General features: G+C 64.4%; 56 protein-coding genes and 1 tRNA gene (2 of these 57 cut by a window edge). 25 read left to right on the top strand and 32 right to left on the bottom strand.

Annotated features, from left to right (window positions below):
- From proB to DEM26_RS15315, 9 genes are all read right to left on the bottom strand, one after another.
- Window positions 1-205 carry the 5' end (the start) of a glutamate 5-kinase gene (proB, locus tag DEM26_RS15355; RefSeq protein WP_075775477.1) on the bottom strand. Its footprint begins 914 nt before the window's first position, so only the first 205 of its 1,119 coding nucleotides appear in the window; the start codon lies at window positions 203-205; its stop codon lies beyond the left edge, outside the window.
- A complete protein-coding gene (gene obgE, locus DEM26_RS15350) occupies window positions 193-1,221 on the bottom strand; it encodes a GTPase ObgE (RefSeq protein WP_088720287.1) in 1,029 nt (342 codons plus the stop codon). The genes proB and obgE overlap by 13 nt, the downstream gene beginning before the upstream one ends.
- A 224-nt stretch (window positions 1,222-1,445) precedes the next feature.
- The gene (locus DEM26_RS15345; protein WP_075775479.1) at window positions 1,446-1,982 is read right to left on the bottom strand and encodes a GNAT family N-acetyltransferase; all 537 of its coding nucleotides are present in this window, start codon (window positions 1,980-1,982) and stop codon (window positions 1,446-1,448) included.
- A 209-nt stretch (window positions 1,983-2,191) separates the two neighbouring features.
- Window positions 2,192-2,461, bottom strand: coding sequence for a 50S ribosomal protein L27 (rpmA, locus tag DEM26_RS15340; RefSeq protein WP_075775480.1), 270 nt, complete (start codon window positions 2,459-2,461; stop codon window positions 2,192-2,194).
- A 12-nt stretch (window positions 2,462-2,473) separates the two neighbouring features.
- Entirely contained in the window at window positions 2,474-3,106 is a 633-nt protein-coding gene (locus tag DEM26_RS15335; protein WP_075775481.1) for a 50S ribosomal protein L21, read from the bottom strand.
- Window positions 3,107-3,298: 192 nt separating this feature from the next.
- On the bottom strand, window positions 3,299-4,417 hold the full coding sequence (locus DEM26_RS15330; RefSeq protein ID WP_109172771.1) for a CaiB/BaiF CoA transferase family protein: 1,119 nt from the start codon (window positions 4,415-4,417) through the stop codon (window positions 3,299-3,301).
- Window positions 4,418-4,571: 154 nt separating this feature from the next.
- Window positions 4,572-6,401, bottom strand: coding sequence for an ABC-F family ATP-binding cassette domain-containing protein (locus tag DEM26_RS15325; RefSeq protein WP_088720285.1), 1,830 nt, complete (start codon window positions 6,399-6,401; stop codon window positions 4,572-4,574).
- 141 nt (window positions 6,402-6,542) lie between these two features.
- Complete coding sequence (locus tag DEM26_RS15320) at window positions 6,543-7,259, bottom strand: GNAT family N-acetyltransferase (protein ID WP_088720284.1); 717 nt, start codon at window positions 7,257-7,259, stop codon at window positions 6,543-6,545.
- Between the two features lie 50 nt (window positions 7,260-7,309).
- A complete protein-coding gene (locus DEM26_RS15315; protein WP_075775485.1) occupies window positions 7,310-7,762 on the bottom strand; it encodes an outer membrane protein assembly factor BamE in 453 nt (150 codons plus the stop codon).
- Window positions 7,763-7,932: 170 nt separating this feature from the next.
- On the opposite strand from DEM26_RS15315, the gene DEM26_RS15310 reads away from it, so the two are divergent.
- The 8 genes from DEM26_RS15310 to DEM26_RS15275 all read left to right on the top strand — a co-directional run bounded on the left by DEM26_RS15310 (window position 7,933) and on the right by DEM26_RS15275 (window position 13,876).
- Entirely contained in the window at window positions 7,933-8,523 is a 591-nt protein-coding gene (locus tag DEM26_RS15310) for a YceD family protein (protein ID WP_075775486.1), read from the top strand.
- A gap of 216 nt (window positions 8,524-8,739) precedes the next feature.
- Window positions 8,740-8,946 carry a 50S ribosomal protein L32 gene (gene rpmF / locus DEM26_RS15305; RefSeq protein ID WP_075775487.1) on the top strand — a complete coding sequence of 69 codons (207 nt, stop codon included), beginning with the start codon at window positions 8,740-8,742 and terminating at the stop codon, window positions 8,944-8,946.
- Between the two features lie 78 nt (window positions 8,947-9,024).
- On the top strand, window positions 9,025-10,146 hold the full coding sequence (gene plsX, locus DEM26_RS15300; RefSeq protein ID WP_088723618.1) for a phosphate acyltransferase PlsX: 1,122 nt from the start codon (window positions 9,025-9,027) through the stop codon (window positions 10,144-10,146).
- Complete coding sequence (locus DEM26_RS15295) at window positions 10,143-11,117, top strand: beta-ketoacyl-ACP synthase III (RefSeq protein WP_075775488.1); 975 nt, start codon at window positions 10,143-10,145, stop codon at window positions 11,115-11,117. The genes plsX and DEM26_RS15295 overlap by 4 nt, the downstream gene beginning before the upstream one ends.
- 145 nt (window positions 11,118-11,262) lie before the next feature.
- Window positions 11,263-11,562, top strand: a complete 300-nt coding sequence (gene ihfA / locus DEM26_RS15290; RefSeq protein ID WP_075775489.1) for an integration host factor subunit alpha — start codon at window positions 11,263-11,265, stop codon at window positions 11,560-11,562.
- A 27-nt stretch (window positions 11,563-11,589) separates the two neighbouring features.
- Entirely contained in the window at window positions 11,590-12,567 is a 978-nt protein-coding gene (locus tag DEM26_RS15285; RefSeq protein ID WP_109172770.1) for a MerR family transcriptional regulator, read from the top strand.
- 87 nt (window positions 12,568-12,654) lie between these two features.
- Window positions 12,655-12,732: transfer RNA gene (locus DEM26_RS15280), tRNA-Pro, on the top strand.
- Window positions 12,733-12,793: 61 nt separating this feature from the next.
- The gene (locus tag DEM26_RS15275; RefSeq protein ID WP_109172769.1) at window positions 12,794-13,876 is read left to right on the top strand and encodes a 2'-deoxycytidine 5'-triphosphate deaminase; all 1,083 of its coding nucleotides are present in this window, start codon (window positions 12,794-12,796) and stop codon (window positions 13,874-13,876) included.
- Window positions 13,877-14,022: 146 nt separating this feature from the next.
- On the opposite strand, the gene DEM26_RS15270 is transcribed toward DEM26_RS15275, so the two are convergent.
- Both DEM26_RS15270 and dksA read right to left on the bottom strand, forming a co-directional pair.
- Window positions 14,023-15,195: an FAD-dependent monooxygenase gene (locus DEM26_RS15270; RefSeq protein WP_088723609.1), complete on the bottom strand. Its 1,173-nt coding sequence runs from the start codon at window positions 15,193-15,195 to the stop codon at window positions 14,023-14,025.
- Window positions 15,196-15,318: 123 nt separating this feature from the next.
- Complete coding sequence (gene dksA, locus DEM26_RS15265; RefSeq protein ID WP_075775492.1) at window positions 15,319-15,741, bottom strand: RNA polymerase-binding protein DksA; 423 nt, start codon at window positions 15,739-15,741, stop codon at window positions 15,319-15,321.
- Between the two features lie 238 nt (window positions 15,742-15,979).
- Between dksA and DEM26_RS15260 the strand changes: the two genes are divergently transcribed.
- On the top strand, window positions 15,980-16,822 hold the full coding sequence (locus tag DEM26_RS15260; RefSeq protein ID WP_088720281.1) for an AAA family ATPase: 843 nt from the start codon (window positions 15,980-15,982) through the stop codon (window positions 16,820-16,822).
- A 61-nt stretch (window positions 16,823-16,883) separates the two neighbouring features.
- The gene (locus DEM26_RS15255; RefSeq protein ID WP_109172768.1) at window positions 16,884-17,885 is read left to right on the top strand and encodes an aldo/keto reductase; all 1,002 of its coding nucleotides are present in this window, start codon (window positions 16,884-16,886) and stop codon (window positions 17,883-17,885) included.
- A 68-nt stretch (window positions 17,886-17,953) separates the two neighbouring features.
- Here DEM26_RS15255 and DEM26_RS15250 read toward each other — a convergent pair whose 3' ends face one another.
- The 9 genes from DEM26_RS15250 to DEM26_RS15210 form a co-directional block, all read right to left on the bottom strand.
- On the bottom strand, window positions 17,954-18,169 hold the full coding sequence (locus DEM26_RS15250; RefSeq protein WP_075775495.1) for a hypothetical protein: 216 nt from the start codon (window positions 18,167-18,169) through the stop codon (window positions 17,954-17,956).
- A gap of 14 nt (window positions 18,170-18,183) precedes the next feature.
- Entirely contained in the window at window positions 18,184-18,849 is a 666-nt protein-coding gene (scpB, locus tag DEM26_RS15245; protein ID WP_075775496.1) for an SMC-Scp complex subunit ScpB, read from the bottom strand.
- A complete protein-coding gene (locus DEM26_RS15240) occupies window positions 18,846-19,628 on the bottom strand; it encodes a segregation and condensation protein A (protein WP_075775497.1) in 783 nt (260 codons plus the stop codon). Before DEM26_RS15240 ends, scpB begins: the two co-directional genes overlap by 4 nt.
- Window positions 19,621-20,622: a beta-N-acetylhexosaminidase gene (nagZ, locus tag DEM26_RS15235; protein WP_109172767.1), complete on the bottom strand. Its 1,002-nt coding sequence runs from the start codon at window positions 20,620-20,622 to the stop codon at window positions 19,621-19,623. The genes DEM26_RS15240 and nagZ overlap by 8 nt, the downstream gene beginning before the upstream one ends.
- A complete protein-coding gene (locus tag DEM26_RS15230; protein WP_109172766.1) occupies window positions 20,622-21,686 on the bottom strand; it encodes an SPOR domain-containing protein in 1,065 nt (354 codons plus the stop codon). The genes nagZ and DEM26_RS15230 overlap by 1 nt, the downstream gene beginning before the upstream one ends.
- Before the next feature lie 74 nt (window positions 21,687-21,760).
- Entirely contained in the window at window positions 21,761-23,506 is a 1,746-nt protein-coding gene (gene argS, locus DEM26_RS15225) for an arginine--tRNA ligase (RefSeq protein WP_075775500.1), read from the bottom strand.
- Between the two features lie 145 nt (window positions 23,507-23,651).
- Entirely contained in the window at window positions 23,652-24,074 is a 423-nt protein-coding gene (locus DEM26_RS15220) for a GlcG/HbpS family heme-binding protein (RefSeq protein WP_075775501.1), read from the bottom strand.
- Entirely contained in the window at window positions 24,071-26,236 is a 2,166-nt protein-coding gene (locus DEM26_RS15215) for a malate synthase G (protein ID WP_075775502.1), read from the bottom strand. The genes DEM26_RS15220 and DEM26_RS15215 overlap by 4 nt, the downstream gene beginning before the upstream one ends.
- A 208-nt stretch (window positions 26,237-26,444) precedes the next feature.
- Window positions 26,445-26,783: a hypothetical protein gene (locus DEM26_RS15210; protein ID WP_088724934.1), complete on the bottom strand. Its 339-nt coding sequence runs from the start codon at window positions 26,781-26,783 to the stop codon at window positions 26,445-26,447.
- A gap of 318 nt (window positions 26,784-27,101) precedes the next feature.
- On the opposite strand from DEM26_RS15210, the gene pepN reads away from it, so the two are divergent.
- The 6 genes from pepN (at window position 27,102) to DEM26_RS15180 (ending at window position 34,570) form a co-directional block, all read left to right on the top strand.
- The gene (gene pepN / locus DEM26_RS15205) at window positions 27,102-29,672 is read left to right on the top strand and encodes an aminopeptidase N (protein ID WP_109172765.1); all 2,571 of its coding nucleotides are present in this window, start codon (window positions 27,102-27,104) and stop codon (window positions 29,670-29,672) included.
- A gap of 141 nt (window positions 29,673-29,813) precedes the next feature.
- Window positions 29,814-30,227, top strand: a complete 414-nt coding sequence (locus DEM26_RS15200) for a hypothetical protein (protein WP_075775505.1) — start codon at window positions 29,814-29,816, stop codon at window positions 30,225-30,227.
- An 86-nt stretch (window positions 30,228-30,313) separates the two neighbouring features.
- Window positions 30,314-31,831, top strand: a complete 1,518-nt coding sequence (gatB, locus tag DEM26_RS15195; protein WP_109172764.1) for an Asp-tRNA(Asn)/Glu-tRNA(Gln) amidotransferase subunit GatB — start codon at window positions 30,314-30,316, stop codon at window positions 31,829-31,831.
- Window positions 31,832-31,974: 143 nt separating this feature from the next.
- Window positions 31,975-32,946, top strand: a complete 972-nt coding sequence (locus DEM26_RS15190; RefSeq protein WP_109172763.1) for a DUF808 domain-containing protein — start codon at window positions 31,975-31,977, stop codon at window positions 32,944-32,946.
- 72 nt (window positions 32,947-33,018) lie between these two features.
- The gene (locus DEM26_RS15185) at window positions 33,019-33,762 is read left to right on the top strand and encodes an alpha/beta hydrolase (protein ID WP_088720272.1); all 744 of its coding nucleotides are present in this window, start codon (window positions 33,019-33,021) and stop codon (window positions 33,760-33,762) included.
- A 97-nt stretch (window positions 33,763-33,859) separates the two neighbouring features.
- Complete coding sequence (locus DEM26_RS15180) at window positions 33,860-34,570, top strand: alpha/beta fold hydrolase (RefSeq protein ID WP_075775509.1); 711 nt, start codon at window positions 33,860-33,862, stop codon at window positions 34,568-34,570.
- Between the two features lie 97 nt (window positions 34,571-34,667).
- Here DEM26_RS15180 and DEM26_RS15175 read toward each other — a convergent pair whose 3' ends face one another.
- Together DEM26_RS15175 and phaZ are read right to left on the bottom strand one after the other, a co-directional pair.
- A complete protein-coding gene (locus DEM26_RS15175; protein ID WP_146194471.1) occupies window positions 34,668-35,315 on the bottom strand; it encodes a hypothetical protein in 648 nt (215 codons plus the stop codon).
- Between the two features lie 95 nt (window positions 35,316-35,410).
- Entirely contained in the window at window positions 35,411-36,721 is a 1,311-nt protein-coding gene (gene phaZ / locus DEM26_RS15170; RefSeq protein ID WP_075775511.1) for a polyhydroxyalkanoate depolymerase, read from the bottom strand.
- A gap of 110 nt (window positions 36,722-36,831) precedes the next feature.
- On the opposite strand from phaZ, the gene phaC reads away from it, so the two are divergent.
- The 5 genes from phaC to DEM26_RS15145 all read left to right on the top strand — a co-directional run bounded on the left by phaC (window position 36,832) and on the right by DEM26_RS15145 (window position 42,595).
- Window positions 36,832-38,625, top strand: a complete 1,794-nt coding sequence (phaC, locus tag DEM26_RS15165; protein WP_109172761.1) for a class I poly(R)-hydroxyalkanoic acid synthase — start codon at window positions 36,832-36,834, stop codon at window positions 38,623-38,625.
- A 143-nt stretch (window positions 38,626-38,768) separates the two neighbouring features.
- Window positions 38,769-39,218: a phasin, PhaP gene (locus DEM26_RS15160; protein WP_075775513.1), complete on the top strand. Its 450-nt coding sequence runs from the start codon at window positions 38,769-38,771 to the stop codon at window positions 39,216-39,218.
- Window positions 39,219-39,368: 150 nt separating this feature from the next.
- Window positions 39,369-39,917: a polyhydroxyalkanoate synthesis repressor PhaR gene (phaR, locus tag DEM26_RS15155; RefSeq protein ID WP_088720270.1), complete on the top strand. Its 549-nt coding sequence runs from the start codon at window positions 39,369-39,371 to the stop codon at window positions 39,915-39,917.
- Between the two features lie 293 nt (window positions 39,918-40,210).
- Window positions 40,211-42,160 (top strand): threonine--tRNA ligase, encoded by a 1,950-nt coding sequence (gene thrS, locus DEM26_RS15150; protein ID WP_075775515.1) that lies wholly within the window; start codon window positions 40,211-40,213, stop codon window positions 42,158-42,160.
- Between the two features lie 228 nt (window positions 42,161-42,388).
- Window positions 42,389-42,595, top strand: a complete 207-nt coding sequence (locus DEM26_RS15145) for a cold-shock protein (protein WP_075775516.1) — start codon at window positions 42,389-42,391, stop codon at window positions 42,593-42,595.
- 92 nt (window positions 42,596-42,687) lie between these two features.
- On the opposite strand, the gene DEM26_RS15140 is transcribed toward DEM26_RS15145, so the two are convergent.
- From DEM26_RS15140 to DEM26_RS15115, 6 genes are all read right to left on the bottom strand, one after another.
- Window positions 42,688-43,011, bottom strand: a complete 324-nt coding sequence (locus DEM26_RS15140) for an arsenate reductase family protein (protein WP_075775517.1) — start codon at window positions 43,009-43,011, stop codon at window positions 42,688-42,690.
- The gene (locus DEM26_RS15135; protein WP_075775518.1) at window positions 43,008-43,691 is read right to left on the bottom strand and encodes an ABC transporter ATP-binding protein; all 684 of its coding nucleotides are present in this window, start codon (window positions 43,689-43,691) and stop codon (window positions 43,008-43,010) included. The genes DEM26_RS15140 and DEM26_RS15135 overlap by 4 nt, the downstream gene beginning before the upstream one ends.
- Window positions 43,684-44,976 (bottom strand): lipoprotein-releasing ABC transporter permease subunit, encoded by a 1,293-nt coding sequence (locus tag DEM26_RS15130; protein WP_088720312.1) that lies wholly within the window; start codon window positions 44,974-44,976, stop codon window positions 43,684-43,686. Before DEM26_RS15130 ends, DEM26_RS15135 begins: the two co-directional genes overlap by 8 nt.
- 145 nt (window positions 44,977-45,121) lie before the next feature.
- Window positions 45,122-45,646, bottom strand: coding sequence for a hypothetical protein (locus DEM26_RS15125; protein ID WP_109172760.1), 525 nt, complete (start codon window positions 45,644-45,646; stop codon window positions 45,122-45,124).
- Window positions 45,633-46,970: a proline--tRNA ligase gene (proS, locus tag DEM26_RS15120; protein ID WP_075775521.1), complete on the bottom strand. Its 1,338-nt coding sequence runs from the start codon at window positions 46,968-46,970 to the stop codon at window positions 45,633-45,635. The genes DEM26_RS15125 and proS overlap by 14 nt, the downstream gene beginning before the upstream one ends.
- Window positions 46,971-47,042: 72 nt before the next feature.
- Window positions 47,043-47,705, bottom strand: a complete 663-nt coding sequence (locus tag DEM26_RS15115) for a hypothetical protein (RefSeq protein WP_146194470.1) — start codon at window positions 47,703-47,705, stop codon at window positions 47,043-47,045.
- Window positions 47,706-47,832: 127 nt separating this feature from the next.
- Between DEM26_RS15115 and DEM26_RS15110 the strand changes: the two genes are divergently transcribed.
- From DEM26_RS15110 to DEM26_RS15095, 4 genes are read left to right on the top strand one after another with little or no spacing between them, the layout of a single operon-like run.
- Window positions 47,833-48,975, top strand: coding sequence for an AI-2E family transporter (locus DEM26_RS15110; protein WP_109172758.1), 1,143 nt, complete (start codon window positions 47,833-47,835; stop codon window positions 48,973-48,975).
- A gap of 2 nt (window positions 48,976-48,977) precedes the next feature.
- Complete coding sequence (locus DEM26_RS15105) at window positions 48,978-49,652, top strand: DnaA ATPase domain-containing protein (protein ID WP_075775522.1); 675 nt, start codon at window positions 48,978-48,980, stop codon at window positions 49,650-49,652.
- Window positions 49,653-49,702: 50 nt separating this feature from the next.
- The gene (locus DEM26_RS15100; protein WP_075775523.1) at window positions 49,703-51,868 is read left to right on the top strand and encodes an RNA degradosome polyphosphate kinase; all 2,166 of its coding nucleotides are present in this window, start codon (window positions 49,703-49,705) and stop codon (window positions 51,866-51,868) included.
- A 39-nt stretch (window positions 51,869-51,907) separates the two neighbouring features.
- The gene (locus DEM26_RS15095) at window positions 51,908-53,458 is read left to right on the top strand and encodes a Ppx/GppA family phosphatase (protein ID WP_075775524.1); all 1,551 of its coding nucleotides are present in this window, start codon (window positions 51,908-51,910) and stop codon (window positions 53,456-53,458) included.
- Here the strand turns inward: DEM26_RS15095 and DEM26_RS15090 are convergent.
- The 4 genes from DEM26_RS15090 to scpA form a co-directional block, all read right to left on the bottom strand.
- Window positions 53,455-53,883 (bottom strand): AAA+ family ATPase, encoded by a 429-nt coding sequence (locus tag DEM26_RS15090; protein WP_233243136.1) that lies wholly within the window; start codon window positions 53,881-53,883, stop codon window positions 53,455-53,457. The genes DEM26_RS15095 and DEM26_RS15090 overlap by 4 nt on opposite strands.
- A gap of 45 nt (window positions 53,884-53,928) precedes the next feature.
- Window positions 53,929-54,936: an endonuclease/exonuclease/phosphatase family protein gene (locus DEM26_RS15085; RefSeq protein WP_109172757.1), complete on the bottom strand. Its 1,008-nt coding sequence runs from the start codon at window positions 54,934-54,936 to the stop codon at window positions 53,929-53,931.
- Entirely contained in the window at window positions 54,936-55,622 is a 687-nt protein-coding gene (locus DEM26_RS15080; RefSeq protein WP_075775730.1) for a TerB family tellurite resistance protein, read from the bottom strand. The genes DEM26_RS15085 and DEM26_RS15080 overlap by 1 nt, the downstream gene beginning before the upstream one ends.
- Window positions 55,623-55,830: 208 nt before the next feature.
- On the bottom strand, window positions 55,831-55,858 hold the end of the coding sequence (gene scpA / locus DEM26_RS15075; protein WP_075775527.1) for a methylmalonyl-CoA mutase. Its footprint extends 2,102 nt past the window's final position; only the last 28 of its 2,130 coding nucleotides appear in the window; the start codon falls outside the window, past its right edge; its stop codon occupies window positions 55,831-55,833.

Genomic DNA, 55,858 nt, shown 5'->3' with positions numbered 1-55,858 from the left:
GACCGAGCACCCGCCGCCCCAAGGCGATGGACCCGGAGGACACGATCACGACGCCGGTGCCGCGTGCGCGCAAAGCCGCCACGTCGGCAGCCAGCGAGCGCAGCCAATCCGCGCGCAAGCCGCCCTGATCGACGAGAAGCGCCGATCCGATCTTGATCACCAGGCGCTTCGCCTGCGCCAGAGCGGGCGCGCTCACGGATGCCATGCTCCGCCCTCATCCTCCGGCTTCGGCTTGTCCTTGGCGATTTCCGCCCAGAGCGCGCGCAGCACGTCCGGCACGCCTTTTTTCGACACGCCCGACATCAGCATGACAGGCCCACCCGACGCCTCTTCCAGCTCCGCCTTACGCTCAGCCAACGTCTCTTCGTCAATCGCGTCGATCTTGTTGAGTACGGTGACGCGTGGCTTCTGCGCGAGGATTTCCGAATAGGCCTCCAACTCGCCGATGATCGTGCGCCAATCCTCGACCGGGTCCTCCGCCGTGCCATCCACCAGATGCAGCAGCACCGAGCAGCGCTCGACATGACCGAGGAACTGATCGCCCAGACCCCGCCCTTCAGAGGCGCCCTCGATCAGCCCCGGAATGTCGGCCACGACGAATTCGCGCCCGTCGATGCCGACCACGCCGAGATTCGGAACCAGCGTCGTGAACGGATAATCCGCGATCTTGGGCCGCGCGTTCGAGGTCGCAGCCAGGAAAGTCGACTTGCCCGCATTGGGCAGGCCCAGCAGCCCCGCATCCGCGATCAGCTTGAGGCGCAGCCAGATCGTGCGCTCGACGCCTTCCTGACCGGGATTCGCCCGTTGCGGCGCGCGGTTGGTGGAGGATTTGAAATGCAGGTTGCCCCAGCCGCCATTGCCGCCCTTGGCGAGCAGCACGCGCTGCCCCACCTCGGTCATGTCGGCGATCAGCGTCTCCTGATCCTCGTCGAGAATCTCGGTGCCGACCGGCACTTTCAGCACGACGTCGTCGCCGTCCTTGCCCGTGCATTGGCTACCCATGCCGTGCTGGCCGGATTTGGCGAAGAAATGCTGCTGGTAGCGGAAATCGATGAGCGTATTGAGCCCTTCGACCGCCTCGATCCAGACCGAGCCGCCCTTGCCGCCGTCGCCGCCATCGGGGCCGCCGAATTCGATATATTTCTCGCGCCGGAACGAGACGCAGCCCGCGCCGCCGCCGCCGGAGCGGATATAGACCTTGGCGAGATCGAGAAATTTCATGGCTTGGCCCCTTTCATCAAGGCGCCGCAATAGACGCCTGCGCGCGCAGGATCAAGCGCCGCGTGGGGCGCCGCCCCGCACACACCTGAGTTATTTCCATAGAAAGTACGGTGAATAGGTCGAGGAAGGCGGAATTTGTCCCGGCTGCCTCTTCTTCCTGATCCAAATATCCCGCGAGGGTCCGGGAGGGCTGCGCCCTCCCGTCCGCGGCTCGGGCCGCGCGCTTACATCTTGCGCAGATAGGTCCAGGTCGGAACGTGGCGCCCGCGCGCGAGCGACCAGCTTTCCGCATCGCCCAGATATTCGAAACCGCTATTGGTCAGGACACGGGCCGAGCCCGGATTGTCCTGAAAGACCTCGGCGAAGAGGGTGCGGGATTTGTGGGGATTGGCCTCGATGATGGCGGCGACCGCCTCGGAGGCGAGACCCGTATTCCAGAAGCCCGGGCCCACCCAATAGCCGATCTCGGACTGATCGTCGTCGAGACGTGTCAGCGAGACGACACCCAGAAGTTCGCCCATGCCATGGCGCGATCCATCGATCGCCCAGACGTCTTCGACGCGGTCGTCGGCCTGTGCGCGCGTGATGAAATTCTCGGCTGTGCCGGGCGGTAGCGGATGCGGGATCGCACGGGTGCCTTCGGCGACGCGTTTGTCGCCGGAATACATCTCGATCAGACCGGCATCCGAACGGCGCAGCGGGCGCAGCACGAAACGCTCCGTTTCGATCACGGGTTGGGTGGAAATCGTCTCCTGGTACATGGGCGCTCCTCCTCGAAACGCGGACGAACCGGCGGCTCCTCCTGCCGCATGGTCCTAGTAAATAAATAGGACAGCAAGATGACGATACATCCCCTGACCCGGTAAATTTCCTCGCTGCAAATGCAAACACCTTTGCGCCGCACTGCAACGAGAAAGGGGACCGGCCTTTCAGCCGATCCCCCGATTTTGTGACACTTTCGTCGGTCGGGTTACTCGGCGGCCTCCGCAGCCGGGAGGACCGATACGAAGGTGCGGCCCTTGAGGCCTTTATGGAAGGTGACGCGGCCTTCAGCCGTTGCAAAGATGGTGTGATCCTTGCCGAGGCCGACGCCCTCACCCGGCCACCACTTGGTGCCGCGCTGACGCACGATGATGTTGCCCGGGATCGCTGCCTGACCGCCGAACAGTTTCACGCCAAGACGACGACCCGCAGAGTCGCGGCCGTTACGGGATGAACCGCCTGCTTTCTTGTGTGCCATGGGTGTCTCTCCTTATTTCGCGAGCTCTTTGGCCTGCTCGACCCAGTCGGGCTTGACCTTGGTAGCTTCAAAGGTTTCGGGATCGACCGAAGCGAGCTGGGCGTAGGTGGTGATACCAGCTTCGTTCAGCTTCTTCTCGGCCGCCGGGCCGAGACCGGTGATGACCTTCAGATCGTCCGCTTCCGCGACGGCGGCGTCAGCCTTCGGCGCGGCTTTCGGAGCAGCAGCGGCCTTGGCGGGCTTGGCCGGAGCGGCTTCGCCTTTGCCACCATGCGCTGCACGACGCGCGATCGCGGTGCCCACGGCTTCCTTCACGCCCGACTTGTCGCCGCCGGTGGCGAGGACGTCGGTGACGCGCAGCAGGGTCAGCTGCTGACGGTGACCACGGGTGCGCTGCGACGAGTGCTTACGACGACGCTTGTGGTAGGTGATGACCTTGTCGGCCTTGATGTTGTCGATGACTTCCGCCTGCACGGCCGCACCTTCGACGAAGGGGGTGCCGAACTGGGGCTTGTCGCCGCCGACCATCAGAATCTCGTTGAACTGGACTTTGTCGCCAGCTTCGGCTGCGAGCAGTTCCACGCGGAGCAGATCGCCCGCCTGAACCTTGTATTGCTTGCCGCCGGTCTTGAGGACCGCAAACATGGGTCTTTCCTTTTCTTCATCCGCGCCCTGTGGCCCCTGATCGGAGTTCGTTGGACCTGTTGGCCCGCCGTCGGACTGCGCGCTCCTCACGGGAGCGAAGTTGCAAAAACGAGGCCCGGCGGAAAGAGGACTCTCCGCCGGGTCGGGCCGATATCGGGGATCAGCCCCCGTCTGTCAAGGAAAATCGAGGTTTTATACGCAATCGCTCCAGCGGGCGAGCGCCTCCGCCGCAGAGATCCGCCGTCCCTGCGCGCATGCCTGCCCCGGCGTGGCCGAGAGCCGCGGCGCAGGGGCTGGCTGGGCGAGGCCGTCGAGATCGACATAGGCGCCGCGTTCGGCGTTCTGTGGATGCGCAATGGCCTCGGCGATCGACAGTACCGGCGTTGCGCAGGCATCGCTGCCTGCGAAGACCTCAGTCCAGTCATCGCGGCTGCGAGTCGCGAAGCGGTCCGCGAAGGCATCCCGCAAGGCCGGCCAATTCGCACGGGCCTCGCGCGCAGGCAAGGCCTCGGGCGCGAATCCCAGCCCCGCGATCAGCACCGTGTAGAATTGCGGCTCGAGCGCGCCGACCGCCATATGGCCGCCGCAGGCACATTCATAGACCGTGTAGAACGGCGCTGCCCCGTCGAGCAGATTCGCCTGCCGCCGATCCGTCCACGCCCCCTGCCCGGCCATCCCGGTGATCATCGCCATCAGATGTGCCACCCCGTCAGTGATCGCACAATCGACGACCTGACCCTGCCCGGTCTCCCGTGCGCGCCACAGTGCCGCCAGCATCCCGAAGGCCAGATAAATTCCGCCGCCGCCGAAATCGCCCAGAAGGTTGAGCGGAATCGCGGGCGCCTCTCCGCCCATCGCATGCAATGCGCCGGTCAGAGACAGGTAATTGATGTAATGCCCGGCGGTCTGCGAGAGCGGCCCCTCCTGCCCCCAGCCGGTCATCCGGCCATAGACCAACGCCGGATGATCGGGGAAATCGTCCGGCCCCAGCCCCAGCCGCTCCATCACGCCCGGGCGCATGCCTTCGATCACCCCATCGGCGCAAGCGATCAGCGTGCGCACCGCCTCACGCCCGGCGTCGGATTTCAGATCCACCTCCACCACGTCGCGGCCCCGATCGAGCACATCGACCTCCAGCCCCAGAACGTGATTCTCCGCCCCGCCCGAGCCGGGCCGCGCGATGCGGATCACCTCGGCCCCGAAATCGGCCAGACACATTGCCGCGAACGGCGTCGGCCCCAACCCGGAAATCTCGACAATGCGCAGCCCGCTGAGCGGCCCCGCGCCCTTGGCCCCGGTTCGCTTGATCATACGCCCCTCCTGATCGCCCCGTCAGAGGGGCTCTGCCCCGCTGGCTCCGCCAGCCCCCGGGATATTTTCACCAATCCGAAAGAGAATGCCCTCCCCTTTGGCTTGGATCAAATATCTCCGCCGGAGGCATCCGACTTCACGGCGAGCGCCAAGGTCAGGCCTCTTGCGCCTTCTCCTCGAGTTCGAGCCATTCGACCTCGGCCGCGTCGAGCGCGGTCTGGCGGTCGCTCAGCATCTCGGTGGCCTTCGCGAATTTCACCGGCTCGCGGGTAAAGAGATCGGGATCGGCGAGTAACTCGTTGATCTTCGAGATCTCATGTTCGAGCTTCTCGATCACGCCGGGCAGCTCTTCCAACCGGTGTTTCTCGGTAAAGCTGAGGCCGGTTTTCTTCGGCGCAGCTTTCTGGGCTGCGGCGGGTTTCGACTCGGCTTTGGGTGCGTCCCTCTTCGGCGCAGGCTTGGCCTCCGGCGCGGCCTCGGCCTTCTGCGCCTGATAATCCGACCAGCCGCCCGCATAGACGGTGGCGCGCCCGTCGCCTTCCATCGCGATGGTCGTGCTGGCGACTCGGTCGATGAAATCGCGGTCGTGGCTGACCAGCAGCACCGTGCCGTCATATTCGCCCAGCAAATCCTGCAGCAAGTCGAGCGTTTCCACGTCGAGATCGTTGGTCGGTTCGTCGAGAATCAACAGGTTCGACGGTTTCGCCATGATCCGCGCCAGCAGAAGCCGAGCGCGTTCGCCACCCGAGAGCGCCCGGATCGGGCCGCGCGCCTGTTGCTCGTCGAAGAGGAAGTCTTTCAGATAGCCCACGACATGTTTCGGGGTGCCGCGCACCATCACCTGATCGGAACGCCCCTTCACCGCCATGTCCGGGTCGTTCACCAGCCCGTCCCACAGAGTCTGCTCGGGATTGAGCGTCGCGCGCGCCTGATCGAAGACGGCGATCTCGAGATTCGTGCCCAGCTTGACCGCGCCCTCATCGGGCTCCACCTCGCCGGTCAGCATCTTCAGAAGCGTCGTCTTGCCGACGCCATTGGGGCCGACGAAGGCCACGCGATCCCCGCGCAGCACGCGCAGATCGAAATCCTTCACGATCTGCTTGTCGCCGAAACGTTTGGACAGGCCCGTGGCCTCGATCACCCGCTTGCCCGATTGCTGGCCCGAGTCGAGTTCCATCGCCGCGACGCCCTGCCGCTTGATCTGGCTGGCGCGCTCGGCGCGCAGCGCCTGCAGCGCACGCACCCGGCCCTGATTACGCTTGCGCCGCGCCGAAATACCTTCGACCGCCCAACGCGCCTCGGCCTTGATCTTGCGATTGAGCTTGTGGCGGGCCTCGTCTTCCTCGGCCCAGGTTTTCTCGCGCCAATCCTCGAACGTCTCGAAACCCTGCTCGTTGCGTCGCACCTCGCCCCGGTCGATCCAGAGCGTGGCCCGCGTCAGCGCGCGCAAGAAAGCGCGGTCGTGCGAGATCAGCACGAACGCCTTGCGGGTCTCCTTCAGCTGGTTTTCCAGCCAGGCGATCGCCTCGATATCGAGATGGTTCGTCGGCTCGTCGAGCAGCATCAGCTCCGGCCCCTCGGCCAGAAGCTTCGCCAGCGCCGCCCGCCGCCGCTCGCCACCCGAGGCGGTCTCCACTGGAGTCTCGGGTTTGAACTTCAGCCCTTCGGCGACCATCTCGACGCGATAAGCCTCGGCCGGATCCAGCTCGGAGGCGGCGAAATCGCCCAAGGTCGCGAAGCCCGAGAGATCCGGCTCCTGCTCCATGTAACCCACCGAGATGCCCGGCGGCACGACCCGCGTGCCCGAATCCGGCTCCACCAGCCCGGCCATCACCTTCATCAGCGTGGATTTGCCCGAGCCGTTGCGGCCTACCAATGCGACGCGGTCGCCTTGCTGGACGGTGAGCGAGAGCCCTTCGAAAACGGGATTGCCGCCGAAGGTGAGCGAAATGTCGGAAAGCTGTAAAAGCGGTGCGCGTGCCATGCTCGCGAGCTAAGCGGGCCTTGGCGAAAGGTCAATGGGCCATGCGCGACGCCGCCCCTATGAGCGCAGGCGTCTTCTTCCCCTTGGGACAAATATCCCCGCCGGAGGCTCCTGCTTTCTCAGCCCTCCGAAACGTCCGTGTTACCCGGCCAGCGCCCGCAAGCTGCGCCGCCGCGCCTCGGGGATCGCGGCGATCTCCAGTGCGGTGAAGACGTGACAGGTGTCGAGGTCGCGATCGATCACGGCGTGATCCGATACCCATCCGCCCATCCCGAGATAGGATCGCAGCAGCGGCGGCAAAGCACTGACGTCACCAACCTCCCCCGCCAGGGCAGCAGGGTAGTCCACACGCTCGGACGCTTTGGGGCGCGGACGCAACGCCTCTGGGCCAAGCGCGCGAGCCGCGAGATGCGCGAGCCCTGAGCGATGCGTCCGCCAGTCGCTTCCCGTGAAGGAGGAGCAGCCAATCAGAAGCTCTGCCCCGGTCTCCTCGGCAATCCGTGTAATCGCAGCCCAGCCCAGACGCAGCACATCGGGATCGCGCAGGCCCGGACGCGTGCAGAACCGTCCCAGTTCGAGAATCGGCCCGGACCATGCGGCGAGCGGCGCGAGATCGTAGAACTGCGCGCAATAGCCCTCAGGCAGCACCGCCCCACACCCCAACAGCAAAAGCCGCGCGGCGGCGGCGGGGCCGTGATCGTCGCAAATCAGGATGTGGCGGCAAAGCGGGTCGAAGCGATCGGCATCCGAGGCGCCATTCCGGAAGGCCGCCGCGCGCAGTGCAAGCGCGGCCTCTCGATCCGCAGGGGTCTCTGCCTCGCGGACCTGATAGGTGCCTTTTGCGAAACTCAGGGACATGCGACCTCGCAGATCATGACGGCACCCGCCTCGGGGCCGCCCTGCTGCGATCAGTTGTTTCCGAGAACCTGACCCGCATTGACGCGACCGATCGAACCCATCAGCTGACGCAAGAAGCCGATGCCCTTGACCTTGCTCTCGGTCACGCGGCGCGACAGCGTCACGACCTGACCCTTCTCGAGGCCGAAGCGTTCGACATTCGAGACGACGCCATTGTCATTGAAGGACACGGCGACGACTTCGCGGCTGATTTCCTGCGGAGCGTGCCAGGTCACGGTTTTCCAGCGCGAACCGACGTAATACCAGCCCGAGCCTTCCAGCAGCCCGGTGGAGCTCGGCCGCCCGATCGCGGCGGCGACATCGTCGCGTGTGCTCTTGCCGACCTCGATCTGGGCGAGGTCTTCGTCAATCGGCACATACCCGTGGTTGCGGTAGATCGGAGAGCAGGCCCCCGCGATAAGCACCACGCCGAACGCGATTAACAGCATGGCCTTGCGCATCATTGAACCGATCCCCACCTGCAACCCCCTATTGCCTCTGACACTTCGGGCTTTTAGTGACGCTTACATCATGACTGCGCCGCCCTCAAGCGCTAGAGCGCGCCGACAGGGCACTCGGGCGCATGCAAAGGGTCGCAGGACAACACCGAGCGACCCAAAACAAGGAGCCGGACATGACACAGACCCCCGTCGATCCCGACCTGCCCGCCGCCCCCGAAACGATCTGGAGCGAGCCGATGCGGCTGGCCGATCTGCCCAGCCGAAAGCCGACGCGCTTCGACATCGAGGCCAAGGGAGAGCGGCTGCAAGCGATTGCAGACTGGGCGGATATTCGCGGCGTCGAGGCGCTGCGGCTTAAAGGCGAGCTCGCGCCGAAGGGCCGCTCGGACTGGGAGCTGCGCGCGACCCTCGAGGCCCGCGTGGTTCAGGATTGTGTGATCACCCTCGCCCCGGTCACGACCGATATCCGCGAAGAAGTGGTACGGCGTTATCTCGCCGATATGGAGATGCCGACCTCCGAAGAAGTCGAGATGCCCGAGGATGACACCGCCGAGCCGCTGCCCGCGACGGTGAATCTCGGCGTCGTCGCGCTCGAGGCGATGGAGTTGGCCCTGCCGCTCTATCCGCGCGCGGAAGGCGCGGAGCTGGAAGGCGCGCAGGTTACCGAGCCTGGCGCGGAGCCGCTCAGCGACGAGCAGATGAAGCCTTTTGCCAATCTGCGCGACTTGCTTGCCAAGGGCGAAAGCGGTAAGGGCGACGCCTAGTGGAAGACGCGGTTTCGCACCGCCCGAAACCGCTTGAAAAAAGGCCGGAAAAAAGGCTTGCACGGAAAAAGAATCCGAGTATGTTCCCGGCCTCATTCGACGTTTGGCTTCGCACCCCGAGAGACGCTTTCGGCCAAGTGACGAAACCACAAGGAAAATCAGGGCTGTAACGCCGCAAACACGGGCTACTGGCCCCCGAAACCCCGAGGTTGAGACATGGCTGTCCCTCAGAATAAAGTCACGCGTTCGCGCCGTAACATGCGCCGCGCCCACGACTCGCTTACCGCTGCAAACCCGGCGGAATGCCCCAGCTGCGGCGAACTCAAGCGCCCGCACCACGTCTGCCCGTCCTGCGGTCACTACGCCGACCGTGAGGTCGTCGCTCTGACCGAAGAGGTCGACCTGGACGACGACGCGGCGTAAGCCCGTCGACCCGCGCCGCACGTCATGCAAGACTCGCAAGACCAGCCGCAGACGGGATCGCAGATGAAGGCCGCAGAGATGCAGGCCGCCCAGAAGGGCAAAGCGCCGGCGAATGCCGGCGCTGTCGTTCTGTCCATCGACGCTATGGGCGGCGATCTTGGCCCCGAGGCCACGATCGCCGGTGTCGCGAAGGCGCACCACGCCCAACCCGATCTGCATTTCATCATCCACGGCCCGCGCGCGCAGCTCGAACCGCTGATCGCCAAGCATGATCTTGGCGAATGCATCGACCTGCGCCACGCCGAACGGACCGTCACGATGGAGGACAAGCCCGCGCAGGTTCTGCGCAGCGGGCAGGATACCTCCATGTGGTCGGCCATCGAATCGGTGCGCGACAAGGAGGCCGATGTCGCGGTCTCCTGCGGGAATACCGGGGCGCTGATGCTGATCTCGATGATGCGGCTGCGCAAGGTGCCGGGCGTGAACCGTCCGGCCATCGCCTCCTTCTGGCCGTCGCGTGGGCCTGCTGGCTGGAATGTCATGCTCGATATGGGCGCCGACGTGAAAGCCGACGCGGAGGATCTGCTGACCTACGCCCTGATGGGCACGTCCTATGCGCGCAACGCGCTGGGGCTGGAGCGTCCGCGCGTAGGTCTGTTGAATATCGGCACCGAAGAGCACAAGGGCCGCCCCGAGCTGAGAGAAGCCCATGAGCTGATCGGCAACGCCCAGGAGGCGGGACAGTTCGACTTCGCGGGTTTCGTCGAGGGCAACGAGCTTGCCGGCGCCCGTGCTGACGTCATCGTGACCGACGGCTTCACCGGCAATGTCGCGCTGAAAACCGGCGAGGGCACGGCAAAATTCGTGGCCGAACTGCTGCGCGAGGCGCTGACCTCTTCCGTCATGTCGAAGCTGGGCGCACTCCTGGCGATGGGCGCGCTCAAGCGCCTGCGGCACAAGACCGATCCGCGCCGCGCCAATGGCGGCGTCTTCCTCGGCCTCAACGGCACGGTCGTGAAATCGCACGGCTCGGCGGATGCCACCAGCTTCGCCGCCGCGATCGAACTGGCCGCCCGACTGGCACGCTCGGGCTTCGGCGCGAAGCTTGCCGCACGGGTTGCCACTGCCCTTCCCTCGGGGCAGGATGAGGCCAAATCCGGCGCGCCATCTGCCGCCGAGAAAAGCGAGAGCAGCCAATGACGATCAGATCCGTGGTGCGCGGCGTGGGCCATTACCTGCCCGAGCGCGTTGTCGAGAACGCCGAGTTCGAGAAAACGCTCGATACCACGGATGAATGGATTCGCGGCCGCACCGGGATCGAACGCCGCCACATCGCCGCCGAGGGGGAATACACTTCGGATCTCGCGATCAAGGCCGCGAAAGCCGCGCTTGAAGACGCGAATATGAGCGTCGACCAGATCGACGCGATCGTCGTCGCGACCTCGACGCCCGACAGCACTTTCCCTTCCGTCGCCACGATGGTTCAGGCGGGGCTGGGCTCGACCACGGGCTTTGCCTATGACGTGCAGGCGGTCTGCGCGGGCTTCATCTTCGCGCTGACCAATGCGAACGGGCTGATCCTCTCGGGTCAAGCCGAGCGCGTGCTGGTGATCGGCGCCGAGACCTTCTCGCGGATCATGGACTGGACCGACCGGGGCACCTGCGTGCTGTTCGGGGATGGCGCGGGCGCGCTGATCCTCGAAGCCGCCGAGGGCACGGGCACGTCGACCGATCGCGGAATCCTGTCGTCGGACCTGCATTCCGATGGGCGCTACAAGGACCTGCTCTATGTCGACGGCGGGGTGTCGACCACCGGCACGGCGGGCCATCTGCGCATGCAGGGCAACGCGGTCTTCAAACATGCGGTCACCAAGCTCGCCGAGACTGCGCACAAAGCCCTCGATAAGGCCGGGCTCACCGGCGAGAACGTCGACTGGATCGTGCCGCATCAGGCGAACCTGCGCATCATCGCAGCCACGGCCGAGCGGATGCAGCTGCCGATGGACCGCGTGATCGTCACGGTTCAGGACCACGGCAACACCTCCGCGGCCTCGATCCCGCTGGCCCTCTCGGTCGGCAAGCAACGCGGCCAGATCAAGGAAGGCCAGGTTCTGGTCACCGAGGCGATCGGCGGCGGTCTGGCATGGGGCTCTGTGGTTCTGCGCTGGTAAGCGCGGCCTCTCTGCATTCGTTTTAAGCGTCTCCCGCGCAAACGCGCGTGAGCCCGCGCATCAAGCCCGTCCGCCAAGTGCTTGATATTGACTCGGGAATTACGGTCGGTCACTGTTAGCGAAATTCTTTATCCGGGGGGATAGGATGTCGAAGACCCTGACGCGCATGGATCTCAGCGAAGCGGTGTTCCGCGAGGTTGGATTGTCGCGCAATGAATCGGCGCAGCTCGTCGAAAGCGTGCTGCAGCATATGTCCGACGCCCTCGTGGAGGGAGAGACGGTCAAGATAAGCTCTTTCGGTACCTTCTCGGTGCGCGAGAAAGCCAAGCGCATGGGCCGCAATCCCAAGACCGGCGAAGAGGTTCCGATCTCGCCGCGTCGCGTGCTGTCCTTCCGTCCCTCGCATCTGATGAAGGACCGCGTGGCGGCGGGCAATTCGAAGTAACCCGACAACAAGTGACAGGTCCTACCGATGGGTAAATCCGCCGACGCGTTTCGGACGATCTCTGAGGTTTCAGACCTTCTCGACACGCCGACCCATGTTCTGCGGTTCTGGGAGAGCAAGTTCACCCAAGTGAAGCCGGTGAAGCGTGCGGGCGGGCGGCGGTATTACCGGCCCGCTGACGTCGCACTTCTGGGCGGCATCAAGCGTCTGCTGCATGACGAGGGCATGACCATCCGCGGCGTGCAGAAACTGCTGCGCGAGGAAGGTATCCGCGAGGTGGCCGCGCGGGCGGAAGTCAGCCTCGAGGATGAGCGCGAGACCGGTGAGGCCACGCAGAGCACTCCGGAGTCAATCGCCCCCGTTTCCGCGCCCCAGCCCAGCCCGGCCCCCGAAGAGCACACCCAGACGCAAGAACCCGCGCCGCAGGAACCTGCGCCCGAGACGGTCGACGCGGCCGCGACAGACACCTCTCCGCAGGAGGACGCCCCGCGAGAGGCGGCGGCCCACGAGGACGTCGTGCAGGCGGCGGCTGAAGACGCCACCGAGAGCAGCGCGCCAAGCGAAGCGCTGCCCGAGCGTCCCGAGGAGCTGCTCGACCTCAACGCCTCCGCGGAGGCGCCGATCGAGGCCCGTGAGAGCGGCTCAGTCACACCCTTCCCCGGCGCCTCGCAGCCGTCGTTCTTCGACGAGTCGGAAACCGCTTCCCGCGAATCTCCCGTACTGGACGAGTCGGAGGATGACGCAGAGGCCCCGATGGCGCTCGATGTCGAACCCGAGCCGGAACCGTTGGCTCCTGTCGTGGCGATGACGATCAATCGCGGGGGGCAGTACCGCGCCGCGAAAAGCGCCCCGCGGGCCGATCTGGCCAAGCTGTTGCACGGGCTGCGCACCCTCGATCCGGCGCGGCTCAGCCCTTCCGATCGAGGCGATCTGCGCATGTTGCGTCTGCGTGCGCAGTCCCTTCAGCTGAGGCTCGCGCAGCATGGCTCCGCGCGGGCGGAATGAGTGATCGCAACCCCGGACGAATTGGCGTGAAATTTCTCTCACTAACTGCTTGCACCCGCCGCCCGGTTCGCACTATATCCCCCTCGTCGGGCTGTGGCGCAGCCTGGTTAGCGCGTCCGTCTGGGGGACGGAAGGTCGTGAGTTCGAATCTCGCCAGCCCGACCAATTCGACAAACGCCCACCTCTTCATCGGGGTGGGCGTTCGTGTATCCGGAGGAGGGATCGGATGACCATCGGCGTGCTGCCCGACACGAAGCTGCAAGAGATGATCACGCGCGGAGAGATCGCTGCGGATCCGGCCATCATTCCCGAACAGATCCAACCTGCGAGCCTCGACCTGCGGCTTGGCACCGTGGCCTACCGGCTGCGCGCCTCGTTCCTTGCGGGCAAAGGCCAGAAGGTCTCGCATCGCCTGCATGACTTCGAGATGCACCGCATGGCGCTGACCGATGACGGCGTAGTGCTGGAAAAGGGCTGCGTCTATCTCGTGCCGCTGATGGAGAGCCTCGCGCTGCCTGAGGGCGTCACAGCGGTCGCCAATGCCAAAAGCTCCACCGGACGGCTCGATCTGCTGACGCGGCTAATCACCGATGACGGCACCGAGTTCGACCGAATCCCCCAAGGCTATAGCGGCCCGCTTTATGCCGAGATCTGCCCACGCAGCTTCTCGGTTCTGGTACGACCCGGCATGCGCCTCAACCAGATCCGATTCCGTGCAGGTCAGGCGGTGCTCAGCGATGCCGAGTTGAAGATCCTGCACCAGCAGGAGCCGCTCGTGGATGGCCCCGCCGTGATCGACGAGGGTCTGGGCTTCTCGGTCGATCTGAAGCCCTCTGAGGGCGATCTGGTGGGCTACCGCGCCAAGCCCCACACCGGGGTGATCGACATCGACAAGATCGGCCATTACCCGGCCCGCGATTTCTGGGAAGAGGTGCGCGCCTCCGATGGCCGCATCATCCTCGACCCCGGCGCGTTCTACATCCTCGTCAGCCGCGAGGCGGTGACGATCCCGCCCGACCACGCCGCCGAAATGGCGCCCTATCTGGCGATGGTCGGCGAGTTCCGCGTCCATTACGCGGGCTTCTTCGATCCCGGCTTCGGGCATGGGGCTGCCGGCGGCACCGGGTCGCGCGGGGTGCTGGAGGTGCGCTGCCACGAGGCCCCCTTCGCGCTCGAGCACGGGCAAGTCGTGGGCCGTCTCGTCTATGAGCGCATGGCCGAGGAGCCGCGCCAGCTCTACGGCAAGGACATCGCCTCGAACTACCAGGGTCAGGGCCTGAAGCTCGCCAAGCATTTCCGGATGGGGTGAGCCGGGAAAAGCGACCTTCCAGTGGAAGGACGCCCGGCGAACGCCCGAAGCGCAAGCGAAGGGCCGGGGCAGCGTCTCTGTGTCGACTGAGGGTCGGGCGCGGCCCGGGGCTGGTCGCCCCGCGCCCTCAGACAGGCACCACCGCCCTACCCGGCCTGCTGCGTCACGTCGTGGCCATAAATCCAGTCGAAACGACCGACCAGCCGCTCCGGAGTGAACCGGGAGGCGGCGCGCAAAGCGAGATGACCCAAGGTGCGCGGAGCTCCTGACAGGTGATAATTCCGCGCGTTCTTGTTCGCCGCGGCCACGATCCGGTCACAGCGATCCCAGCGCGCATTCTGATAGGCCGCGAAAGCCACTTCGTCGGTCTCGTGATTGGCAAGCGCCTCGGCCAGAACCCAGGCATCCTCCATCGCCATCACGGCACCCTGCGCAAGGAAAGGCAGAGTGGGATGCGCGGCGTCGCCCAGAATCGCGATACCGGGCGCGAACCAGCGCTCGGCCACAGGGTGACGGAACAGGCCCCATAGGTTAACTTTCTCGGCCTGATCGAGCCAGCCGCGCACGGTCGGGCAGAAATCCTCGAAGGCGGTGCGCAGATTGATCGGATCATCCTCGAGCGCCCAGCTCTCCTCGACCCAGCGATGCCGCTCCTCGACCGCCACGATATTGCGCAGCCCCCGGCCCAGCGGATAGCTCACAAGGTGCTTGCCTGCGCCCATGAAGACCTGCGCGATCTTCGGCTCGGCATCGTCGCACGGCACCAGCGCGCGCCACGCCACCTGATGGGTGAAGAAGGGCGCCACCCGCCCGTTGAGCGCCTCGCGCGCCTTGGAATTCAGCCCGTCCGCGCCGATCAGCAGATCGGTTTCGATCTGTGCACCCTGCTTGGTGTGCAAGACCGGATGCGGCCCCGACAGGTCCACCCGCTCGATCTGTTGCAGAAGACGGATCTTCACACCGGCCTCGCGCGCGCCTTCGGCCAGCAGTTCGATCAGCCGGGCGCGGTGAACGAAATGGTAATCGGCATCGGGCCGCAACCGCGCCATGTCGAGCTTGGCCACCTGGCTCCCGGTCTCGCCATCGACGAGCCGCACCGCCTCGGCGCGCGGCCCCGCCGCCTCCAGCGCCTCGCCCAGCCCCAGCGCGCGCAGCACAGCCGCCCCGTTGGGCGAAACCTGCAGCCCGGCGCCGACCTCGCGGATCGCCTCGGCCTGTTCGAGCACCTCGACATCCGCGCCGCGCATCGCCAAGGCCCGCGCCACTGTCAGCCCCGCGATCCCCGCACCCAGAACCGTAACCTTGCGCCCGATCAGCATGGGACCTCCTTGAAAAGCGAACACCGGCACCTTGGCGGTGCCGGTGTCGAAATGTTTTGCGCGCCTTCCCGCCCGAAGGCAACGCGCGTTTCGTTCTCCGACACGCGCAATCCGCGCGTGGGATCAATCGTCGCGATGCACCCGCTCGCGGCGCTCGTGCTTCTCCTGCGCTTCCAGCGTCATCGTCGCGATCGGACGCGCATCGAGACGCTTGAGCGAGATCGGCTCCCCGGTCTTTTCGCAATAACCGTATTCGCCATTCTCGATACGGCGCAGCGCCGAGTCGATCTTGCTGACCAGCTTGCGCTGACGGTCGCGGGTGCGCAGTTCCAGCGCACGATCGGTTTCCTCGGAGGCGCGGTCGGCAATATCGGGCACGTTGCGCGCCGATTCCGCGAGACCTTCCAGCGTTTCAGCGGATTGTTCGAGAAGTTCGGCCTTCCACGCCAGAAGCTTTCTGCGGAAATATTCCAGCTGCCGGTCATTCATGAAGGGTTCATTCTCGGCCGGACGATAATCATCCGGAAGGAAAACTTCTGCTCTCATACCTGCCCTCTCTTCCGGGCCGGGGGCGCCACCATGATCGTCATTCGCCATCGGCCAACTCTCCTCGGGCGCTCCAATACCCCAAGAACACAGGGTTGTCACGTCCGCATTCACCATCACTGCGCGTTTCCTCATCAATTCTTACGCCTGGGTTTCGGCAGCATTTTGGCGCAGATAGGTTGCAAACGATTTGCGCAAGATCATTGCGTAGCGATCTCGAAACCGGAGCGTATCCCCCGTGCAATTCCAATCGACCGACAGCTATGTCGCCCCGCCCGATCTCACCGTCGCGGTCAATGCCGCAGTGGCGCTGGAGCGCCCCCTTCTGGTGAAGGGCGAGCCGGGCACCGGCAAGACGGAACTCGCGCGGCAGGTGGCACAGAGCCTCGGGATGGAGATGGTCGAGTGGAACATCAAATCCACCACCAAGGCGCAGCAGGGCCTTTACGAATACGACGCCGTCAGCCGTCTGCGCGACAGCCAGCTGGGCGACGAACGCGTCAACGACGTTAAGAACTACATCCGCAAGGGCAAGCTCTGGCAGGCCTTCGAGGCGGACCGGAAGGTCGTGCTACTGATCGACGAGGTCGACAAGGCCGATATCGAGTTCCCGAACGACCTGCTGCAGGAACTCGATAAAATGGAGTTCCACGTCTACGAAACCGGCGAGACGATCCGCGCGAAACACCGCCCCGTCGTCATCATCACCTCGAACAACGAGAAGGAACTGCCCGACGCCTTCCTGCGCCGCTGCTTCTTCCACTACATCCGGTTCCCGGAACCCGCGGTCATGCGCGAAATCGTCGCCGTCCATTTCCCCGACATCAAGGACCGGCTGCTGACCGAGGCGCTGAGCCAGTTCTACGAGATCCGCGAAACACCGGGCCTGAAGAAGAAGCCCTCGACCTCCGAGGTGCTCGACTGGCTGAAACTTCTGCTCGCCGAGGACCTGAACCCCGAAGACCTCAAACGCGAAGGCGCGAGCCTGCTGCCGAAGCTGCACGGGGCGCTTCTGAAGAACGAGCAGGACGTACACCTGTTCGAGCGACTGGCTTTCATGGCGCGGCGGCAGGGGCGCTAGCGCCCCGGAACCCGATCACCCCGCTCACGTTGCCCAACCTGCTCACCAGAAAGGAGACCCCATGACCGACAGATACGAACTCCCGCACCCGATCGGCATGGGGGGCGTTGCGCTTGGCAACGAGTTCCGCGTCACGACAGACCGGCAGGCGGCGGACACGCTCGAGGCCGCGTGGGAAGCGGGCATCCGCTATTTCGACGTGGCGCCGCATTACGGCGTCGGCTTGGCCGAACGCCGCTACGGGCAGTTCCTGCATCACAAGCCGCGCGAAAGCTTCGTGCTCAGCTCGAAAGTCGGGCGGCTCCTGAAAGCGGGGCCCGAGCATCGCAATCAGCAGCTCATGCCCTACTCCCCCTCGCCCAATATCGAGGTCTACGACTACAGCCGCGAGGGTACGCTCCGCTCGATCGAGGACACGTTGCAGCGCACCGGGCTCGACAGTCTCGACGTGGTCTTCGTGCACGACCTCTCGCCCGATAACGGCGCGCTGCCGAAGGACTGGCTGGAGCTGTGGCCCGAGGCGGTCGAGGGCTGTTTCGCGACGCTGAGCGAGCTGCGTGACCAAGGGGTCATCAAGGCATGGGGCATGGGCGTGAACCGACCCGAGCCGATCCTGAAATCGATGGAAGACAGCGATCCGGATCTGCACCTGATGGCGAGCCAGTATTCGCTGGTGGAACATGATCACGCGGTCGAGACGGTCTTCCCAGCGGCGCGCAAACACGGCAACAGCTTCGTCATCGGCTCGGCGCTGAATGCGGGCTTCCTCGCGGGGCTCCACCGTTACCATTATGGCGCCAAGAACAGTGTCATCGCGAAAGAGCGGATGGAGAAGCGCGATCGCCTGAGAGAGGTGGCCTTCGATCATGGGGTGAATCTGCTCGCGGCCGCGTTGCAATTCGCGAAAGCGCCGGATGTGGTGCAGACGGTGGTGGTGGGGCTTGGACGTCCCGACGAGGCGATCGACGACGTGGCGGCAATGAACATGCCGATCCCGGCGGAGTTCTGGCAGGACCTGCGCGGGGCCGGGCTGATCCACAAGGATGCGCCAGTACCCGGCTAAGGCGTGAATAGAGGAAAGCACGAAGAAGGGCGTCGCGGGTCGATCCGGCGGCGCCCTTTTCCATGAGATCACATGCGCCGCGTGATCCGCGCCGCTTTGCGCGCGCGTTTGACCGCCTCGCGTGCGGTTTGGGCCTGCTTGCGCTCCTGCGCCGTCATCGGGCTCGCGCTCTTGCCCTTGCCGCCGCGCTTCGAAGCCATGCCGATGCCCTTGTTGATCCCCCAGTTGATCCCCCGGCGCAGGAACATCCGGATGACCATGTTGATGATCTGGTTGAAGTTCATCGGATATCCCCCTGTCAATCCTCGAACAATTCGGACTGGCCGGTCTGGACCTCGTCCTCCTCGCCCTCCTCGTCGTCGTCCGAGCCTGCACCCGGAAGGGGGCGCGAGTCCAGCAGGCCTGCGGCGCGCAGCTCCTTGAGACCCGGCAGGTCGCGGGCGCTCTCGAGGCTGAACTGGTCGAGGAATTCCTGCGTCACGACGAAGGTGACGGGGCGGCCCGGCGTCATGCGGCGCCGACCGAAGCGGATCCATTCCATTTCCAGCAACTGGTCGATCGTGCCGCGCGAGACGGCGACGCCGCGGATTTCCTCGATCTCGGCGCGGGTGACCGGCTGGTGATAGGCGATGATCGCCAGCGTCTCGACCGCGGCGCGGGAAAGCTTGCGCTCCTCAACCGTCTCTTTCTGCATCAGGAAGGCTAGATCGGGCGCGGTGCGCACCGCCCAGGCGTCGCCGACCTTCACCACCCGCACGCCGCGCCCCTCGTAGCGCTTGCGCAGATGCACGAGCGCCTCGGCGGGGTCGCAACCATGCGGCATCCGTTCTTCCATCTCGCGGATGCGGACGGGTTCGGCAGAGGCGAAGAGGATCGCTTCGACCATCCGCTCCTGCTCGGCAATGGGCGGCGCGGCAAAGAGGGTTTCTTCTTTTTCTTCGGTCTGTTCCGGCTCGTCGTTCATGTCTTCTTCCGGATCGAAATGGGTTGGAACGTATCGCTCTGGCGCAGCTCGATCTGGCCTTGCTTGGCCATCTCCAGCGAGGCCGCGAAAGTCGCGGCGGTGGCCGAGCGTCGGCGTTTGGGGTCGGCGGTCCACCCGTCGGGCAGGAAGGTGGTCAGCTCCGACCAGCCACCGGCGAAACCGATCAGACTGCGCATCCGGTCCAGCGCCTCCTCCATCGTGAAGACATTAGTCCGATCGAACGCATAGGGGCGGAATTCATCGCGCGTGCGGATGCGCGCATAGGCCTGCATCAGGTCCATCAGCGAGGCCGAATAGGTGACCTTGCGGACGCGCTCGACCTCTTCCGAGATGCCGCGCGCGAAGGTGTCGCGCCCCAGCCGGTCGCGCGCCATCAGCTGCGCCGCCGCCTCGCGCATCGCCTGCAGGCGTTCCAGCTGGAAGGCGAGGTGCTCGGCCAGATCTTCCGCCGAGGGGCCTTCGGCCTCGGGGTCAGGCGGCAGCAGAAGCCGCGATTTCAGGAAGGCGAGCCAGGCCGCCATCACGAGGTAATCGGCGGCCAGCTCGATGCGCAACGCCTTGGCGCGTTCGACGAAGGCCAGATATTGCTCTGCCAGTTGCAGCACGGAGATCTTGCGCAGATCGACTTTCTGGCTGCGCGAGAGCGTCAGCAGCAGGTCGAGCGGGCCTTCGAACCCGTCGACATCGACGATCAGCGCCTCGGCCTGAAGCCGATCCGCGACCGTTTGCGAGTCGAACAGATTTTCGGTGTCACTCATCCATGCCGCCGCTCAAGAGTGCCTCAAGTTCGGCATCGAGCGCGGCCATGTCAACTGTCTCGGGCGGCAAGCGCCGGTCCAGCGCGGCCTCGGCGCGGGCCTGTGCGGCCTCGCTCATCGCCGGGGCGGCCATCGCCACCTCTTCCATCGCGGGCATGTCGCCCTTGCAATGGAGCACCAGATCGCAGCCCGCCGCCAGCGCGGCAGCCGTGCGTGTCCCGAAGCCGCCCGCCAGCGCCTCCATCCCGATATCGTCACTCATCAGGAGCCCGCCGAAGCCGATCTCCTCACGGATCATCTTGATGATCTTCGCGCTCTGCGTCGCGGGAGCCGCGTCGAGCGCGGTGAAGCGGATATGCGCCGTCATGCCCAGTGGCAGATCGGAAAGCGCCTTGAACGGCGCGAAATCAGTCGCGATCAGATCGGCCTTCGAGGCCTCGACCACCGGCAAATCCTTGTGGCTGTCCGAAATCGCCCGACCGTGGCCCGGAATATGCTTGATCACCGGGAGCACGCCGCCCGCCAGCAGCCCCTCGGCCGTGGCGCGGGCATTGGCGATCACCGTCGCCGCATCCTTGCCCAGACAACGGTTTTGCAGGAAGGGATGGGTCAGAAGCCCCGCGATATCGCAGGTGGGCGCGCAGTTCACATCAATGCCGACCGCGCGCAGCTCCTCGGCCATGATCCGCGAGCGCAGCCAGAAGGAGCGCGGTGCCTGCGCCCCTGCCTGCTTCGCCTGCTCCAGCGGCGGCAGCCATTCGCGCCACTGGGGCCCGCGCAGCCGCTGCACCCGCCCGCCTTCCTGATCGATCAGAACCGGCGCATCGCGCCCCACCGCCCCGCGCAGAGCGTCGGTCAGACGCGTGACCTGCTCGGGCGTATCGATATTGCGCGAGAACAGGATGAAGCCCCACGGATCGGCCTCGCGGAAGAAATCCCGCTCGCGCGCGGAGAGCTCGGTCCCCTCGCAGCCGAAGATCGCCGCGACGCCCATCAGCGTGCCTGCGTCGGGATGCAGTTCTGCCGCTCGGCCACGAGGGCCGCGCAGAACTGGCGCGCTTCGGTCACGTCGTCGAAGCCCGCGACGCGGAGGCGATAGAAATCGCGCCCGCCGGAGCTCGCCTTCTGGATCACGCGCTTCTTGTCGGTCATCAGCGCTTCGAAGCGCTTGGCGATCCGGTCCCATTCGCCCTTCGCCGCCGCTGCCGTATCGAAGGCGCCGACCTGCACGAGGCGCGTGCCCGCCGACAGTTCGGACGGGTCGAGATCGACGACGCCGGCCTCCGCTTGCCCGGCCGACATCTGCTTCGTCACCGCCTGCTCCAGCGCCGCCGCCAGCAGCTGATCGCGCATCGGTTTGGACTGCGGGCGCGGCGAGCGCGAGACGCCCGGCACGGAGGCCGGGATCACACCGCTGACTGCGTCGCTCTCGGGGGCTGCGTCCTGCGCGACCGCATCGGGGCGCGTCTCGGGCATGGCCGGGCTCATCAATGCAGGCTCGACGGGAATGTCGGGCGCATCCTTCACCTGCGACGGATCGGCATTGAGCGCGGCAGGCTCGAGCGCCGCAATCGCCGCCTCCACGGCAGGGTTGGACGCTGGGTTGGATCCGTCACCCGCGCCAGACGCATCGCTCGCCACCTGCGTTTCCGCCGCCAGCTCGCCCATCGGCTTATCTTCGTCGGTGAACCCTTCCGGGCTTGGCGCGAGAGTCACTTTCTCAGGTGCAGGTGCCGCCTGCCCCGTGCCGGCCACGTCGTTGACAGCCAGACCGGTATGGCGCGCAAGTTCGCCGCCCGGGTCTTCGGGCGCGATCCGGGCGGGCCCGTCCATCGCGCGGATCACCGGCACGCCGTTCAGATCGCGCATCGCCAGCTTGTACCCCCAAACCACCAGCCCGGCGATCATCGCGACCGAAGTCAGTGCCCCGGCCACGTTGACCCAGCGCGACACGACACGCGGCGCACGCTCTGGAACGGGATCTTCGGGATGCGCGTAATGGGGCTGCGGGTGTTCATGCCCGTAACCCCCACTCTCGCGGTAGTCGTAGGTCGTCATGCTCGTCGCCTCGCCGCCGGTTGCCCGGCCTTGCCCGGTTGACCCGGAATTTGCCTGTTCCCGGCGGCGTGCGTTCAGCGCATCTCTTCAGCCGGGGTCACGCCAAGAATACCAAGACCGGCGGAAATGACAACGGCACAGGCTCGTGCGAGGGCGATTTTCGCCGCCGATGCGGCCTCGTCGCCCTCCTGCAGGAAGCGCAGGGACGGCTCGTCATTGCCACGGTTCCACAGGCTGTGCAGATCCGAGGCGAGATCGTAGAGGTAGAAAGCCACCCGGTGCGGCTCGTTCGCGCGCGCCGCGATCTCCAGAAGACGCGGCCATTCGGCGATCTTCTTGACCAGTTCGAGCTCGGACGGATGCCACTCGCCGGACAGATCGACCTCGGCGAGACGCGCATCGGACATGTCCCAGCCCGCTTCCGCCGCCTTGCGCAGCACCGAGCAGACCCGGGCATGGGCATATTGCACGTAGAAGACCGGGTTGTCCTTGGACTGCTCAAGCACCTTGTCGAAATCGAAATCCAGCGGCGCGTCGTTCTTGCGGGTGAGCATGTGGAAGCGGGTCACATCCGCGCCCGCCTGCTCCACCACGTCGCGCAGCGTCACGAAAGTGCCCGCGCGCTTCGACATCTTGAAGGGCTCGCCGTTCTTGAACAGCTTCACCAGCTGGATCAGCTTGATATCAAGCGTCACCTTGCGATCCGACAGCGCAGCCACGGCTGCCTTCATCCGCTTCACATAGCCGCCATGGTCGGCGCCGAAGACGTCGATCAGCAGATCGTAGCCACGATCGATCTTGGTCCAGTGATAGGCGATATCGGGGGCGAAATAGGTCCACGAGCCGTCCGACTTCTTCACCGGGCGGTCCACGTCATCGCCATATTCGGTCGAGCGGAACAGGGTCTGCTCGCGCTCCTCCCAATCCTCGGGCAGTTTGCCCTTCGGCGGGTCGAGCACACCCTCGTAGATCAGGCCCAGATCCTCGAGCCGCTTCAGCGCCGCCTCGATCTGGCCGGTGCCGTAGAGCGATTTCTCGGAGGAGAAGACATCCATTTTCACGCCGAGACAGGCGAGGTCCTCGCGGATCATCTCCATCATCTGCTCGGTCGCGAATTCGCGGATATCTTCGAGCCAGTCTTCCTCGGGTTTGTCGAGCAGGCTCTCGCCATACTTGGCCTTGATCGCCTCACCGACCGGGATCAGGTAATCGCCGGGATAGAGCCCCTCGCGAATTTCCGGCTCGAGGCCACAGGCTTCGCGATAGCGCTCATAGGCGGAGCGGGCGAGCACATCGACCTGCGCGCCGCCATCGTTGATGTAATATTCCCGCGTGACGTCATAGCCCGCGAAATCCAGCAGGCTTGCCAGCGCATCGCCGAAGACGGCGCCGCGGGTATGGCCGACATGCATCGGGCCGGTCGGGTTCGCGGAGACATATTCCACGTTCACCTTCACGCCGCGGCCCAGATCGGAGCGCCCGTAATCCGCGCCCTCTTTCAGAACGGCGTGGGTCACATCAGCCCAGACCTTCGGATCGAGGCGCAGGTTGATGAAACCGGGACCGGCGACATCGGCGCTGACGATCCGGTCATCTGCGGCCAGCTTGGCCGCCAGCGCCTCGGCGATGTCGCGCGGTTTCGACTTGGCGGGCTTGGCCAGCACCATCGCGGCGTTGGTCGCCATGTCGCCATGCAGCGGATCGCGCGGCGGCTCCACCGCGACGTTTGCGTAGTCCAGCCCCTCGGGCAGCGCGCCTTCGGAAACCATCTGATCGAGTGCCGCAATCACCGCGGCGCGGATGTCGGAAAACAGGTGCATTCTCATTGTCCTTATTTGCGCTCTCCCCTGCCAGAGCGCGCCGCGCGCGTCAATGGCCCGAGCGGGGGTCAAGCGGGGACCGAGACGGCGCGGGCGGCCCGGCATCGCCTGCCGGACCGCCCGAAATCAAACCTTGGCAGGGTGATCAGTCCTCGGCGGTGAAGCCCGCGGCTTCGATCCCGGCCACGGCCACCTTGGCGTCATTGTCCGAGGTGTCGCCGGTGACGCCCATCGCACCGATCACCGCGCCGCTCTCGTCGCGGATCAGAACGCCGCCGGGCACGGGGCAGGTCTTGCCGTCATAGATGCCGTTCACCGCGGCCATGAAATAGGCCTGCGCCTCGGCCCGCGCCATCTGCGCCTTGCCGCCCATCCCCAGCATCACCGCGCCGTAAGCCTTGGCTTGCGCAATATCGAAGCGGCCCGGCGCCGCGCCATCGGCGCGCGCGAAAGCAAGCGGGTGGCCGCCCGCATCCAGGACGATCGCCGAGAGCGGTTTCAGCCCGTCCTCCGCGCCTTGCGCCAGCGCGGTCTCGATCATCTTCTGCGCCTGTTCGAGCGTGATCATGCGCGTTCCTCCTTCTCTTGCAGGCGGCGCTGATGCAGCACCGGTTCCGTATATCCCGAGGGTTGGACCGTACCGAGGAAGCACAGATCGCAGGCCGCCTGGAACGCGAAGCCGTCATAGCCGGGCGCCATGGGGCGGTAGTTGGGATCGCCCTCGTTCTGACGGTCGACGACCTTGGCCATCTTGCGCAGCGCCTCCATCACCTGGCCTTCGCTCACCAGCCCATGCTCGAGCCAGTTCGCGATCGCCTGGCTGGAAATCCGGCAGGTCGCACGGTCTTCCATCAGGCCGACGTCATGGATGTCGGGCACCTTGGAGCAGCCCACCCCCTGATCGACCCAGCGCACGACATAGCCGAGGATGCCTTGCGCGTTGTTCTCGATCTCGGTGCGGATTTCCTCCTCCGAGTAGTTCTTCCCACGCGCGAGCGGGATCGTCAGCAAATCGTCGAGCCGCGCCGGACGGTTCATCGCGGCGATTTCCTGCTGGCGGCGCTTCACGTCTATCTTGTGGTAATGGGTGGCGTGCAGCGTGGCAGCGGTCGGCGACGGCACCCAGGCGCAGTTCGCGCCCGCGAGCGGATGGTTCACCTTGGCCTCGAGCATATCGGCCATCTTGTCGGGCATCGCCCACATGCCCTTGCCGATCTGCGCCTTGCCGGCGAGCCCGCAGGCCAGACCGATATCGACGTTGCGATCCTCGTAGGCTTCGATCCAGGGCTGAGACTTCATCTCGCCCTTGCTCAGCATCGGACCGGCCTGCATCGAGGTGTGGATCTCGTCGCCCGTGCGGTCGAGGAAACCGGTGTTGATGAAGGCCACACGGTTCTTCGCGGCGCGGATGCATTCCTTGAGGTTGACCGAGGTGCGGCGCTCCTCGTCCATGATGCCGAGCTTCACCGTGTAGCGCGGCAGGCCCAGAACCTCTTCGACCTTGTCGAAAATCTCGGTCGCGAAGGCGACCTCTTCGGGGCCGTGCATCTTCGGCTTCACCACGTAGACCGAGCCGGTGACGGAGTTGCGCGGGCCTTCGGTCTTCTTGAGGTCATGCATCGCGCAGAGCGTGGTGACCATCGCGTCCATCAGCCCCTCATAGGCTTCTTCCCCGTCGCGGGTCAGAATCGCGGGGGTGGTCATCAGGTGGCCGACATTGCGCACCAGCATCAGCGAGCGGCCCTTCAGCGTGATCTTCTCGCCACCGCCCCCGGTGAACTGATAATCGCCTTCGAGCCGCCGCACGGTCTTCTCGCCGTTCTTCACGACGTTCTCGCGCAGATCGCCCTTCATCAGGCCCAGCCAGTTGCCATAGGCGAGAACCTTGTCCTCGGCATCGACACAAGCCACCGAGTCCTCGCAATCCATGATCGTGCTGACCGCGGCCTCCAGGATGACATCCGCGATATCGGCAGGATCGGCCTGACCGACTTCGGTGGTCGGGTCGATCTCGATCACGAGATGCAGCCCGTTGTTTTCCAAAAGAACTTCGGACAGCGCGCCCTCGTCGGAGATGTTGAACCCGAGGAACTGCGCCGGATCGGCCAGCCCCGTCTCGCCCACCGCGTTCTCCACGAAGAACACGCCGTTCTCCACGCGCAGCGCGGTCACGTCGGTCCAGCTTCCGCCCGCAAGCGGCACGGCTTCGTCGAGAAACGCCTTGGCACGCTCGATCACGCGGGCGCCGCGCTTGGGATCGTAGCCCTTGCCCTGCGGCAGATCGCCAAGCGCATCGGTGCCGTAAAGCGCATCATAGAGGCTGCCCCAGCGGGCGTTCGCGGCGTTGAGTGCGTAGCGCGCGTTGGTGATCGGCACGACGAGCTGCGGACCACAGACGGTGGCGAATTCGGGATCGGTCTCGGGGGTCTCGATCTTGAAATCGTCGCCTTCGGGCAGGAGATAACCGATCTCGCGCAGGAAGGATTTATAGTCTTCGAAATCAAAGCCTTCGGCGCGGCGATGCGAATGCCAATCGTCGAGCTTGGACTGGATCGACTCGCGCGTCTCGAGCAGCGCACGGTTCTTCGGCCCCAGCGTATGCAACAGTTCCGAGAGCCCTTCCCAGAAGCGCTCCGGCGCGACGCCGGTCCCTGGCAAAGCTTGATCCTCGATGAAAGCGGCCAGTTCGACCGCCACCTGCAGTTCGTTTCGCGCGACCCGCTGTGCCATGATGCCTCCCGTTTTCTCAGACGCGTATTAGATGAAACCGCTGGGCGCGAATGTCCAGCGGATTACGGAAAGCACGCGGGAAGGCGCGAAGCCGGAAAAGCGGTCAGGAGAACCGCGCATGCCTCGGCAGGCGGGGCTTTTCGAACCCCGCCCGCCGAGGCATCGGCGCTGATATCACTTTTGTGGCGCGACAGTCGTCGCCCAGGAGTTACTGCTGTATGGTGTCGCCCGGCGTTGCCTCACCATTGACCCCGCCTTCGCCGACCCCGGTCGTCGCGGGCGCCTGGGTGGTCGAGGTACCAAGCCCGTCAAGCGGCGCCGATGGCGGCTCGGAGCGGACGACGCCTTCGGTTTTCGGGGCGTTCTGCGTCGCGGCGGGCGCCTCTGTCTGGTCTGCACCCGCCCCGGTCGGTTGCGGGGAATTTGCGGCCATCGCGATCCATACGAGGATCACCGCCACGCCCAGTATCACGACCATGGCCATGCCGATCAGGGCGGGGGCATGCCTCTTCTTCTCGCCATTTGTATTCGTATTCGGTGCGGACATCGGATTGCTCCTTCCATCTTCGATAGTGTCCTGTCGGGGCCGTGGCGCAGAGCGCATCGATCCGGCCCCCTTCACTTCGGGTAACGCGGTCGTCCCGGTTCGGGTTCAGCCCGTCGGCAGCGAACCGCCCGGCCCTGCCGGCGAAACCGCTTTGAAAACCGCGCGCGGGACGGATACTCTTGGCACTGAACTGCGTGACTGAGGCGAAACCGGATCGCGCCCGCCCGAAACGGGAAGCGATACCCAGAAGGCGCGCTTGCCTTCGCGCCGAAACGTTCCACGTCACACAAGCCGAGAATAACGAGGAATATCGCAAGAATGCCCGCCGACACGACGGCTACCCAAGCCCTTCCCAAGCGCCTGATCGACTACCGCCCCTATCCTTTCACGCTCAAGAGCGTGGGACTCGATTTCACGCTCGATCCGGACGCGACAGAAGTACGCGCGCGCCTAGCCTTCTCTCCGCGGGAAGCGGTGGCGGCGCTGCATCTCGATGGGGAGGAGCTGGAGCTTGTCTCGATTGCGCTGGACGGGCGCGAGCTGGCCTCCGGTGAATACCAACTCAGCAAGACCGGCCTTACGCTCCCGGCGGATATTCTGCCGGCACGAGACTTCACGCTGGAGACCGTGACGCGGATCGCACCCTCGAAAAACACCGCGCTGGAAGGGCTTTACATGTCGAACGGCATGTATTGCACGCAATGCGAGGCCGAGGGCTTCCGCAAGATTACCTTCTATCCGGACCGCCCCGACGTGATGGCGCGCTTCCACGTCACGATTACCGGCGATCAGCCGGTTCTGTTGTCGAATGGCGATCTGGTCGCGAACCGCGACGGCTATGCCGAATGGGTCGATCCGTGGCCCAAGCCCGCCTATCTCTTCGCACTGGTCGCGGGTGACCTTCGCGCGCATTCGGGCACATTCACCACGATGTCGGGCCGAGAGGTCGCCACGAATATCTGGGTCCGTCCGGGCGACGAAGACCGTTGCGACTTCGCGCTGCAGGCGCTGCATCGGTCGATGCGCTGGGACGAAGAGGTTTACGGCCGCGAATACGACCTGGACATCTTCAACATCGTCGCCGTCGACGACTTCAATATGGGCGCGATGGAGAACAAGGGGTTGAACATTTTCAACTCCAAATGGGTTCTCGCCTCGCCCGAGACCGCGACCGATGCTGATTACGAGCGTATCGAAGGCATCATCGCGCACGAATATTTCCACAACTGGACCGGCAACCGCATCACCTGCCGCGACTGGTTCCAGCTGTGCCTGAAAGAGGGGCTGACGGTCTATCGCGACCAGCAGTTCACCGGCGACATGCGCGGACACGCGACGAAGCGGATCGACGACGTTCTGGCGCTGCGCGGGCGGCAGTTCCGCGAGGATCGCGGTCCGCTGTCGCACCCGCCGCGCCCCGATCATTACCGCGAGATCAACAACTTCTACACCGCGACCGTCTACGAGAAAGGCGCCGAGATCGTGGGCATGTTGCACCGCCTGCTGGGGCCCGACGGCTATCGCGCCGCGCTCGACCTCTATTTCGAGCGCCATGACGGGCAGGCCTGCACGATCGAGGACTGGCTGAAGGTGTTCGAGGACAGCTCGGGCCGCGATCTGAGCCAGTTCAAGCGCTGGTATACCGATGCGGGCACGCCGACGCTACGGGTGCGCGACAGCTTCAAGGACGGCGTATACACGCTTGAATTCGAACAGGAAACGCGCCCCACGCCCGGTCAGGAAGAAAAGCCGTTGCGCCACATCCCGATTGAAGTCGGGCTGCTCAACGAGAATGGCGACGAGGTCGTGCCATCCACCGTTCTTGAGATGACAGAGGCGAGGCAGAGCTTCACCTTCGACGGGCTCGCGACGCGCCCGGTGCCCTCGATCCTGCGCGACTTCTCCGCCCCCGTGCGGCTGGAGCGCGACGCCGACACGTCCGAGCTTGCCTTCCTGCTGACCCATGACCGCGACCCGTTCAACCGATGGGAAGCGGGGCGTGCGCTGGCCCAGAAGATGCTGATCGGGCGCGTTCTGGGACAAGAGGGTGACCGATCCTTCTCCGATGCGATGGGTGCGCTGTTGCGCGACGAATCCGCCGATCCGGCCTTCCGCGCGCTGTGTCTGAACCTGCCCTCCGAGGAAAGCATCGCGCAGGCGCTCTACGATCAGGGCGAGACGCCCGATCCTGCGGCGATCCATGAGGCGCGCGAAGCGCTCGCCCGCGATGTTGCGACTGCGCATAAGACGCTTCTGGCCGAGATTTTCACCAAGACCGAAGCGACGGCGCCCTACAGCTCCGACCCGGAGCAGGCTGGCCCGCGGGCGCTGCGCCTTGCCGTTCTGCGGCTTTTGAACCGCATCGACGGCGGAGCCCGCGCGGGTGCCCTGTTCGCCTCGGCCGAGAACATGACCGAAAGCTTCGGCGCGCTCGCGGCACTGGTGCAGACCGGACAGGATGCGAGCGCGATGGCCGAATTCCGCGACCGCTGGCAGGGCGACCGGCTGGTGATGGACAAGTGGTTCCTCGTCCAGCTCGCCAATTGCCCGCCAGAGATGGCGCTGGAGCGCGCCGAGGCGCTGACCGGCGATCCGCTCTTCACATGGAAGACGCCGAACCGCTTCCGGGCGCTGATGGCGGGGCTGTCGGGCAATCACGCGGGCTTCCACCGCGCGGACGGGGCGAGCTATCGCTTCTATGCCGATTGGCTGCTCAAGCTCGATCCGGTCAACCCGCAGGTCGCCGCCCGCATGTCCACCGCTTTCGAGACATGGACGCGCTATGACGAAGGCCGGCGCGAGAAGATGCGCAGCGAGTTGGAACGGATCGCCGCGCAACCGGGTCTCAGTCGCGACCTGTCCGAGATGACGCAGCGTCTACTGGGCTGATTTCCGCGCGGCGCCTGCGCGCGATCCCGGAAGACCACGGATTGGCCGCATTCTCGGCCCATCCGTGCCGGGTTCTCGCGCTACGAAAGGCGGACGCTCGCGACTTGCGGGCGTTGGGCAGTTTCGCGAACAGGCTCGACCATGGACGACAATGAATTTGAATACCGACACCAGGCCCGCCGGGCGGGAGGGTATCTTGCGCTCGCCTTCGGGATGGCGCTGCTCTACGGCGCAATGAAACTGACCGCGACGACATGGATTCATGTCGCCGCGTGGATCTATCTCGCCCTCACTTTGTACAAGCTGATGCGCAACCGCTCGGGGCTGCTGCGGATCACGCCTGCGCGAATGGAAGTCTACCGCAACGGGCGGCAATTGGGCACGTTCCCCCTCGCACAGATCGACTCGGCGCGGCTGCGGCGGCGCAAGCTTGCGGGCGACGAATGCATGGTCACGCTGCGCGACGGGCGTCGCGCCTACCTGCCACGAGAGGCCACGCCGCCGCTCGACCGGCTCAGCGCGATTTTCGAATCCTACGGGGTGCCGCTGGTCTGATGTCCGCTGCGGGGCGGTCGCCCTCTTGCCCCCGCCCCTGCCCTGTCCTAGAAGCTTGCCCAAGCCTTTACTGACAGGATGTGGACATGCTCGACCATCTCGAATTCCAAGCCCCCGAACCCAAGGTCATTGCCGGTGCCAAATCGGATTGGGAGCTGGTGATCGGGCTTGAAGTCCACGCGCAGGTGGCCTCGAAAGCCAAGCTGTTCTCGGGCGCCTCGACCAAGTTCGGCGCAGAGCCGAACTCGAACGTGGCCTTCGTCGACGCGGCGATGCCGGGGATGCTGCCGGTGATCAACGAGTTCTGCGTGGCGCAGGCGGTGCGCACGGGCCTCGGCCTCAAGGCCGACATCAACCTGCGCTCGGCCTTCGACCGGAAGAACTATTTCTACCCCGACCTGCCGCAGGGCTACCAGATTTCGCAGCTCTACCACCCCATCGTGGGCGAGGGCGAAATCATCGTCGATATGGGCCCGGGCGTCGCGCGCAAGGTCCGGATCGAGCGTATCCACCTCGAGCAGGATGCGGGCAAGTCGATCCACGACATGGACCCGCATATGTCCTTCGTGGACCTCAACCGTACCGGCGTCGCGCTGATGGAGATCGTCTCACGCCCCGACATCCGCGGCCCGGAAGAGGCTGCGGCCTATGTCGGCAAGCTGCGTCAGATCCTGCGCTACCTGGGCACCTGCGACGGCAACATGCAGAACGGCAACCTGCGCGCCGACGTCAACGTCTCGATCTGCAAGCCGGGCGCTTACGAGAAATATCAGGAAACGCAGGATTTCAGCCATCTCGGCACGCGCTGCGAGATCAAGAACATGAACTCGATGCGCTTCATTCAGCAGGCCATCGAATACGAGGCCCGTCGCCAGATCGCCATCGTCGAAGACGGCGGCGAAGTGGTGCAGGAAACCCGCCTTTACGATCCCGACAAGGGCGAGACGCGCTCGATGCGGTCGAAGGAAGAAGCGCATGATTACCGCTACTTCCCCTGCCCCGACCTGCTGCCGCTGGAAATCGAGCAGGCCTGGGTCGACGATATCGGCGCCTCGATGCCCGAACTGCCGGACGCGAAGAAAGCGCGTTTCGTCAAGGAGCTGGGACTGTCGGAATACGATGCCTCGGTGCTGACCGCAGAGGTCGAGAACGCGGATTACTTCGAGGCCGTGGTGGCCGAGGCCTGTGACGGCAAGCTTGCCGCGAACTGGGTCATCAACGAGCTGTTCGGTCGCCTGAAGAAGGAAGACCACGACATCACCTCGAGCCCGGTCGATGCCGCGCAGCTTGGCGCGATCATCCGGCTGATCAAGTCCGACAAGATTTCGGGCAAGATCGCGAAGGACCTCTTCGAGATCGTCTACACCGAAGGCGGCGACCCCGAGAAGATCGTGGAAGAGCGCGGCATGATCCAGGTCACCGATACCGGCGCCATCGAGGCCGCCGTGGATGAGGTGATCGCCGCGAACCCCGAGCAGGTCGAGAAGGCGAAGGCCAACCCGAAGCTCGCCGGCTGGTTCGTCGGTCAGGTGATCAAGGCTTCGGGCGGCAAGGCCAACCCGAAGGCGGTGAACCAGATCGTGGCGCAGAAGCTGGGTCTTTAAGCCATCCTGAAGATCCGAAACGAGGCGCCTTCGGGCGCCTTTTTTCATGTCACGCCGCCGGTTTTCGGGAACAGCTTTGCGGCTTGTGGCTTGGGGTCACGCCCCGTAGGTTCACGAGGGCGTGACACGGAAAGGACCGATCCATGAGCGGACTGCTGGCGCTTCTCGATGACGTGGCGGGGATCGCCAAGGTGGCGGCGACCTCGATCGACGATGCGGCAGGTCAGGCGGCCAAGGCGGGCTCGAAGGCGGCTGGCGCGCTGATCGACGATGCGGCGGTGACCCCGAAATATGTCCACGGCTTCAAGCCCGCCCGCGAATTGCCGATCGTGGGGAAGATCGCGCTCGGCTCGATCAAGAACAAGCTCATATTCCTGCTGCCAGCGGCACTGCTGCTCTCTGCCTTCGCGCCGTGGCTGATCACGCCCTTGCTGATGCTCGGCGGGTCGTACCTGTGTTTCGAAGGCGCGGAGAAGGTCTATCACCTGTTCAAACCGCATGAGCCCGATGCCGAGGGCCATGTCGCGGCAGAAACCGCCGACCATCTCGAGGAAAAACGGGTGAAATCCGCGGTGAAGACCGATTTCATCCTCTCCGCCGAGATCATGACCATCGGCCTCGCCGCCCTGCCCTCGGGCCAGCCGATCTGGATGGAGGCTATCGCGCTCGCCATCATCGGGATCGGCGTGACGGTGGTGGTCTATGGCTCGGTCGCATTGATCGTGAAAGCCGACGACGCGGGGCTATGGCTGGCCGAGAACGGCAAGCTCGGGCCGACGCGTTCGTTCGGGCGCGGCATCGTGCATGTGATGCCCAGATTGATGCAGTTGCTGATGGTCGTCGGCACCGCCGCGATGATCTGGGTCGGCGGCAATATCGTGCTGCACGGTCTGACAGAGCTTGGCTGGCACGCGCCCTATGACTGGATCCACCATCAGGCCGAGGCCGCAGCCCACGCGGCAGGCACGGCGGGAGGTTTCGTCAGCTGGGCCGTCACCGCGTTCTTCGACGGCATCTTCGGGCTGATCTACGGGCTGGTCCTGATCCCCGTTGTCACCCGGATCATCCAGCCGATCTACCGCGCCGTTACCGGCAAGGAAAAACCCGCTCACTGAGCGCAAGCGGACAGGTTGAGGCCATCCGCGCCGCCCTATAGGCTGGGCGCGAACAGATCGCAGGAACCGCAGATGACCGAGTATTTCGAGACCCAAGAAGGCCGCCGCATCGCCTATAACCTGACGCCGGGCAAAGGGCCGGGCGTAGTTTTCCTCGGCGGGTTCAAATCCGACATGGAAGGCACGAAGGCGCTGGCGCTGGAAGACTGGGCAAAGCGCGAGGGCCGCGCCTTCCTGCGCTTCGACTATTCCGGCCACGGCGTCTCGGACGGCGCATTCGAGGACGGCGCGATCGGCGACTGGTTTGAGGATGCGCGCGACGTGATCATGGCCAAGACCGAAGGCCCGCAGATCCTCGTGGGCTCCTCGATGGGCGGCTGGATCTCGCTCCTGATGTCGCGCGAACACCCCGAGAAAGTCGCGGGCCTCGTTACCATCGCCGCGGCCCCCGATTTCACCGAAGACGGCTATTGGGCGAGCTTCGACAAGGAAACCCGGCACAAGCTGGAAAGCGAAGGCTCGATCGCGGTCCCGTCGGATTACGGCGAGCCCTATGTCATCACCCGCCGCCTCATCAACGAGGGTCGCGAGCGGTTGGTGCTGCGCAGCCCGCTGGCGCTGCCCTTCCCCACACGCTTCCTGCAAGGCACCGCCGACGAGGCCGTGAGCACCGAGACCGCGATCCGGCTGCTGGAGCATGCCGAGGGCGCGGACATGCGCCTGACCTTGGTCAAAGGCGCCGATCACCGCTTCTCGGATCCGGATTGCCTCGCGCTGATCGAGACCGCGCTGGCGGAGGTGCTGGCCCGGCTGTGATCCGCTGCTTGCGGCATTTCGATTTGCTTGACCTCGGCCCTTGCGGCACACTCGACGCGAGAAGCGCGAAAACGCGCCGCGATTGAGGTTTCGAGCGATGCCAAGCGATCCGCTGGTCTTTCTTCCCGGTTTCATGTGCGACGCGCGGCTGTTCTGGCACCCGCTGCAAGAGCTGTCTTCCGAGCGTTCGGTGATGGTGGCGCGGCTGCGCGGCACGACGATCGAGGAGATGGCACAGGCGGTTTTGGACGAGGCGCCGCCCCAGTTCGCGCTGGTCGGGCATTGGCTGGGCGCGGTCGTCGCGATCGAGATCCTGCGCCGCGCACCCGACCGGGTGACCCAGGTCGCATTACTCGACGTCTCCCCCCTGCCCGAGATGCCGCAGATCGCCGCCGCGCGCGAAACCCGGATCGTGAAGGCGCTCACCGGGCGGCTCGACGAGATGATGCTGGAGGAAATCCCCGCCGACAGCCTCGCCCCCGATCCCGGCCGCGCTGAAATTCAGGCGATGCTGCTGGAGATGGCGGCAGGCTTGGGCGCCAACACGTTCGAGGCGCAGTCCCGCGCCCTGATGCGCCGCCCCGACCTGCAACGCACGCTGCGCGCCACGAAAACCCGCGCGCTGCTGATGTGCGGCGAATACGACAAGATCTGCCCGCCCCGCCGGCACGAATTCCTCGCCGAGCTGATGCCGCACGCCGAGTTCCGCCTGATCCTCGGCGCGGGCCACCTGAGCCCGCTGGAACAACCCGAGAAGATCACCCAGAACCTGCGCGACTGGCTGGAGGCGCCGTTATTGTTGGCGTGACGGAAAGGGCCGCGTTGCGAACAAACTTGCCATTCGAGGTTCTAAGCCGAATGCCTGCTTCTGATTTTTCACGCAGATTTTTCCAAAGTCTTGGAATCTATTCGGCCCTGCACGAACTAATTGCCTGTTCGCCGGTCCATGCTGAAAAGAATGTTCCATCGGGTGAGAAGGAGAGATTGCTGCTCACTCGGCAGCCATTTGGATTTCTTTCAGAAAGCAAAAACGCTTCACTCACCAGAGGCGGGATCGGAGACAGTTTCTTGTCAATTTCGTGAGTTCCTGCACCGATCAACCCGACTTGTTCGATCAGAAAGTGACGCAGCAGCAGCGCTTGCTCCACCGCATCCAAGGCACGCCCTTCATCGGCCAATCTAACTTCGCACAAATGCCGGGTGGTGCCTTCTCGAGAACTCCATCCGGTAAGCACTACATAAAGCTCTGAACCCGGGCGCATCCACGCCCTCTGGTTAGAATGCATTCCCCAATCCCGCGCATGGCGCTCTGCGACGCTCTTCTCTTCCAGCCCCTCGCGGTTAAACTCCGAGTTCATTTCGATAGACACGCGACAGCGTTCGAAAAGGCTTGCGAAGTCGTGCAACAAGCCTTGTGCATCGCCTGAACTGCCCCAAAAAGAAAACGCCACCAGAAACGTAGCAAAGCGCTTTGGCACAAGAAAATTTTTGCGCATTTCATCGATCCGAACTCTCGAGAAGGAGACCTTCATCCACAAATCATAATCGGTCAACTTGGGCTCGAAACGGCCAATCGCCGCGATCGGCATTATACAAAAAACGCCGCCCCCTCGGAGCGGCGTTTTTTAATTCCAAACGGCGATCAAACTCACCCCGCCTCGGCCGTCTTCACCTTCTTTTTCCGGATCGGGGTGACCGTCGCGGGCTTGCCCTTCCCGGGCGCCGGGTTGTCGGCGTTCTCGTCGATGAAATCGAGCACGAGCGGGCGGATGTTGTTGCGCCAGTGCGAGCCTGCGAAGATGCCGTAATGGCCTGCGCCGGGCTCGAGGTGCTGTTGCTTCATCGAATCCGGCACGCCGGAGCAAAGGCCGAGCGCGGCGACGCATTGGCCGGGGGCAGAGATGTCGTCCTTCTCGCCCTCAACGGTCTTCACCGCGACCTTGGTGATCTTCGAGATATCGACCATCTTGCCGCCGACCTCGAAGCGGTTCTTGGCGATCTCGAGGCCCTTGAAGATACGCTCGACCGTCGAGAGGTAGAACTCGGCAGTCATGTCCATCACGGCAAGGTATTCGTCATAGAAGCGGTAATGCTTGTCGTGCTCCGATCCTTCGCCAGAGGCCTCTTTCCAGATCTTGTCCTGGAAGGCCTGCGCGTGCTTGTCCATGTTCATCGAGATGAAGGAGGCGAGCTGCATCAGGCCCGGATAGACCAGGCGCCCCGCGCCCTTGTATTTGAAGCCCACGCGCTGAATCACCATCTGCTCGAGCTGGCCCATCGTGACGCGACGGCCGAAATCGGTCACTTCGGTGGCGGCGGCGTCGGGATCGATCGGCCCGCCGATCAGGGTCAGCGTGCGCGGCTGCGCGGCGGGATCCTCGGCGGCGAGATAGGCGGTCGCGGCCAGCGCGAGCGGCGCCGGCTGACACACCGCGATCACGTTGGTATCAGGACCCATCTCTTTCATGAAATCGACAAGGTAGAGTGTATAGTCCTCGATATCGAACTTGCCTTCGGAGACGGGGATATCGCGCGCATTATGCCAATCGGTCACCCAGACATCGGCGTCGGGCAGCAGCGAGGCCACGGTGGAGCGCAGCAGCGTAGCGTAATGGCCCGACATCGGCGCCACCAGAAGGATGCGCCGCTCCATCGGCTCGCGGCCGTGGACGTTGAAATGCACGAGGCTGCCGAAGGGCTTGTTGAGCACCGTTTCGACTTCGACGAGGTGATCGCGCCCGTCCTCGGCGGCGATCGAATGGATGCCCCAATCGGGCTTGATCACCATCCGCGCGAAAGAGCGTTCCGTCACCCGGCCCCAAGCCGACATGATCTTGAACATCGGATGCGGGGCGAGGCCCCAGACCGGGTAGGACGCCATGGCGCGCGCCGAGGCGCCCATCCACTCGTTCGTGTTCCTGAAGGTTTCCATCAGGTCGTAGGACATGATCGTTTTCATATGCAACTCCTCGGGGCCGGCCACGCGCACACTCGGCAACGGAAACGCCGCTTTACCCCAAGACTGCGGCGATATTATGCTGGTTCAGAGGATAGGGAGGATTATCGTTCATGACAACCGAGGAGACGGACAAAATTGCTGCATCGCAGAAGATGCAGGAGAACCTCGCTCGCATCGAGGAACTGACCGAGCGGATGGTCGATGCGATCGCTCAGAAGCGCCCCGTGAATCCCGCCCTCGAAGGCCCCGGCGCCGATCTCTATTTCTCCTCCTCCGCGGCCATGATGAACGAATGGCTGGAGAAACCGTCAAAGATCCTCGAAGCCCAGGTGAATTACTGGGGTCAGGCGATGAAGCATTACCTCGAAGCGCAGGAGGCGCTCGCCAAGGGCGCGTTCCGCCCGCCCGAGGACACGGGCCCTTCCGACCCGCGTTTTGCCAATCCGCTCTGGGATAGCCATCCCTATTTCAACTATATCAAACAGCAATATCAGATCGCGGCGCAGGGCGTGCGCGAGACGGTCGACAAGCTCGAAGACCTGGATCCGGTGGACCGTCAGCGGCTCCAGTATTTCTCGCGCCAGATCATCGACCTGATGGCGCCGACCAACTTCCTCGCGACCAACCCTGATGCGCTGGAAAAGGCGATCGAGACCGAGGGCGAGAGCCTCGTGAAAGGGCTCGAGAACCTCGTGCGCGACATCGAGGCGAACCGCGGCGACCTGCTCGTGACGCTGGCCGACAAGGACGCCTTCACCGTGGGCGAGAATATCGGCACCGCCGAGGGTTCGGTGATCTACCGCAACCGTCTGTTCGAGCTGATCCAGTATACGCCGACCACCGAGAAGGTACACAAGACGCCGCTTCTGATCTTTCCGCCCTGGATCAACCGCTTCTACATCATGGACCTGAAGCCGCAGAACTCGCTGATCCGCTGGATCGTCGATCAGGGCTTCACCCTCTTCGTGGTCAGCTGGAAGAACCCCGACAAGAGCTATGCCGATGTCGGCATGGATGACTACGTGCAGGAGGGCTACCTCACCGCGATCGACGAGGTGAAGAAGATCACCGGCGAGAAGAAGGTCAACGCGGTCGGCTATTGCATCGCGGGTACCACGCTGTCGCTGACGCTGGGCCTGCTGAACAAGCACAAGGACAAGTCGATCAACTCGGCCACCTTCTTCACCACGCTCACCGATTTCTCGGATCAGGGCGAGTTCGCGGTCTTCCTGCAGGACGATTTCGTCGACGGGATCGAGCGGCAGTGCAAGGCCGACGGCGTGCTCGACAGCTATTTCATGTCGCGCACCTTCTCCTACCTGCGCTCGAACGACCTGATCTATCGGCCTGCGATCCGCAGCTACATGATGGGGGAATCCCCGCCCGCTTTCGATCTGCTGTTCTGGAACGGCGACTCGACGAACCTGCCGGGCAAGATGGCGGTCGAATATCTTCGCGGCCTTTGCCAGAAGGACCGCTTCGCGCGCGAAGGCTTCGAGGTGCTGGGCGAGACGGTCAAGGTCTCCGACGTCAACGTGCCGCTGATGGCGATCGCCTGCGAGACCGACCACATCGCGCCCTGGGTCGCCTCGTTCAACGGGGTCGCGAAGATGGGTTCGAAGGACAAGAGCTTCATCCTGTCGCAATCGGGCCACATCGCCGGAATCGTCAATCCGCCCAGCAAGAAGAAATACGGCCACTACACATCCGAGGCGCCGGTCGCGAATCCCAACGAGTGGAAAGCGCAAGCCGAGTTTCACGAGGGAAGCTGGTGGCCGCGCTGGGGCGAATGGCTGGCCAAGAAGTCCGGTGCGATGGTGCCCGCACGCCAGCCCGGCGATGCCGATCACCCGATTTTGGCAGACGCGCCCGGCACTTACGTCAAAGAGATGGTAAAGATATAACCTTCCCGCTTGGGTTGTGAATTTTCTGCGGCGCAGCAATTCTTCTCTTGAAATGCTGCGCCGCAGCATGTATATACGTTGCGTAACCCAAAGGGCCCCGCCAACGTTCCAGACCACGGGCCCCAACCCAACGGAGCACTCACATGGCCAAGACCCAAGACTACACCAAGATCATGCAGGACATGATGGCGTCCTTCCCCGTCGACACCTCGAAATTCCAGGATGCGTTCAAATCGCAAGCTGCCCTCGGCGAGAAGATGTCGAAAGTGGCGCTTGAAGCTGCCGGCAAGTCGACCGAAATCTCGACCAAATGGACCAAGGGCACCCTCGACAAGATGGGCGACCTGACCAAGACCAAGGAAGAGCCCGCCGATTACGCCAAGGCGATGAGCGACTTCGCGTCGGCTTCCGCCGAGATGGCTGCCGAGAACATGGCTGCCTTCGCTGAAATCGCGAAAAAGGTTCAGATGGACACCGTCGAGCTGATGATGGCCGCTGGCAAGGACATGTCGGAAGAAGCGTCCGCCACCGTCAAGAAGGCGACCGCCGACATGACCGCTGCGTCGAAGAAAGCCGCAACGGCTGCGAAATAAGACCTCAACGCGGGCACCGGCCTCCTCCTCCCAGCCGGCCCTGCGTATCTCGGGCGCGCCTTCGCGGCGCGCCCTTTTTCTTTTATTGATTTTGGCAGCGCGGCGTCTCACAATCGCTGCACACGCATAATCCGGGGAGGATCGCATCACATGGCCGCAGACGAAAAGCCCTTGCTGATCAAGCGTTACGCCAGCCGCCGTCTCTATAATACCGAGACCAGCGATTACGTGACGCTCGAAGACATCGCGAAATTCATCCGCGAGGGGCGCGAGGTGCAGATCGTCGATCTGAAATCGGGCGACGACCTGACACGGCAATATCTGCTGCAGATCGTGGCCGAGCACGAGAGCCGCGGCGAGAATGTTCTGCCCGTCGATGTTCTGACCGATCTGGTGCGCTCCTATACCGGCGCCGCGCAATCGGTGGTGCCGCAATTCCTCGCCGCGTCTTTCGAGATGCTGCGCGAGGGGCACTCGCAGATGCTCGAGAACATGAACAAGATGCCGAATCCGATGAGCTCGATGCCGGGTTTCGAGGCGCTGCAGGCGCAGCAACAGGCCTTCTTGCAGAACATGATGGCGGGCTGGGGAACCGCCGGCTCGTCCGGCCCCGCGCCGGACGATGGCGACGATCGCGGCGAGCTGGACGCGATCAAGAAACAGCTCGCCGATCTGCAGAGCAAGCTCAACAAGATGTAAGGAGAGGCGCCCGAGAGGCGCCTTTTTCCTATCCGGCGCAAGGGGGCGCTGCCCCCTCGGCGCGTCGCGCCTCACCCCCGGGATATTTTCGCCAACACGAAGGGGCAGCCGCCTCTGGTCCTCGCCTTGGTCGCAATATCCCCGGGGCTCGCAGGGCGGGGTCAGCCCCCCCCTGCGACGTCTCCCCCACCCCCTCCCCATTGACAGCCGCGCCCTGCCCGCGCAAAAGGCTCTGGAACCATATATCCCGCAACCGGGCGTTCCGTGGGCGCCAAACCGACGAGGAGGACGACATGTCCCAGATCTCCCTCACCTTTCCCGATGGCAATTCGCGCGACTACGACGCAGGCGTGACGCCGGCCGAAGTGGCCGCCTCCATCGCACCTTCGCTGGCGAAGAAAGCGATCTCCGCGCAGGTCAATGGCGCGCATTGGGATCTGCAATGGCCGATCCAGGAAGACGCGCAGATCGCCATCAACACGATGCAGGATGACGGCCCCGCGCTGGAGCTGATCCGCCACGACCTCGCCCATATCATGGCCCGCGCCGTGCAGGAGCTCTATCCCGGTGTGAAGGTCACGATCGGCCCGGTCCGCGACAATGGCTGGTTCTACGACTTCGACCGCGAAGAGCCCTTCACCCCCGAAGACCTCGGCGCGATCGAAAAGAAGATGCGCGAGATCATCAACGCGCGCGACGCCATCAAGACCGAGGTCTGGAGCCGCAAACACGCGATTGACCATTATCTGGCGACGAATGAGCCCTACAAGGTCGAACTGATCAACCGGATTCCGCAAGGCGAGGACATCCGGATGTATTGGCACGGCAACTGGCAGGATCTCTGCCGTGGTCCGCACCTGCAGCATACGGGTCAGGTCCCGGCGGATGCGTTCAAGCTGACCCATGTGGCCGGCGCCTATTGGCTGGGTGACTCGAGCCGCCCGATGCTGCAGCGCATCTACGGCGTGGCCTTCAAGACCAAGAAGGACCTAAACGCCTGGGTCACGATGATGGAGGAGGCCGCCAAGCGCGACCACCGCAAGCTCGGTCGCGAGATGGACCTGTTCCACATGCAGGAAGAGGCACCGGGCCAGATCTTCTGGCACCCGAACGGCTGGACGATCTACACCGCGCTGCAGGACTATATGCGCCGCAAGCAGCGCGATGACGGCTATGTCGAGGTGAACACGCCGCAGGTGGTGAACCGCAGGCTCTGGGAAGCCTCGGGCCACTGGGAGAACTATCAGGAGAACATGTTCATCGTCGAAGTCGACGAGGATCATGCACGTGAAAAGACGGTCAACGCGCTCAAGCCGATGAACTGCCCCTGCCACGTCCAGATTTTCAATCAGGGCGTCAAATCCTATCGCGACCTGCCGCTGCGCATGGCCGAGTTCGGCTCCTGCGCGCGCTACGAACCGTCCGGCGCGCTGCACGGCATCATGCGCGTGCGCGGTTTCACGCAGGATGACGCACATATTTTCTGCACCGAAGATCAGATCGAGGCGGAAACCGAGAAATTCATCAAGTTCCTGTCGGGGATCTACGACGATCTCGGCTTCACCGACTGGCGCATCAAGCTGTCGACGCGCCCCGAAAAGCGCATCGGCAGCGATGAGAGCTGGGATTACACCGAAGCCGCGCTCGGCAACGCCTGTAAGGCCGCCGGTTACGACTATGAGATCTTCGAAGGCGAAGGCGCCTTCTACGGTCCGAAACTGGAATTCGTGCTGACCGACGCGATCGGGCGCGACTGGCAATGCGGCACGCTGCAGGTCGACACCAACCTGCCCGAGCGGCTGGACGCGGAATTCGTGGGCTCGGATGGCGAGCGCCACCGCCCCGTGATGCTGCACCGCGCGGTGCTGGGCTCGTTCGAGCGTTTCATCGGCATGCTGATCGAGAACTTCGCCGGCAAGATGCCGCTCTGGCTCGCGCCGCGTCAGGTGGTCGTCGCGTCGATCGTATCCGACGCCGACGATTACGTGCTGGAAGTGACCTCGAAGCTGCGCGCCGCCGGTATCCGCGCCGAGGCCGACACCCGCAACGAGAAGATCAACTACAAGGTCCGCGAGCACTCGCTCGGCAAGGTTCCCTATATCTTCGCGATCGGGATGAAAGAGGTCGAGGAGCGCACGGTTTCGGTCCGCAAGCTCGGCGATACCCGCACCTCCACGGTGGCGATCGACGAGATCGTGGCACAGCTGATCACCGAATCGACGCCGCCCGATTTGCGCGAATAATCGCCAATTCAACGGCCTATCTCGAATTTTCACAGACCTGTGAGGGGCTTACGCCCCTCATGGAATGTCATTGCATTTTCGCAATTCTCGGAGAGACTTGAATACGCGTGTGTTACAGACTTTCCTACCGCCTCGCTTCTGAAAAAGGCAGCCGGAAGACCCGAAAGAGACTGGCTGCACGGCCCGGACGCAATATCGCGCCGGGAGACTACGAAGGAGAAGACGGTAATGGCCACTGGCACCGTGAAATGGTTCAATTCCACCAAGGGTTATGGCTTCATCGCGCCTGACGAAGGCGGCAAGGACGTGTTCGTGCACATCTCTGCTGTCGAACGTGCGGGTCTCAAGGGGCTCGATGACAATCAGAAGATCCAATATGAGCTGCAGTCGGGTCGCGACGGCCGCTCCTCGGCATCGGATCTGGTCCTGCTCTGATCGGGCGATCGGACGGCAAGGATTTGGAACGGCGCGCATCACGGGGTGCGCGCCGTTTTTCTTTTGTTAGCGTTAAGCGCGCAAGGGCGCCGTCAGAGCCATTCGGCCTGTGTGGCCTTCGCCCAGCCCAGCGTCAGCTTGTCGCCCTCGCGGATCACCGGGCGCTTCATCAGCGCGGGATGTTCGCCTAGCAGAACGGCGACAGGCTTTTCGCGCTCACTCTCGGGCAGATTGCGCCACGTCGTCGATGCACGGTTGACGATCTTGTCGCCGAACGCGCTTTCGAATTCTGCGACCTCAGCCGCCGTCAAAGGCTCCGCCCGCACATCGCGGAACTCCACGTCGCGCCCGGCCGCTTCCAAGGCCTTGCGCGCCTTGCGCACCGTGTCGCAGGTCGAAATCCCATAAACGATCATATCCCCTCCTCCAGCGCGCCGTTCTCCAGGTGCAACACACGGTCCATCTTGGCGGCGAGCTCCATGTTATGCGTCGCGATCAGCGCCGACAGGCCCGTCTCGCGCACCAGACCCATCAGCACGTCGAACACCGTGTCCGAGGTGGTCGGGTCGAGGTTGCCGGTAGGCTCGTCGGCCAGCAACAGGCTCGGCCCGTTCGCGAGCGCCCTGCAGAACGCCACACGTTGCTGCTCGCCACCCGATAGCGCCGAGGGGCGGTGATCCATCCGGCCCGCCATACCGACGCGGCTCAAGAGGTCCTTCGCCCGCTCTTCCGCGGCCTTGCGGCTGACGCCATTGGCCAGCTGCGGCAGCACGATATTCTCCACCGCCGAGAACTCCGGAAGCAGGTGGTGAAACTGGTAGACGAAGCCCAGCTTCTCGCGCCGCGCCGCCGTGCGTTTGCCGTCGCGCGCGCCGGTCAGATCCTCGCCATCGATCAGCACCCGACCGGAATCGGGCGTGTCCAGCAGCCCCGCGATATGCAGAAGCGTCGACTTGCCCGCCCCCGAAGGCGCGACCAGCGCCACGACCTGCCCTTTCGGAATGGTCAGATCCAGACCTTTGAGCACCGTGATCTCGTTCGGCTTGCCCCGGTTGTAGCACTTTTCCAGCTGTTCGCAGATCAGCACGTCATTCATAGCGCAGCGCCTCCACCGGGTTCATGCGCGCGGCACGGCGCGCCGGGAAGATGGTCACGATGAAGCTCAGCGCCAGCGACAGCGTCACCGCCTTGGTCACGTCCCAGGGCTGCAATTTCGCGGGTAGATGGTAGATGCCGCGGATCGACGGATCCCATGCATCGCCGCCATTGAGCCAGTTTACGAAGCCCATGACGTGGTCGATATTCACCGAGAACAGCACCCCGATCGCCAGCCCCGCGAGCGTCCCGATCACCCCGGTGAACGCGCCGCAAAGGAAGAAGACCCGCAGGATCGAACCCTCGCTAAGCCCCATCGTGCGCAGGATGCCGATGTCGCGACCCTTGTTCTTCACCAACATGATCAGTCCCGATGTGATGTTCATCGACGCGATCAGCACGAGGATCGAGAGGATGATGAACATTACGTTGTCTTCGACCGTCAGCGCGCGCAGGAAGCTCGACGATGCGTCCTTCCATGTCCACAAAAGCGTGCCCTTGCCGCTCGCATCCATGATCGCGGGCTCCCATTCGGCGATGCGCTCGGGATCGGCCACGTCCACGTCGATCTCATCGACCCCGCCCTCGCGGTTGAAGAAGCTCTGCGCCTCCTTGAAGGGCATATAAAGCCGCGTCTGGTCGATGTCGTAACGCCCGGCCGAGAAAACATAGGAGACCTTGTAGGCGTTCACGCGCGGGCTTGTGCCCGACGGAGTCTTCGCCCCATTGGGCGAAATCACCTTGACCGTGTCGCCCACCGTCACGCCCAGATCGCGCGCCATGCCGATGCCGATCGCGATGCCTTCACCGTAATTGTCGATATCGCCCTGCGCATCTTCGGAATGCGCGATATTGGGGATGTTCTTCAGATCCGACAGCGCCAGACCGTAGACATCCGCCACGTTGGAACGATCGCCGAAGCTGACCATCGCCTGACCGCGCACCGCCGGCGCGGCGCTCACCACGCCCGGGATCGCCTTGATCCGATCGGTGCGCTCGGCATAGTCGCGGATCAGCTTGGAATAGACGCCCGAGCCCTCCGCCACTTCCATCGGTGCGGAATAGACGGTGATCTGCGGATTCGAACCGACGATGGTCGAGACGAACTCGGCGCGAAAGCCCGCGCGCACGGCCAAGGTCGCGATCAGGGCGGCCACGCCAAGCGCAATGCCGATCAGGGAAATCCATGTCATGACCGAGACGCCACCTTCGGCGCGGCGCGCGCGCAGGTAGCGCCATGCGATCATGAACTCGAAACGGGAAAACGGGGCAGTGCGTGCGGCCATCGGCTCCATCCACGAAAATTCGGCGCAAGCTGGCGCGGCGGGGTCGAAAGGTCAAGCCTGCGCCCGGTCATAGCGGCGAGAGCGCGCCTCTTCGGCTTGGTCGAAATATCCCGGGGGCGCCCGGAACGGGCGGGGGCAGAGCCCCCTATTTGCAGCCCAGCGAGCCGGGCACATCCGCCAGAAGCGGTGCCATCGCCTCGGCCAGATCGGCGGGGTAATCGGTCTGCACCGAGGCAAGCACCGCCTCGCCCGCGCACTCGAGCCGCTGCGTCTTGCGCAGCGTCACCTTGCCGAACACGTCCTTGGAGCGGATCGCAAACCCGTCCTCGGTCATCTCGTCCGACAGCACCGTATCGCCATCGAGCAGGATCGTGTGCAGGAGTTGTTCATGCGCGGCCGTAAGGTCCGCGCCCGCATCGACATGGGCACGCAGCGCGACATGGGCGGTCTTGTGCGGGTCGATATCGGGCGCGGAGAACAGGATGCCGCCGCCCGGCATCTCGTCCGACGTCCAGCCCTTCGGCACCCTGGCCGAAATACCGAGCGCATCGCTCGACCACGGCACGAGACCTTGGCCGGCGCCCTGCCCCGTGCCTTCGGCCAGAGCGGGCCCGGCGAGCAAGCCCGCCGCGACCGCGCTGGCGGCAAGGATCAGATCAAAGCCCTTCATAGATGCCCACGATCTTCTCGACCGCCTCTTCAGCCGGCATCTCCTCGCTCTCGCCGGTGCGGCGGCAGGTCAGTTCAACCTTGTTGGCCGCGATCCCGCGCGGACCGACGGTAATGCGCCACGGCAGACCGATCAGGTCCATAGTGGCGAATTTCGCGCCCGCGCGCTCTTCGCGGTCGTCATAGAGCGGGTCGAGCCCGTGGTCGAGGAACGCGCGGTAGAGCGCCTCGCAGGCGCTGTCGCAGCTGACATCGCCCTGCTTGAGGTTGACGATGCCGACATGGAACGGCGTCACGCCCTCGGGCCAGATGATGCCCTTGTCGTCATGGTTCGCCTCGATCAGCGCGCCGACGAGACGGCTCACGCCGATCCCGTGCGAGCCCATATGGACCGGCACCTTCGCGCCATCCGGGGTCTGAACGGTTGCACCCAATGCCTCGGAATATTGCGTGCCGAAATAGAAGATCTGGCCGACCTCGATCCCGCGCGCGACGCGGCGACGCTCTTCGGGGACCTCGTTGAAGACCGCCTCGTCATGGGTCTCGTCGGTGCGGGCATAGCGCGAGGTGAATTCCTCCAGCACGCCCTGGCACTGCGCCACGTCGTCATAATCGATTTCGCGGTCGCCGAAGGTCAGATCGGTGATCTCGCTGTCGTAGAACACCTCCGACTCGCCCGTTTCGGCCAGCACGAGGAATTCATGGGTGTAATCGCCGCCGATCGGGCCGCTATCGGCGCGCATCGGGATCGCCTGCAGGCCCATGCGCTCATAGGTGCGCAGGTAGCTGACGAGGTGGCGGTTATAGGCGTGCAGCGCGTCTTCCTTCGACAGATCGAAGTTGTAGCCGTCCTTCATCAGGAATTCGCGGCCGCGCATCACGCCGAAGCGCGGGCGGATCTCGTCGCGGAATTTCCACTGGATCTGATAGAGCGTCAGCGGCAGCTGCTTGTAGCTAGAGACATGGGCGCGGAAGATGTCGGTCACCATCTCCTCGGCGGTGGGCGAGTAAAGCATATCGCGGCCCTGCCGGTCGGTGATCCGCAGCATCTCTTCGCCATAGCCGTCATAACGGCCCGACTCGCGCCACAGATCGGCCGATTGCAGCGTCGGCATCTGGATCGCGAGGTGGCCGGCGCGCGCCTGCTCTTCGTGCACGATCTGCTCGATCCGGCGCAGCACCTTGAAGCCCATCGGCAGCCAGGAATAGATCCCGGCCTGCTGCTGCTTGATCATACCCGCACGCAGCATCAGCCGATGCGAGGCGATCTGCGCCTCGGCGGGGGTTTCCTTGAGAACGGGAAGAAAATAGCGGGACAGGCGCATGAGCGGTCCTTCGAGGGTTGGTGTCAGACGTTGCGTTTGGCCTAGAGGAAACGGGGGCGTTGGGCAAGATGACTAACCGCGCAGGGCGACTTCGTAGCGCGGATCCCGTACCCAACCCTTCGTCTCTAGAGTGTTTGCTTGATGGCGGGAGAACTGCTCGCGCGGCAGATGGTAAGGGGTCGACGGGCGATGCCAGTATTCGAGCACCCTCAGCGGCACAGAATTCATTGTCGGCCCGGAACTGCAACAGTCTATATTGGGTGGGTCTCCGTAATGCAGGAGTTTCGCCTCAATGACCTCGGCAAGTCGCGCATGCTCTTCCCCCAGTTCCTTTTTTAGCCGAGGCGGTTGCATGTTTAGTTCAGAGAAGGCCACCTGAAATATCCGCTGGCAAGCTTGGCACCGGATCTCGGCCAAGGCCGTCTCCTTTGCATAGAAATTCGCCACCGAAAACGGCAAGAACCGCCCCCAACGCGGCACAGCATTTTCGTCGAACCAATCGGGTGGCGTGGCGATACGAGAAAGAATGTCTTTGTAATGGCAGTGCATCGATGCCTTCAAAATATTCCAACCTCTGAAGTATGGCGAGCCTAACGCGCTTTCCGGGCGCTCAAAAGTCTTCTCCCGAAGCAGAATGCCATCCCTCACGTCAATTCTCGGCGCGGGACCGCCCGCCCCGGACTGCGCAGAACCTTTCCCCGAAGCCCCGAACACGCCGCCACTGCGGATCGACACCGCGCCCCGCCTCACGCGCTCGCCGCTGAAGGCTTCCGTTGAAAGTCTTTCAAGACGCGATCCTAGCCTTGATTTCCTACCGCATTTCGCCACGTTAGAACGAACGCACCGCCGAGAAGGACCACGCATGGCCCTGCCTGCCCGCCAGCAAGTCACCTATTGGTCCGTCGCCGCCTTGGTGCTGGTCCTGTCGCTGTGGTGGCTGGGAAATGTCATCCTGCCGTTCATCATGGGCGGCGCGATCGCTTATTTCCTCGACCCGCTGGCCGACCGGCTCGAGAAGCTTAGCCTGAGCCGCGCGGCCTCCACCGCGATCATCGGGCTGGTGACGGTGCTGATCTTCGTGATCCTTGCACTGGCCGTGGTGCCGATGCTGGCGCGTCAGCTGGCGCAGCTGGTTGCGCTGGCGCCCGATCTTCTGTCGTCGTTGCAGGCCTTCCTGAACGAGCGGTTCCCCAACCTCCTGCAGAACTCGGTCGTGAACGACACGCTCAACAGCCTCGGCAGCGCAATCAAGGCGCGGGGCGGCGAGCTGGCGGCGACTCTGCTGAGTTCGGCGATGACGCTGGTCAACGTCGTCGTCTTCATCGTCGTGGTGCCGGTCGTGGCCTTCTACATGCTGCTCGACTGGGACCGGATGGTGGCCAAGATCGATGGCTGGCTGCCGCGCGATCACGTCCAGACGATCCGCACCATCGCGCGCGACATCGACCGGGTGCTTTCGGGCTTCGTGCGCGGCCAGGTCACGGTCTGCCTCGTGCTCGGCGGCTTCTACGCGATCGCGCTGATGGCGGCGGGGCTCGATTTCGGTCTGCTGGTGGGGTCGGTCGCCGGCGCGCTGACCTTCATCCCCTATATCGGAGCGATCATCGGCGGGACGCTCGCCATCGGCCTCGCGCTGTTCCAGTTCTGGGGCGAGTGGTTCAATATCGGCATCGTGGCAGGCATCTTCGTGCTCGGCCAGTTTCTCGAAGGCAATTTCGTCACTCCCAAACTCGTGGGCGATTCGGTCGGGCTGCATCCGCTCTGGCTGATCTTCGCGCTGTCCGCTTTCGGCACTTTGTTCGGTTTTGTGGGCATGTTGGTCGCCGTTCCCGTCGCTGCGGTGATCGGAGTGGTTGCGCGCTTCTTCATCGACCAATATCTGCAAGGGGCGCTTTACCGAGGGCAAACGGAGCGCGAGCCAACAGCCCATCCGCCGATCTCTCTGATCAACGAGGAGACCGGAGAAGTGACGGGCGCGACCGAGACGACCGAACACGAGAACTGAGAATGGCCGAGCAGTTGACCTTCCCGCTTCACCTGCGTTCCGCGCAGGGGCGTGAAGACTTCTTCATCTCCCCAGCCAATGCGCTGGCGGTGACGACCCTCGACGCGCCCGAAACATGGCCGCTGGGCCGGATGATCCTGATCGGGCCGGAGGGCGCGGGCAAGACGCATCTCGCGACGATCTGGGCCGACGAACAAGGCGCGGAGATTCTGCCCGCCCGCAATCTCACCGAAGATATGGCCCCCGCGCTGGTCGCCAAGGGCGCCGCCGTGATCGAGCGGGCCGAAACGCTCGGCGCCGACGAGGCGGGGCAACGCGCGCTCTTTCACCTGCACAACCTGATGCAGGCCGAAGGCGGGCGGCTTCTTCTGACCGCGCGCACACCGCCCCGCGACTGGGGATTGAGCCTGCCCGACCTGATCAGCCGGATGGAAGCGACGGCGACGGTGCGCATCACGCCGCCTGATGACGCGCTGCTGGCGGCCGTTCTGGTGAAGCTGTTCTCCGACCGGCAACTGACCGTGCCGCCAAACCTGATCGGCTGGCTGGTGACGCGGATGGACCGCTCTCTCGCGACCGCGCGCAAACTGGTCGCGGCGCTCGATCGGCAGGCACTCGCACAGCGCCGCGCGATCACGCAAAGACTAGCCGCCGAGGTTCTGGACAGTCTCGATTGAGCCGCGCAAACTGTCATGGAGCCATTACAAAATCCAACGATAAGCGCGCCATGACCCAAGCAGATTTCCTCAAGACCCCCTTCCCCACGCCGATCACGCTGCCCGAGGCGGAGATCAGCGGCCCCGGTCGTTTCTTCAACCGGGAACTGAGCTGGCTGGCGTTCAACTGGCGGGTTCTGGAAGAGGCGCGCAACCCGCGTGTGCCGCTGCTGGAGCGCGTGCGTTTCCTTTCGATCTCGGCCACCAACCTCGACGAATTCTACACCGTGCGCGTCGCGGGCCTGATGGAGCTTGTGCGCGAGAGCAACGTGAACCCCTCCGATGACGGGCTCACCCCCGCCGAGCAGCTGGAGAAGATCAACGCCAACGCGCGGCGGTTGATGGACACGCAGCAGGCGACGTGGTCAGCGCTCAAGCGCGAGATGGATCACGAGGGTATCCATGTCGTCACCCGCTCGCGTCTGACCAAGCGCGATCTCGACTTCCTGTCGGATCACTTCCTCAACAACGTCTTCCCGGTGCTCTCGCCGCTGGCGATCGACCCGGCCCACCCTTTCCCTTTCATCCCGAATACCGGCTTCTGCCTCGCGCTGGAACTGGAGCGCGAAAGCGACCAGCGCCGGTTGCAGGCGCTGCTGCCGATCCCGGCCCAGATCGACCGCTTCGTGCGCCTGCCGGGCGAGGCGCGGTTCCTGCCGCTCGAGCAGCTTCTGATGCTGCATCTGAGCTCGCTCTTCCCGGGCTACAAGGATGTGGGCTCGTGCTCGTTCCGGGTGCTGCGCGACAGCGATCTGGAAGTCGAGGACGAGGCCGAAGACCTCGTGCGCGAGTTCGAGACCGCGCTGAAGCGCCGCCGCCGCGGTCAGGTCATCCGCATGTCGGTCTCGCCGGGCGCGCCGGAAGACCTGCAGGCGCTGGTGATGCGCGAGTTGCATGTCGATCCCGAAGAGGTGGTCGAGGAAAAGGGCCTCGTGGGCATCGCCGATGTGAAGGAACTGATCCTCGGCGAGCGCCCCGATCTGCTCTGGCCGCCCTTCATGCCGCGCGTGCCCGAACGCGTGCAGGACCACGAGGGCGACATGTTCGCCGCGATCAAGCAGAAGGATATCCTTCTGCACCATCCCTACGAGACCTTCGATCTGGTGGTGCGCTTCATCGATCAGGCGGCGAACGACCCGAACGTGCTGGCGATCAAGCAGACGCTCTATCGGACGTCGAAAGACAGCCCCGTCGTGTCGTCGCTCTGCGAGGCGGCGGAGAATGGCAAATCCGTGACCGCGCTCGTGGAGTTGAAGGCCCGCTTCGACGAGGCCGCCAATATCCGCCAGTCGCGGCGGCTGGAGCGCGCAGGCGCCCATGTCGTCTACGGGTTCATCAACTACAAGACCCACGCCAAGATCTCGACCGTGGTGCGCCGCGAGGGCGACCATCTCGTGACCTATACGCATTACGGCACCGGCAACTACCACCCGATCACGGCGAAGATTTACACCGATCTGAGCTTCTTTACCTGCGATGCCGCGCTCGGGCGCGATGCGACCAAGGTCTTCAACTACCTCTCGGGCTATGTGCAGCCCGAGGGTCTCGAAAACATCGCGATCTCGCCAATCACGCTGAAGCCGCGCCTGCTGCAGTTGATCGACCGCGAGATCGAACACGCCAAGGCGGGAAAACCCGCCGCGATCTGGGCGAAGATGAATTCGCTGATCGAATCCGACGTGATCGACGCGCTCTACAAGGCCTCGCAGGCGGGGGTGAAAATCTCTCTCGTGATCCGCGGCATCTGCGGCATCCGCCCCGGCATCAAGGGCCTGTCCGAGAATATCCGCGTGAAATCCATCGTCGGGCGGTTCCTCGAACACTCGCGCATCGTGTGCTTCGGTAATGGCCATGCCCTGCCGTCGAACGACGCGCGCGTGTTCTTCTCCTCCGCCGACTGGATGGGGCGCAACCTCAACCGCCGGGTGGAGACGCTGGTCGAGGCCAAGAACCCCACGGTGAAGGCGCAGATCGTCAGCCAGATCATGGCGGCGAACATGGCCGACGAGGCGCAAAGCTGGATTTTGCAGCCCGACGGCAAGTTCATCCGCCACCTGCCCGACGACCGCGAGGACCTGTTCTCCTGCCACCGGTTCTTCATGGAATACCCCTCGCTCTCGGGCCGCGGTTCCGCTGGGGCAAGCGATGTTCCCGAACTTGCCCATAGCTTCGACTAGCCCTAGCTTTGGGGTCGAACGACTCGAACGGACGGGCACATGAGCAAAGACAAAGCGGCGCCGGCACTCGATGACAGCGACGATTGGGACCCGTTCGGCCAACCTCTCTTCGACGATCCGTCCGTGCGCGCGCTCTCGCGCGTCGGCGTCGTCGATATCGGCTCGAACTCGATCCGGATGGTGGTGTTCGACGGCGCGGCGCGCAGCCCGGCCTATTTCTTCAACGAGAAGGTCATGGCGGGTCTCGGTCAAGGTCTCGCAGAGACTGGCCAGCTGAACCCCGAGGGGCGCGAGCGCGGCCTGATCGCGCTCAAACGCTTTGCCGCGCTCGCCGAAGGGATGGAGATCGGCCCGCTCACCTGCGTCGCGACCGCCGCGATGCGCGACGCCGAGGACGGCCCTGAGTTTCACCGCAAGATCGAGAAAGAGACCGGCCTCAAGGTCCATATCGTCGACGGGCTCGAAGAGGCGCGCCTCTCCGCGCAAGGGGTGCTACTTGGCTGGCCCGAGGCCGAAGGCCTCGTCTGCGATATCGGTGGCAACTCGATGGAATTGGCCGAGATTCGCGGCGGCAAGGTCTGGCGCCGTGCCACCTCGCAGCTCGGCCCCTTCCGCCTGCAGCAGATCGCGGGCGGCAAGAAGGCCATCACCGCGCATATTCAGGCGACGATGCAGGAGTTGGCCGAGAAGGTCGGGACCGAGCATGAACGCATCTACCTCGTCGGCGGCTCGTGGCGCGCCATCGCGCGTCTCGACATGGAACGGCGCGACTATCCGCTGCTGGTGATGCACGAATACCGGATGAAGCCCGACGAGCTGGGCGAGACGATCGACTGGATCGGCAAGTCCGACCTCGAGAAGCTGCGCGCCAATACCGGCACCTCCGCCGCGCGGATGGAACTGGTCCCGCTCGCGAGCCAGGTGCTGCGCGAGTTGATCGCGACCTTCCAGCCCAAGGAGATCGACGTCTCCGCCTACGGGATCCGCGAAGGGCTGCTTTACGAGCAGATGCCCGAACGCCTGCGCCGCCGCGATCCGCTGGTGGAGGCCGCGCGCCATACCGAGCGCGTGATGAGCCGGATGCCCGGCTTCGGCAAGAAGCTCCACGCCTTCATCGAGCCGATCTTCGGGCCGCTCCCACCCGAGAAATTCCGCCTCGTGCGCGCGGCCTGCCTGCTGCATGACACGACGTGGCGCACCCATCCCGATTACCGCGCCGAGGCCTGTTTCGAGAACGTCACCCGAGCGAACTATTCAGCGATGTCCCACCCCGAGCGGATCTGGCTCGGCGTGGCGCTCTTGCACCGCTACAAGAACTCGCGCAACGGCTCGCGGCTGGAGCCGTTCCTGCCGCTGCTGACCGAGGAGCAGATCCAGGAGGCGGAAGTTCTGGGCAAGGCGATGCGCTTCGGCGCGATGTTCGCGACCCACAGCCCCGCCGATGCGGGCGAGTTGAAATATTCCGCCAAGAAGGGCGTTTTGGAGCTGAAGCTGACCAAGCGCGGCAAGGCGCTGATGGGCGAGGTCGCCGAGTCGCGCTTCCGCTCGCTCGCGGGCGCGCTGAAGGCAGATCCGATCATCACGGATTAAAGCTCGATCCCGCCCTCCGGGATCTCAATCGGCCCGCCTTGCTCCGGGTCGTCTTTTTGCGGCGCATCCCCCGGCGGCTCGGTCATCAGGGGCGGCGGCGGCGGTGCATCCGGGTCGCGCCGCATGATGATATCGCCATTGGGCAGCCGCTCGGGCGCGCCGTAATTCGCCATATCGTCGACCAGCGCGAGGAACTGGCGCAGCTTCGGCCCCAACTGGGCCGCGGCCTCGCCCAAGCCTTTCTGCATTTCGTCGAGCTGCGGCTTCATCTCTCCCATCAGCCCGCGAAACAGCGTCTGCGCCCCTTCCTGCAACAAGGAGAACCCGCGATCGACATCGCCGCCAGCGTCGGCCCCTTCATCCTGCGCGGAGACGGGCGTGGCCAGAAGGGCGAACGAGAGAGCGATGACGAGCGGCTGTTTCATGGCTCCGATCCTACGCGGAAGCGGGACGAAAATCACGCCCCTCGCTCAATCGATATCGACCGAGACGGGAAAATGATCGGAGGCCTGCAACAGCGCCTCGCGCAGCTCGGGCACGCGGTAGATATGCGGATCGTCGAACGGGTGCCAGATTCTCCACGCCGTCGCCCGCGCCGCCAGATCGGGTGAGAGCATCACGTAATCCAGCATGGCCGAGAAATACTGCTTCTGATCCACGAGATAGAACCGCGCGGAACTGGGCGCGGCGGCCGTATGATGGGCTTTCGACAGCCGCGCATGCGGGTCGCGGAGGCGCACCGCGTCGGGCCCACCCTCGCCCGCGACGATCTCGACGCCCGAGCGCCCGAACAGCTTCTCGTACTCGTCGAGCCCCGGACCGTCGTTGAAATCGCCGAGCACGATCAGGCTGTCGCCCGCCGCCAAATGCTCCTCCACGCGGCCCCGGATCCAGATCGACTGTGCCAGCTGCTTGCGCCGGTTCTCGATCGCCATGCGGGTCGCTGTCTCCAGGCTCGTCGCGCCATGCGGAGCTTTCGACTTCACATGCACGCCGATCATCCGCATCACCTCCCCGGACCGCGCCCCCAGAACGACTTCCAGGGGCGGCTTGGAAAAGGTGACCGTATCCATCCGCGCATCGATATCGAGGTCGATCCGGAGACTGCCGTCGAAACGCGGCCACGCCTCCGAGCTTTGCGGATCATGCCGCGCCGTCACGACATCGGGGTCGTAGAGCAACGCCAGTTCCTGCTGTGTGTCGTTGGAAAAGCCTAGAAGCGCGCGCCGCTGACGCAGCCCGAAGCGCTCCGCAAAGGCTTCGAGCATATCGACCGTCTTGTGGCGGTGGTTGTCGTCGGGCGCCTCGACCACTAGAAGCACATCGGCCTCCAGCGCGCTCATCACTATCGCGATCGCCCCGGTCTGCTGGCTGCGCGTCACACTGTAGCGCGCCGACCACTGATCATCGTCGAGAAGCGCCCCGTTGCGATCGAAAAGGCTGTTGAACCACTCGATATTCCAAGTGGCGATCCGCATCAGGCGTCCGCATGGCTGGCGCGGATTTCCTCCCAGGCCTTGTTGAGCGCGATCACCCGCGCCTGCGACAGCTGCACCGCCTCTTCCGGCAGGCCGCGCGCAATCGCCCGGTCGGGATGGGCCTCGCGCACCTTGTTGCGCCAGACCTTGCGTACTTCGGGAAGCGGCGTGCCCGGTTCGACCTCGAGCACCGACCACGGATCGGGATCGGCATCCTCCACGAAGGCGGAGCGCATCGCACGGAAACAGCATTCCTCCAGCCCGAAGATCCGCGCGACTTCCAGCAGGAAGGCATCCTCGCCCTCGTGGTAATCGCCATCGGCCAACGCGATGAAGAACAGCCCTTCCAACACGTCTTTCAGCACGTCCGCGCCGGGACCAAACATGTTGGCGATCTTGCGGGCATAGGCGTCGAAGCCCGCCACATCGGTGCGCGCCATGTTGAAGACGCGCGCGGCATTGGCTTCCTCTTCCGGCGGGATCTGGAAGATGCGCCGGAACGCCGCGACCTCGTCGCGTGTCACCTGCCCATCCGCCTTTGCCATCTTCGCACCGAGTGCGATCACCGCGATGGTGAAGGCGACAGAACGCTCCGGCGGCTGGCGCAGATTGTCGAAAACGGTCGACAACGCCTCGCCCCGCCCGAGAGCGGAGAGTGCTTGCGCGATGCGCGACCAGAGAGAAATGGGCCTGTCCATGGTTCAAGTTTAGCCGCGCTGCGGCGGAAATGCACCCGCGCAAATCCGGCCTGTGATTAATTCGTTGTAATATTTTGAATGAACGGCGGCGCGCAGAGTTCCCCCGCGCGCCGCTTAAGACCGATCAAGGTCGAAGTTCGGGCTTGACCAAATATCCCGGGGGGCGCGTCAGCGCGGGGGCAGAGCCCCCTCGCCCTCAGGCCCGCGCCTGCCGCACGATGTCG

The organism is Thioclava sp. NG1 (genome assembly GCF_003122275.1).
Lineage (GTDB): Bacteria > Pseudomonadota > Alphaproteobacteria > Rhodobacterales > Rhodobacteraceae > Thioclava > Thioclava nitratireducens.
The sequence above is the reverse complement of the archived record's forward strand: the minus strand, read 5'-3'. Positions and strand labels throughout refer to the sequence as shown.

Excerpts from the sequence above, each read along its gene's own strand:
- argS (WP_075775500.1), bottom strand. The coding sequence starts at position 23,506 with ATGCACCTGTTTTCCGACATCCGCGCCGCGGTGATTGCGGCACTCGAT.
- DEM26_RS15160 (WP_075775513.1), top strand. The coding sequence starts at position 38,769 with ATGGCCAAGACCCAAGACTACACCAAGATCATGCAGGACATGATGGCG.
- rpmF (WP_075775487.1), top strand. The coding sequence starts at position 8,740 with ATGGCTGTCCCTCAGAATAAAGTCACGCGTTCGCGCCGTAACATGCGC.
- DEM26_RS15345 (WP_075775479.1), bottom strand. The coding sequence starts at position 1,982 with ATGTACCAGGAGACGATTTCCACCCAACCCGTGATCGAAACGGAGCGT.
- DEM26_RS15310 (WP_075775486.1), top strand. The coding sequence starts at position 7,933 with ATGACACAGACCCCCGTCGATCCCGACCTGCCCGCCGCCCCCGAAACG.
- thrS (WP_075775515.1), top strand. The coding sequence starts at position 40,211 with ATGTCCCAGATCTCCCTCACCTTTCCCGATGGCAATTCGCGCGACTAC.
- DEM26_RS15215 (WP_075775502.1), bottom strand. The coding sequence starts at position 26,236 with ATGGCACAGCGGGTCGCGCGAAACGAACTGCAGGTGGCGGTCGAACTG.
- DEM26_RS15230 (WP_109172766.1), bottom strand. The coding sequence starts at position 21,686 with ATGACGACCTACGACTACCGCGAGAGTGGGGGTTACGGGCATGAACAC.
- scpB (WP_075775496.1), bottom strand. The coding sequence starts at position 18,849 with ATGAACGACGAGCCGGAACAGACCGAAGAAAAAGAAGAAACCCTCTTT.
- rpmA (WP_075775480.1), bottom strand. The coding sequence starts at position 2,461 with ATGGCACACAAGAAAGCAGGCGGTTCATCCCGTAACGGCCGCGACTCT.
- DEM26_RS15315 (WP_075775485.1), bottom strand. The coding sequence starts at position 7,762 with ATGATGCGCAAGGCCATGCTGTTAATCGCGTTCGGCGTGGTGCTTATC.
- DEM26_RS15145 (WP_075775516.1), top strand. The coding sequence starts at position 42,389 with ATGGCCACTGGCACCGTGAAATGGTTCAATTCCACCAAGGGTTATGGC.
- nagZ (WP_109172767.1), bottom strand. The coding sequence starts at position 20,622 with ATGGGCGTCGCGGCGATCTTCGGCTGCGAGGGGACCGAGCTCTCCGCG.
- DEM26_RS15210 (WP_088724934.1), bottom strand. The coding sequence starts at position 26,783 with ATGTCCGCACCGAATACGAATACAAATGGCGAGAAGAAGAGGCATGCC.
- DEM26_RS15185 (WP_088720272.1), top strand. The coding sequence starts at position 33,019 with ATGACCGAGTATTTCGAGACCCAAGAAGGCCGCCGCATCGCCTATAAC.
- DEM26_RS15200 (WP_075775505.1), top strand. The coding sequence starts at position 29,814 with ATGGACGACAATGAATTTGAATACCGACACCAGGCCCGCCGGGCGGGA.
- DEM26_RS15095 (WP_075775524.1), top strand. The coding sequence starts at position 51,908 with ATGAGCAAAGACAAAGCGGCGCCGGCACTCGATGACAGCGACGATTGG.
- DEM26_RS15130 (WP_088720312.1), bottom strand. The coding sequence starts at position 44,976 with ATGGCCGCACGCACTGCCCCGTTTTCCCGTTTCGAGTTCATGATCGCA.
- gatB (WP_109172764.1), top strand. The coding sequence starts at position 30,314 with ATGCTCGACCATCTCGAATTCCAAGCCCCCGAACCCAAGGTCATTGCC.
- proS (WP_075775521.1), bottom strand. The coding sequence starts at position 46,970 with ATGCGCCTGTCCCGCTATTTTCTTCCCGTTCTCAAGGAAACCCCCGCC.
- DEM26_RS15255 (WP_109172768.1), top strand. The coding sequence starts at position 16,884 with ATGACCGACAGATACGAACTCCCGCACCCGATCGGCATGGGGGGCGTT.
- DEM26_RS15285 (WP_109172770.1), top strand. The coding sequence starts at position 11,590 with ATGGGTAAATCCGCCGACGCGTTTCGGACGATCTCTGAGGTTTCAGAC.
- DEM26_RS15090 (WP_233243136.1), bottom strand. The coding sequence starts at position 53,883 with ATGAAACAGCCGCTCGTCATCGCTCTCTCGTTCGCCCTTCTGGCCACG.
- DEM26_RS15100 (WP_075775523.1), top strand. The coding sequence starts at position 49,703 with ATGACCCAAGCAGATTTCCTCAAGACCCCCTTCCCCACGCCGATCACG.
- plsX (WP_088723618.1), top strand. The coding sequence starts at position 9,025 with ATGCAGGCCGCCCAGAAGGGCAAAGCGCCGGCGAATGCCGGCGCTGTC.
- DEM26_RS15275 (WP_109172769.1), top strand. The coding sequence starts at position 12,794 with ATGACCATCGGCGTGCTGCCCGACACGAAGCTGCAAGAGATGATCACG.
- DEM26_RS15240 (WP_075775497.1), bottom strand. The coding sequence starts at position 19,628 with ATGAGTGACACCGAAAATCTGTTCGACTCGCAAACGGTCGCGGATCGG.
- DEM26_RS15140 (WP_075775517.1), bottom strand. The coding sequence starts at position 43,011 with ATGATCGTTTATGGGATTTCGACCTGCGACACGGTGCGCAAGGCGCGC.
- DEM26_RS15325 (WP_088720285.1), bottom strand. The coding sequence starts at position 6,401 with ATGGCACGCGCACCGCTTTTACAGCTTTCCGACATTTCGCTCACCTTC.
- DEM26_RS15135 (WP_075775518.1), bottom strand. The coding sequence starts at position 43,691 with ATGAATGACGTGCTGATCTGCGAACAGCTGGAAAAGTGCTACAACCGG.
- DEM26_RS15330 (WP_109172771.1), bottom strand. The coding sequence starts at position 4,417 with ATGATCAAGCGAACCGGGGCCAAGGGCGCGGGGCCGCTCAGCGGGCTG.
- DEM26_RS15250 (WP_075775495.1), bottom strand. The coding sequence starts at position 18,169 with ATGAACTTCAACCAGATCATCAACATGGTCATCCGGATGTTCCTGCGC.
- phaC (WP_109172761.1), top strand. The coding sequence starts at position 36,832 with ATGACAACCGAGGAGACGGACAAAATTGCTGCATCGCAGAAGATGCAG.
- DEM26_RS15105 (WP_075775522.1), top strand. The coding sequence starts at position 48,978 with ATGGCCGAGCAGTTGACCTTCCCGCTTCACCTGCGTTCCGCGCAGGGG.
- DEM26_RS15270 (WP_088723609.1), bottom strand. The coding sequence starts at position 15,195 with ATGCTGATCGGGCGCAAGGTTACGGTTCTGGGTGCGGGGATCGCGGGG.
- DEM26_RS15125 (WP_109172760.1), bottom strand. The coding sequence starts at position 45,646 with ATGAAGGGCTTTGATCTGATCCTTGCCGCCAGCGCGGTCGCGGCGGGC.
- pepN (WP_109172765.1), top strand. The coding sequence starts at position 27,102 with ATGCCCGCCGACACGACGGCTACCCAAGCCCTTCCCAAGCGCCTGATC.
- ihfA (WP_075775489.1), top strand. The coding sequence starts at position 11,263 with ATGTCGAAGACCCTGACGCGCATGGATCTCAGCGAAGCGGTGTTCCGC.
- phaZ (WP_075775511.1), bottom strand. The coding sequence starts at position 36,721 with ATGAAAACGATCATGTCCTACGACCTGATGGAAACCTTCAGGAACACG.
- DEM26_RS15320 (WP_088720284.1), bottom strand. The coding sequence starts at position 7,259 with ATGTCCCTGAGTTTCGCAAAAGGCACCTATCAGGTCCGCGAGGCAGAG.
- DEM26_RS15190 (WP_109172763.1), top strand. The coding sequence starts at position 31,975 with ATGAGCGGACTGCTGGCGCTTCTCGATGACGTGGCGGGGATCGCCAAG.
- DEM26_RS15295 (WP_075775488.1), top strand. The coding sequence starts at position 10,143 with ATGACGATCAGATCCGTGGTGCGCGGCGTGGGCCATTACCTGCCCGAG.
- DEM26_RS15085 (WP_109172757.1), bottom strand. The coding sequence starts at position 54,936 with ATGCGGATCGCCACTTGGAATATCGAGTGGTTCAACAGCCTTTTCGAT.
- DEM26_RS15180 (WP_075775509.1), top strand. The coding sequence starts at position 33,860 with ATGCCAAGCGATCCGCTGGTCTTTCTTCCCGGTTTCATGTGCGACGCG.
- DEM26_RS15335 (WP_075775481.1), bottom strand. The coding sequence starts at position 3,106 with ATGTTTGCGGTCCTCAAGACCGGCGGCAAGCAATACAAGGTTCAGGCG.
- obgE (WP_088720287.1), bottom strand. The coding sequence starts at position 1,221 with ATGAAATTTCTCGATCTCGCCAAGGTCTATATCCGCTCCGGCGGCGGC.
- phaR (WP_088720270.1), top strand. The coding sequence starts at position 39,369 with ATGGCCGCAGACGAAAAGCCCTTGCTGATCAAGCGTTACGCCAGCCGC.
- DEM26_RS15220 (WP_075775501.1), bottom strand. The coding sequence starts at position 24,074 with ATGATCACGCTCGAACAGGCGCAGAAGATGATCGAGACCGCGCTGGCG.
- DEM26_RS15110 (WP_109172758.1), top strand. The coding sequence starts at position 47,833 with ATGGCCCTGCCTGCCCGCCAGCAAGTCACCTATTGGTCCGTCGCCGCC.
- dksA (WP_075775492.1), bottom strand. The coding sequence starts at position 15,741 with ATGAGAGCAGAAGTTTTCCTTCCGGATGATTATCGTCCGGCCGAGAAT.